We start from the raw sequence: 41,301 nt of genomic DNA on the forward strand, positions 1-41,301 counted from the left end.
AACGCCTCCAGTTTCGGACCTCGACGAGGAACAGACCCACCAGCAGTAGAAGTCACATGACAACTAACGACGAACTAGCGGCGCAGGACACTAGCCGCGGACCGAGGCCAGGTAGGCGGCGGTCAGGTCGGGCGTGGCCAGCCAGGCGGCGTGGTCGCTCGGCTCCGCGTAGGTGTTGGCCAGTCGGCGGGCGACCGGCTCGTGCTCGGCGGCGGCCACGAACACGCCCTGCACGTGGTCGGGCACGGTGAGCATCGCGGCGGTGAACCCGACCGCGTGCCGGGCGTGCCGGCGCCAGAACCGCTCGGCGGTGCGGCACATCCAGTCCGCCGTGAAGGGGGCGTCGCCGTGCTCGACGATCGCCCGCAGGTACGCCTGCGCCGCCAGCGCGGCGCTGTTGGCGCCCTGGCCGGCGATCGGGTCGTTCACCACCACCGCGTCGCCGAGGCCGAGCACGTGGACGGCGTCGACGCCCGCGCCCAGCTCCGCCACCGGCCGGCGGACCACCGGGGTCACCGCGCCGGACAGGCCGGCCCCGGCGTCGGTCGGCTCGGCGTCCGCCCACAGCTCCGCCTCCCACGGCAGGTGCTCCTTCAGCAGCGAGCGGATCCGGGCGAGTTGGACGTCAGGCGCCGGGCCGTCGCCGAACACGTCGAGCGGCCCGCCGGGCAGCGCCTCCCACAGCAGGATCGCGCAGGGGCCGGAGAGGGTCAGCGCCGGCTGCAGGTACAGCTCACCGAGGCCGGGCAGCGCGTGCATCCGGGCCCGCGGCTCGGTGGCCGGATCAGGCGAGCCCACCCCGTGGACGTACAGGCAGGACAGCGCCCGCTGCGGCCGGTCGAACGGCGAGCGGGCGGCGTCGCGCTCGAAGACCTCGGCCAGTTCGCCGCGCCCGGCCGCGACCACCGTCAGCTCGTGCCGCCGGGCCAGCTCGCGCAGGCCGTCCCGGTCCAGCGAGCGGTACTCGACCCGGCCGCCGCGCTCCGCCAGCAGTTCCAGCCAGCGCGCCAGCTTCAGCCGCTGGTCCACCGACTGGGCGGGCTCGTCGAGCGTCATGGTGAACTCCAGCGCCCGTACGCCGGGCGGCACGGCGAGCACCGCCCGGACGGCGTGGACCGCCGGCGCCTCGCCGGCCCACAGGTCCAGCCCGGCCGCCGCCTCGGTGCGCAGCGCCGGGCCGAACATCGCCTGCGTGGACAGCACCCGCCCGCCGCGCACCTGTTCGGGCGTGCGCTCGGCGACCAGCGTCACCTCGTAGCCGGCGGCCACCAGCCCCAGTGCGAGCTGCAGGCCGGCCTGGCCCGCTCCGACGACGGCGATCCGGCGCATGGCGGCCTCCCGGTGGGCGGTTGCGACTGAGGGGTGCGGCTGACGGGCCGTCGGCGGCGCGGCCGACGGCCCGTCACGCAGGCACAGTAGCCGAGCCGCCGGGGCGCGTCACCGAGGCCGGGACGGGCCCGGCCGCCTCAGCCGCGCAGGTGCGCGGTGAGCACCTCGACCACGGCCGCGGTCTGGTCCGCCACGTAGAAGTGCCCGCCCGGGAAGACCCGCAGGTCGAAGCCGCCGGTGGTGTGCCGGTCCCACTGGGCGGCCTGGTCGACCGTGGCGTTCGCGTCGGTCTCCCCCACCAGGGCGGTGATCGGCTGCGGCACGGTCGCGTCCGGCGCACAGCGGTAGGTCTCGATGGCGGTGTAGTCGGCCCGCAGCGCCGGAAGGATCAGCTCGCGCAGCGCCGGGACGGAGAGGATCCGCTCGTCCGTCCCGCCGAGGCGGACGATCGTGTCGAGCAGCCCGTCGTCCGACATCCGGTAGACGGCGGTCTCCCGGGGCAGCGAGGGCGCGCGGCCCGCCGAGACGAACAGGCGCTCGGGCCCCGGGAGGCCGTCGCGGGCGAAGCAGCGGGCGGTCTCGAAGGCGACGGCCGCGCCCATGCTGTGCCCGAAGAAGGTCATCGGACGGTCCGTCCACTCGCGCAGCTCCCGGTAGAGCTGTTCGGCGAGTTCCGCCACCGAGTCGATCGGCGGCTCGGCGAAGCGGTTCTGGCGGCCCGGGTACTGGACGGTGAGCACGTCGGCGTGGGGCGCGAGCGCGTTGGCGTACTCCATGTAGTAGCTCGCGGAGCCGCCTGCGTGCGGGAAGATCACGATCCGGGCCGGGGCGGAGTCGGACGGGCTGAAGCGGCGGAACCACGGGTTGTCGACGGCGGCGCTGCTGGGCATGCGGATGCTGACCTCTCTCCGTAACGGACTCTGCTGGTTCCAGTCTCGCAGGGGTCCGAGCGGTGCGGGTCCCGAACGGGGCGGTTCGATGATCTTGGAGTGCTGTCGGTGGGTGACGGCGATCTGTCAGCGGTATGCCGGTTCCGCCTGTGACGGTGGGGTACTGACGGTGCCCGCGGTCCCGAGCGTTCGGAGCCCCCGCGGGTTCCGTGCTCCCGCGGGCTCTGTCCTCCCGCGGGTTCCGTGCTCCCGAGCGTCAGGAGATCGTCGTCATGTCGTCCGTAAGCCCGAACCGGTCGTGGGACGCCCGTCGGCCGCCGTCCGGCGCCGGGAGGAGCGTCCTGGTCACCGGGGGCAACGCCGGTATCGGCTACTTCGTCGCCGAGCAGCTCGCCGGCACCGGTGCCGGGGTCCTGCTCGGCTGCCGGGACGCCGGCCGGGCCGAGGCCGCCATGGCCTCGATCCGCTCCCGCGTCCCCGGGGCGTCGGTGCGCCACCTCCCCTTGGACCTCGCCGACCTGCCGTCCCTGCGGACCGCCGTCGACGGACTCGCCCTCGACCGCCTCGACGCGGTCGTCCACAACGCCGGGGTCGCGCTGGACGATCCGCCGCGTCGGGAGACCCCGGCGGGGCACGAGCTGATGTTCGCGACCAACCACCTCGGGCACCTCGCGCTCACCCGGTGGCTCGCGCCCCTGTTGGCGGCCGCTCCGGCGGGCCGGATCGTGACGGTCGGCAGCTTCGCGGCACGCTCGGAGCGGCTGGACCCGGACGATCTCCAGTCGGCCGTGGACTACCGGCCCAAACGCGCCTACGGCCGCTCGAAGCTTGCGCAGATGACCTTCGGTTTCGAACTCGACCGGCGCCTCCGCGCCGTCGGCAGCACCGTACTCAGCGTGGTGGCGCACCCCGGCGGCGCCCTCGACTCCCTCACCCCGTCCCGCCCGCCGGTGCACGTGCGCACCACCGGCGAACGGTTGCGCGGCCTGCCGGCCGGGCTCCTGGTCCAGGGCAAGCACCGCGGGGCGTGGCCCATCGTCCGGGCCGTCCTCGACCCGGAGGTACGAGGCGGAGAGCTCTGGGGCCCGGGCATCCTCGGCCTGCGCGGGGCGCCCCGCCGTGAGCCGGTTCAGGCCCACATGACCGACCGTGCCGTCGCCGCCCGCCTGTGGGCGGCCGGCTGCGAACTGGCGGGCGTCGAGCCGCACCTCGGGCTTGTGTAGGGCGTGTCCGGTCGTGTCGGACAGGTCCTCACCGGCGCTTCGTACCGCCGGCACTCCCAGTCGGCCCCCTCCGCAACCGTCACCGAGCGCTCCCCGCCCGCCTGGTGGAACGCGGCGACAGAAGGACGCCGCGGCCGGCAGGGGCCTCAACCCGCCGTCCCGAAACGGACGGCCGCCGCCCGGGAGCGGGAGACGGCATCCAGGAGCAGCACGGACGCCGCCTCCGGGGTCGGCATCGGCCCACCGGAGCGCACGTGCCGGGTGAACGCGGCGAGCAGGCGGTCCAGGCCCCGGCGGTGGCGGGCGAAGGCGCGGGCGGAGGCGTGACGGCCCCGGGCGCGCTGGCCGTCGAGGGCGGTGGCGGCGCCGACGTCGAGCAGCACCAGGTGCAGCCGTCGGCCCTGTCCGGCGGCCTCCCGGGCGAGCCAGCGGCGCATCCAGACACGGCTGCCGCAGTCGTGCACCAGCAGCGGCCCACCGCGCCGGACGGAGGCGCGCAACAGCCGGAAGTGCTCCAGCCGGGCCCACGGCCGGTAGACCGCGTAGGGCAGGCGCGCGGGCATGACGGCCTCGCAGGCCTCGTGCACGGCGCGCGGGTCCACGGTCGGCACCGCCCCCGCGCCGGACCAGCGCCGCAGCAGCGTGCTCTTGCCCGCGCCCGGCAGGCCCGACACGACCACGACGGCATCGGACGGATAGTGCACGGTGAACGCCGCCCCGGCCACGCCCCGCAGGTCGACGACACCGCGCGGCCGTTCCTCGCACCCCGGCCCGCCCGGCGCCTCGGCCGTGCCCTTGCTGGTGCCCACCTGTCCCCCGTCCGTGTCCGACCGGGAACCCTAGCAACTCCCGGCCGCCGCCGCGTCCCGCCCGCGCCGGACCAGAGGTGAGATCCACTGCGTCACCCCACCTATGCTGACGACCCATCAGAAGGAGGCTGGGGCATGGCGGAGTCAGATCCGACGTACACCGGGCGGGTGTTGGCAGGGCTGGAGCGGGATCCGGGGCGGGTGGCGGTCCGCTGCGGGGAGCGGGCGCTGACGGCGCGGGAGTGCCTGGACGGGGTGTACCGGCTGGCGCGGGCGCTGGAGGGGGCCGGGCTCGGGCGCGGGGACGGGGTGACGGTGCTGGCCGGGAACCGGCCGGAGGCGGTGCTGGTGCGGTTGGCGGCGAACCTGCTGGGGTGCCGGGTGGCGATGCTGCATCCGGACGGCCCGGTCGGGGAGTCGGTGGCGCTGGCCGGATTCGCCGGGACGTCGGCGCTGGTCTTCGATCCGGCCCGGTGTTCGGCCGCCGCCGAGGGGATCGCCCGGGCGCTGCCCTCGGTCGGCCTGTTCGCGCTGGGCCCGTCGGCCCTCGGGACGGACCTGCCGACGGCGGCCGCGTCCTGCCCGCCCGGGCCGCTGGCGCCGCGGTACCGCCCGGAGGACGTGATGGCGGTGCGGTTCACCGGCGGGACGACCGGTCGGCCGAAGGGGGTGGTGCGCCGGTTCGCCCGGCCGCCGCGACCTCCGCTGCTGTCCGGCGCGACGTTCCTGCTCTGTACGGCGCTGTGCCACGGCGGCGGGACGACGGCGGATCTGGCGCTGGCGGCGGGCGGCACGGTGGTGCTGCAGGAGGGCTTCGCCGCCGAGGCCGTGCTGGCCGCGATCGAGCGGTTCCGGGTGTCCCGGGTGTACCTGCCGCCGCATCTGCTCTACCGGGTGCTGGACCACCCGCTGCTGTCCAGGACGGACACCGGCAGCCTGCGGCGCGTCACGTACACGGGCTGCCCCCCGTCGCCGCGCCGGTTGGCGGAGGCGACCCGGCGGCTGGGCCGGGTGCTGCACCAGACGTACAGCCTGACTGAGTGCGGGCCGGTCACCCGGCTGAGCCCGGACGAGCATCTGGACCCGCGGCTCCTGCTGACCGCCGGGCGCCCGTTCCCGGACACCGAGGTGCGGATCGTGGACGAGGACGGCGCCGTGCTGGCGCCGGGCCGGACCGGGGAGATCTGCGTCCGCACCCCGACCGCGATGGTCGGCTACTGGCGCGACCCGGAGCTGACCGCCCGGGTGCTGCGGGACGGCTGGCTGCACACCGGCGATCTGGGCAGCCTGGACGCGGCCGGCTATCTGACGGTGGCCGGGCGGCGCGATCCGATGGCGATCGTGAACGGGCACAACGTGTTTCCCCGGGACGTCGAGGAGCCGCTGCGCGCGCACCCGGAGGTACGGGAGGCGGTGATGTTCGCGACGGTCGACGCGGACCGGCTGGAGCGGGTGCACGCGGCCGTGGTCACCGTGCCGGGCTCGCGGGCGACGGCGGCGGAGCTGCACCGCTGGGCCCGGGAGCACGGGGGGCGGCGGCGGTGTGCCCCGGACACCGTCCTGGTCGTGCCAGGGATCCCGCTGACCGGGGCGGGGAAGCCGGACCTCGGCGCGCTGCGGGCGTTGGCGGAGCGCCCGGAGGGGAGGGCCGTCACTACCGCAGGGGCGCGCGAGGGAGCATGGCGCGCCGTGTAGATGCTTCGAGCGCCCGCGCGGGCGACCTCTCGCGCGGCGGGCGACGGGAAGAACCGCTTTTGGACACTCGACCGTGCGGGCCGAACTGCCGATACCTCCCCGGCGGCGTTCCTCCGCACCGTCCCCAGGAGGCACTTCCTTGACCTGGCTACGCGTCCTGACCGCCCTCGGAATCCTCGCCGTCGCGGCCAGTGCACTGCTCGTCTTCGCCCTCTGCACCGCCACGGCCCGAGGCGAGCGCGCCGGCGAGGACGCGCCCGACCTCCGCGCCGACGCCGAGGGCAGCGGGCTCTTCCAGCGGATGGGCGGCGACAACCAGCGGCAGTAGCGGCAGCCGACGCCCGCCCCTCCCCGGCACCCGCCCCTCGGTGCCCGGGCCTCGTACCCGCCCCTCAGTGCCCGGCGATGTCGTCCGGGCGGACCTCGATGTGGTCGGCCACGAGGTCGACCGCCACCCGGTGCTCCATCCCCAGCGCCTCCAGGAACTTGACCGGCAGCTGCACCCGCCCGGTACGGTCCAGCATCACGTACTCGCGCTCGTTGACCGACTCCTCGCCGTGCTCGTCCGTGACGGTGCGGCGCAGCACCTCGCTGCTGGTCCGGCCGTCCCGGATGGCGACCGTGCGGCGGACCTCACCCGCGACCATCGGGTCGTGGGTGACGATCACGACCGTGGCTCCGAGTTCCCGGTTGACGGTGCGGAAGGACTCGAAGATCACCCCCGCGGTCTCGGAGTCCAGCTCACCGGTGGGCTCGTCGGCGAGCAGCACCGGCGGGTTGTTGGCCATCGCCACCGCGATCGCGACCCGCTGCTGCTGGCCGCCGGAGAGCTCGTTGGGGCGGCGGTGGGCGAGCTCGCCGATCTCCAGCGCCTCCATCAACTCGGCCACCCGACCGGCCTGCTGCTTGGCCCGACCGGCCCCGCCCCGGCGGCCGCGCAGCTGCATGGGCAGGGCGATGTTCTCGGCGGCGGTGAGGAACGGCAGCAGGTTGCGGGCGGTCTGCTGCCAGATGAAGCCCACCACCTCCCGCCGGTAGCGCAGCCGCTCCCGTGCGGGCATCTCCAGCAGGTCGCAGCCGGCGACGGTGGCGCTGCCGGCGGTCGGCACGTCGAGCCCGGCCAGGATGGTCAGCAGGGTGGACTTGCCGCTGCCGGAGGCACCGACCAGGGCGACCAGGTCGCCCTGCTGGATGGTCAGCTCCAACCCCTGCAGCGCCTGGACCTCGACGCCCTCGGCGCTGAAGATCCGCACCAGCCGGTCGCAGACGATGGCCGCACCCTCGCCGTACGCCCTGGGCGCTGCGGCGGCCAGGGCCCGCTGCTGGAGCTCCTGCAGGCTGGGGGCCTCGGCGGTCGGCCGCTCCTGGGGAGTGCTCTTCACCGCTCGTCTCCTGTCTTCACAGTCCTGGAAATCTCAACGACCTTGACGGTCTTCACAGTTCCGGCGGTCCGCACCGGTGTCACGACCGGTACCGCTGTTCCCGGCGTCACCGCTGGTCCCCCGCCCGTAGTTCGGCGGAGATCTGGCGCCGGCCGGTCACGGCCGTCTCCAGCATCACCGCGAGGCAGACCACCAGGGCCAGGCCGGTCGTGGGCAGCAGCACCGGCAGCAGGGCCGGGGTCAGCGCGTCGCCGATGTCCGCACCGACCAGCGCCGACAGGTTGAAGGCGGGCCCGAGCAGCCAGACCGCCGCCACCGCGACCAACCCGCCGCCGACGGCCGCCGCCAGGGCCTGCGGCAGCGTCTCGGTGACGATCAGCGCCAGCCCCTGCCGGGGCCGCAGGCCCATGGTGCGCAGCCGGGCCAGCAGGGCCGCCCGCTCGGGGGCCGCCCGCACCAGCGTCAGCAGGACGGCGAGCAGGGCGAAGCCCGCGCCGGCGGCGCCCGCGTACCAGAACATCTGGACGGCCGAGTGCTGGAGCGGATCGGCGGCGAGCACGGCGGCCGCCTCGCGGCTGCTGCGCACCGTGTACCCGGGCGGCAGGCCGTGCGAGCCCTTGCCGGCGGCCACGGCCTCGTCCCTGATCAGCTTGGCGAGGCCCTCCGCGGCGGTCAGGCCCCGCTCCAGGACCAGTCCCCTGACCTGCTCGGGGTCGACGTCGCCGACGGACAGCCACTTGTTCGTCCGCTTGAGCTCCGGGAGACGCTCGGCGGCGGGCCCGGCCGGCACGACCATGAACGGCTTGCCGGGGTCCGGCAGGGCGGGGGTGCCGGCGACGATCCCGGCGACGGTGGTGCGCAGTTGGCCCCCGTTGGGCGTCCGCAGCCGGGGCGGCCCGGCGGCCAGTTGCTTGGACAGGCCGGTGCTGAACAGCGCCGGTACCGGGGTGTCCGGACCGCCGGGGGCGCCGGCGAGCAGCGCCGGGTCGAACTCGCCCATCCCGAAGGTCCGGGCGATCTCGGCGTACGCCTTCGGCTCGGCCACCACCAGGATGGCCGAGACGGACTCCTGCTCGGCACTGATGAGGCTGGCCCCGTTCTCGACCCAGACCCCGGTCGAGGCCCGCACGCCCGGCAGCTGGGCGGCCGCCGTGGTGAACGTCTCCGGCAGGGTCGCGTAGATCGGGACGGAGACGGAGACGTCTCCGCCGGTCGCGATCCGGGCGGCGCGCAGCCGGACGGTGTCCACGGTGTCGAGCACGGTGGCCCCGAAACCGGTCGTGGTGACGGCGATCACCAGGGCGAGCAGCGGCAGCGCGGAGGGTCGCCGGCGGCCCGAGGTGTCGCGGGAGGCACGGGCCAGCCCGAGGAACCCGATCAGGCCGCGGCCGCGCCCGGCGAGGGCGGCCAGCCAGCCGACCACCACCGGCTGGACCCGGGCCAGCAGCAGGCCGCCGGTGACGGCGAGCAGCAGCGGCGCGGCCACCACCAGCGGGTCCAGGCCGGCACCGGCGGGGGCGGCGCCGCGCCGGCGGACCTCGGCCACCGCCGCGGCGGTGACGGCCAGGAAGGCGAGCTCGCCGACGAGCCGGCGCCATCCGGCGACGGCCTTCGGCGGCGTCAGCAGCACGGCGGCGCGGGCCGGGAAGGCCAGCACGGCGAGCAGGGTCGCCACCAGGGCCGCGAGCACCGCGTCGCCCCACCGGGGGGTGGGCAGCAGCACCAGGGCGAGCGCGGCCCCGAGTGCGGCGGCGGGCAGCACGGTCGCCACGCCCTCGCCGAGCAGGCGCAGCAACACACCGCCGCGCGAGCCGCCGCGGGCCTGGAGCAGCCGGATCTCGGCGGTGCGCCGGTCGGCGGTGAGGGCCGCGGCCAGGCACAGCACCACCACGGCGACACCCGCCACCCCGGCCGGGCCGATCGCCGCCAGCGGCGCCGAGGCCTCGTACCGGGCGGTGGCCCGGGTGAAGGCCTCGGGCAGCAGGGAACTGACGCGCAGGTCGACGCGGTTGGTCTGGCGCGCGAGGCCGGTGGCGCCGCTCCCGCTCAGGTAGGAGCCGACCGTGCTGCGGGTCTGGGCCAGTTGGTCGGCCCGCAGGACACCCGGATCGATGGGCAGCCGCCAGAAGTTCTGGACGTTCTTGCCCCAGCGGACCAGCCCGGGCAGGCTGCCACCGTCGATGAGACCGGTGGTCTTCCACCCGAGCTCGGCGCCCCCGCCGTCCAGGCAGGCACGGGCCGGGCAGCCGGCGTCCTCCCAGCTCGGGTCGTCGGGGTTGTTGACGCGGTAGAGGCCGACCACGCGGGACCGGACCGGGCCGGTCACCTCGCTGCCGTTGTCGATGACGTCGCCGAGCTTGACGCCGATGGTCTCGGCGGCCTTCTGGCTGATGACGATCGGCAGGGGCGCGCCCTCGTCCGCGGGGCTCGGCCAGGCCCCGTCGACCAGGGTCACGCGGTCGGTGAAGCCGTGCACGTACATCAGGTCGAGCTGCGGCGCACGGTTGTCCGACAGCTTGGCGTAGCCCGTGTTCAGCATGCCCCGCGAGGTCTTGGTCCGGGTGCCGTAGAGCTGGCCGGACTGGCTGAGCGTCAGGTTCCGGCCGATCTCCGCGGTCAGCTTCTGCTGCACGGTGTCGAGATCCGTGGCGGTGTCGCTCAGGTTCGGCTGGGCCGTGGCCAGCAGGCTGGTCGAGGTGACGCCCAGGTGGCGGACGAAGTCCCGCAGTGCGCTGTCCGCGCTGCGGTCGGTGATGCGCGGGATGGCCGCCGCCATGAACACGGTGACGAAGGCGAGTGCCGCCGTGAGCAGGGCGGCCAGCGGCGTCGCGCGCAGCCGGGTGCGGACCCAGGGCGCGGGCCGCCGGGCGGCCGAGGGGGTGGGCACGGTGGTGCCGGCCTTGGTGGTCACATCTCCTCCACGTGGCGCAGCCGGGCGGCCACGTCTCGACGGCGGCGTCCGATCAGGAAGGCCGACAGCAGGGGGACGACGGCGATCGCGGCCGCGAGCAGGAGGGCCTGGCCGAGCGGCAGTTCGATCAGCGCCTCGGGTACCGGGCGGCGGGCTGCGGACGTCAGCACGACGAACGGAACGATCAGGTGGACGAGCAGGGCGCCGAGGCCGAGGCCGACGGCCCCGCCGAGGACGACCAGGACGCCCTGTTCGGCGGCGATGGTTCGGGTGATCTGCTTGCGGGGGGTGCCCAGGGCGAGCAGCAGGGCGGAGTCCCGGGACCGTTCGCGGGCGGAGGCGGCCACGGCGGCGCCGAAGCCGATCGCGGCGAGCACGGCGGTGACGACCGCGATGACCATGAGCGCGCTCTGCGGGGCGGCGCCGACCGGGTCGCCGAGGAGGCCTTCGGAGACCTCCTCGTAGAGCTGGATGTCCTGGGTGCCCGGGGCGGCGCGCAGGGCGGCGGCGGCCTCGGCGGGGGTCCGGTCGCCGGGGCCGGTGGCGGGCAGCCACCACTCGGCGCGGTTGGGCAGCTCCTGGCCCTGCGCTGCCAGGACGCGGGCCGTGCTGGCGAGGTCGACGACGAGGGTGCTGGGGCCGGACGCGGGCAGGGCGTTGACCACGGCGGTGATCTTGACCGGGAGGGAGGATCCGCCGAACGGCACCTGGACGGTGTCGCCGACCGAGGCGCTGACGGCCTTCAGGTAGTCGTGGGTGGCGACGCCGGGCACGGTGGCCGTCGCGCTCGTCCCGGCCGGGCTGACGATCGCGCGGAGCGTCTCGCCGAGGCCGTTCGCGAAGCGGTAGCGGATGGTGAACAGCCGGTCGGCGCCGGTCGGTTCGGATCCGAGGGCGGCTGCGGGCCCGGGCGCGACCTCACGGCTGTCCCGGACGCCGGGTGCCGTCGCCGTCCAGGCGAGTCCGGCCGGCACCGGGACGGCGGTCGCGGGCCCGTCGGCGCTGTCGGAGACGGACAGCCGGCGGATGGTCACCTCGCCGTCGGTCCGGTCACCGAAGGAGACGATCGCGCCGACCATGGTCAGTGGCGCGGCGACCGAACCGATCGGGGCGTCGACCAGCGTGGTCAGTGAAGCCGAGACCGTGGTGTCGCCGTTGAACGGCAGCGTGGAGAGCGAGGCCTTGTGGACGAGGCCGAAGCGGTCGCGCAGCAGCAACCGGACCTCCGGGCGGACCGGCGGGCGGGTCGTCCCGTTGGCCATCTGGACCTGCTGCTCCGGCTGGTGGACGGAGAGCTCGGCGTCGATCCGCAGCGGATGGCCGGGCAGTTCCAGTCCGCCCTTCGAGGTGGCCGCGGGCGGGGCGAGCGGCGCGAACGCCTCCTCGCGGGTGTGCCCGCCGAGCAGGTCGGCGCGGACCGGGACGCGCTCCGCGAAGGCGGCGGTGTCCAGGGCCATCAGCTGGCCGTTGCCCTCGGGCAGGGACTGGTCCGAGCGCACCACCGGGATCAGCCGGTCGCCACCGGGCAGGGCCCCGTAGCGGCCGCCCTGGCCCATCAGGGAGCTGTGCGCGGCGGAGATGCGCAGGCCGCCGAGCGTGCTGAAGGCGGCCTGGTCCCGCTGGGAGGCGGTCCAGGTGGCGTGCTGGCCGAGCGCCAGCACACCGGTGGCGACGGCCATCACGAGCAGCAGCACCGGGCCGGTGGCGCGGCCGGGCCGGCGAGCCAGCTGCCAGCCGACCATGGCCGGGCCGAGGCCGCGGCCGCGAGCGGCCATCCGGGCGCCGAGCCGGGCGACCAGCGGCAGCAGGCGCAGCACCACCAGGGTGCCCGCGCACAGCGCCAGGGTCGGGGTGGCGACCAGCAGCAGGTCCACGCCGAGCCGACCGGAGGAGTCGGTGGACAGCCCGCTGCCGTACTGGCCGAGCTGCTGGTAGGCGAGCACGGCCAGGGCCAGCACGGCGAGGTCGCCGCCGTTGCGCGCGAGGCCGGAGACCAGGGCCTGGCGGCGGCCGGAGCGGCTGCGCAGGGCGGCTCCGGCACCGCGCAGCAGGCTGGGCAGGGTGGCCAGCAGGATGCAGGCGAGCGCGCAGAGCGCCGCGATCGGCCAGAGCGTCCAGCTGACGGCGGTCGTCAGGCGCACCTCGTGGGCGCTCCCGAAGCCTGCCAGGGCGCGGACCAGGTACGGCGTCAGCAGCGGCGCGAGCAGCGCGGCCGGGAGTGCCAGCAGCAGCGACTCCAGGGCGGTGAAGGAGCCGAGCCGGGCGCCGGAGGCGCCGCGGGCGGCGAGCAACTCGTTCTCGGCCGTCTGCCGGGTCGCGATCAGATTGACCACCAGCAGCAGGGCCGCGATGGCGAGGACGGTCAGCTGCAGGGCGCCGATCAGCAGGGTGGACCGGGCGACCATCATGCTGGAGGACAACTCGCGCATGATGTCGGGCAGCTCGGTCCGCGCGCTGAGCCCGGCGCGCGACTGCAGGTCGTCGGCGAGGGGCTGGGCGCGGTTGCCCATGGCCTCGGCCGTGGACCGGTCGACGCCCGCGAAGTCGGCGTCGAGCAGCCAGCTGCGGCTGCTCTGCAGCAAGCCGGCGGTGGTGAAGGCGCTCTGGTCGACCAGCATCGGACCGTAGGTGGTGAAGCCGCCGACCTCGACCTCGTGGCCGCCGACCGGGTCGATGTGCCAGTACGCGTCGGTCGGGTCCGCCGCGCGGTAGACACCGGTGATGCGGACGGTCAGCGGCTTGCCGTCGAGGCGGTCGGTCAACTGGACGTCGGCGGGCAGCGCCTGGTCGGTGAGGCCGAGCCGGGCCAGCATGGTCTGCGGGACGGCGGCCTGTGGGGCAGTGGCCTGGACCGGGCCGGAGGCGGCGGCGGGCCAGGCTCCGGCGACCAGTCGGGCCCGGCCGCGGTCGATGTCCGCGAGGACCGTCAGGTCGGGCTGGGGCGCGGCGCCCCGACCCGGGGTCGAGCCCGGAGCCGGGGTCGCACCGGAGGGCGCGGGCTCGCCCGCACCGGAGGTGGCGGCCGGCAGGCCGTAGGAGCGGCTGCGCAGCAGGCTGTCGGTGCGTACGGGCAGGTCGCCGAAGAGGTGGCCGCGGTAGGCGGCGATCTCCGCCTCGTCCTTCGCCCGCTGGTCGAGCCCGTGCCCGGCGACCACCATGACCGTGGTCCGGGCATGGCCGGCCCCTTGGAGCGTCTGCCGCAGGCCGGCCTCGCCGACGCTGCGGTTGAACGCCACCAACGCGGTCAGCACCGCCGTGGTGATCAGTACTGCGAGCAGCACGGCAGCAGCCAGCGGCAGTCGCCCGCGCAGTCTGCGCACGACGAAGCCGAGCATCAAGTTCCTCCCCCGGTCACGTCCCAGGTAGCATCCCGGCCCACCCATCGACCCGATCTCGGCACACTTCTGCCGCAGATGGACACGCGTGGGGCACATCAATGCAATGATCACCGGCATTTGATCACCGGATAGCGGACGACTCTGTCAGATCCGATCCAGGAACGGAAGGGACTTGCGCGAATCAAGTAAGTAGTGAGCAAATTCCTTGCATTGGCAGCACCAACACTCGGGCCGCCCGCAAAAATGCCATGCACATTTCACAACTCAGGCCCCACGGCCCGACTTTGGGAGCGCGGATCCGCTCGTCGGAATCGCAACCCGGAACCGTGAACCCGTGGCGCCGCGAATCCGTTGACACCGGGTAGAGACCCATAGGGGGAAGTCGCAATGACGCAGCCTCAGGCCACCGCCACCGCCACCACCACCGCGCCCATGGTGGCCGCGACCGACCTCCGGCGCAGTTTCGGCACCGGCGAGCGGACCGTGCACGCGCTGCGCGGTGTCTCCTTCTCCATCGGCCGCGGCGAACTCACCGCGCTCAAGGGGCGCTCGGGCTCCGGCAAGACCACCCTGCTCAACCTGGTCGGCGGCCTGGACGCCCCGACCGGTGGCAGCATCGCCCTGGACGGCACCGACCTCGCCGGACTGAACGAGGACGGCCGGCTCGCCCTGCGCCGGGAGCGGATCGGCTTCGTCTTCCAGTCCTTCGGGCTGATCCCGATGCTCACCGCCGCCGAGAACGTCGGCGTGCCGATGCGGCTGCGCAAGGTCTCGGCCGCCGAGCGCGAGGAGCGCGCGCACACCCTGCTGGCCCTGGTGGGCCTCGCCGACCACGCCAACCAGCGGCCCGGCGAGCTCTCCGGCGGCCAGCAGCAGCGGGTCGCCATCGCCCGCGCGCTCGCCAACGACCCCGGCCTGATCATCGCCGACGAGCCGACCGGACAGCTGGACTCGGAGACCGGCCGCTCGATCATGCAGCTGCTGCGCGCCGTGGTCCGCAGCGAGGGCGTCACCGTGCTGGTCGCCACCCACGACCCGACGCTGATGGAGCTCGCCGACCGGGTGATCGAACTCCGCGACGGACGGATCGTCGAGGAGGAGGCCACCGGGCAGGCCGCCTAGCACATCCCGACGGACCGGGCCGTCCGGCGCCGGACCGGGCCGTCCTGCGGCGGACCGGCCACGTGGGGTGCTTGGTGGCGCTTCGGAACGGGCCGACGCATCCGCCGGCCCGTTCCTCAGAGCGCCTTGAGGGCCGCCTCGCAGGCGCGGCACCGCCGGGTGCGCTGGGACGGCGGGTACCACGGCTCGCCGGGCCCGGCCGGGCGGTAGGGCTCCCGTTCGAGGCCCGCGGTGTCGATGCCGCAGAAGGTGAGCGGCCCCGGATCCTCCGGCACGTCCGGATCGGGCGGGGCCGCGTGCACCCAGCGCACCCGCGCGCTCACGTCGACCTCGCCCGCGTCCAGCACCTCCGTGGACGGCTCCAGCTCGACCAGCACGATCACTCCGCTCATACCTCGACCCTGCGCCCCGCCGGCGGCTCGCGCATCCGGTGGGGCCCGGACCGGCGCCGGTCCGGGCGGCTCGGACGCCGGCGCCGGCGCGGGGCCAGTCGTGGCGGCTGTCGTGGCGGCAGCCGTGGGGCCACCCCGTGCTCGACGGCCGCCACGAACGCGTCCAGCGGCGCGGGGACGTCGCCGTCCCACTGGGTCAGCAGGACGACGTTCCCGTTGGAGCGGCGGTCCACGGTGAGCCCGCGCCGCCGGGAGAGCAGGCCGAACCCGCCGCCGCGGACGGTCGGCGTCACCCGGGAATCCCGGTTCGGAGAATTCGCGCCGCATGACCCGACCTCACTTTCTCGGCGATGAGAGAAGCTGACGGCGGCACGCTGGCACGGGTATTCACGCTTGTGAATCCGTTAACGAATTAGTGTGACAGTACGTCATTTTCTGCGAATACTCGCAGCTTCCGGGCTGGTCCAGGCCTCGACAGCCGGCTGTCAGTGGCGTCGGATATGGTCCCCGGCAACTGAGGCAATCCCGAACCGAGGAGGTTCGATGGCGATCTCCCGCCTTATCGACGCCGTCATCCGAGGCCTCCGCCGGAATGCCCGGAATACGCGGATGTGGTGGCCGGCGCCGCCGGCCACCACATCCGTTCACACACACCTCAGGCGTCCGAGGGCCGGTCGGCCAGACCTGCCGGACCTACCAGACCTGCCGGACCAGCCGTGCCGGCCGGGTCCGACCCGCCCCTCAGCCCCTTCAGACCGCCGGGAAGATCTCCGCGTCCGGCTTCAGCAGCTGGCCCGGCTTCGGCGCGGTGCCGTCCACCAGGTAACGGGTGACCAGCGTGTTCAGCGCCGTGCTGCGGCCGACGGCGCAGTGCTCGATCGAGTCGACGCTGACCAGCACGGCGTTGCCCAGCTGCTGCTGCATCCGCTGGGCGAACTTGTACTGGGTGGCCGGGTCGTAGAGGTTGCCGATCACCATGACGGTGTTCGAGGTCTTCTTGTTCCACGGACCGCTGAAGCGCTCGGCGTCGCGGGCCGGGGCCGGCCAGCTCGCGCAGGCGGGCGCGTCGAAGGCCTGGTAGCGGCCGAAGGTCGGCGACTCCTTCTCCCACGCCTTGGCCGCGTTCGCGAAGACCCGGTCGTTCGACGGGTACGGCTTGTCCTGGCAGTTGACACCCATGTAGGAGTCGTCACCGGTGTACTCGGAGTCGGCCGGAGCCTCGCGCAGCGCCCGCGGGGCGTTCACCGCGAGGATGTTGGCGTCCTCGTCCGAGACGGTCGCCTTCGGCGCGAGCAGGGTGGCCGCGGCCGGCTTCTGGATCAGCTGGTACGTCGCCTGCAGCGACTTGGCCAGCGGCGCCAGCTTGGCCTGCGAGTACAGCGCGCTGGCCACCTCGCTGGTGAAGGTGCTCAGCGTCACCTGGGAGCCGTTCGGCAGGGTGACCGGGCTGGTCCGCAGGTGGTCGCGGAGCTGGTCGAACTTGGCCCGGGTGTCACCCTCGCCGAAGGCGCAGCGCGGGGCGCCTGCCGTCTGGCAGCGCTTCAGGAACTCGTCCAGGGCCAGCTCGAAGCCGCCCGCCCGCTGACGGTCGTACTCCAGGCCGTTGTGCAGGCGCAGGTTCGGGTCGACGTTGCCGTCGACGATGACCGCGCGCACCTTGTTCGGGTACATGCCGGCGTAGGTCGCGCCGATCAGGGTGCCGTAGGAGAAGCCGGCGAAGGTGAGCTGGGAGTCACCGACGGCGCGGCGCATCCGGTCGAGGTCGCGGACGACGTTGATGGTCGACATGTGCTCGATCAGCGGGCCGGCGTTCTTGCTGCACGCGTCGGTGTAGTCCTGGTCCGCGTCCAGCGTCTCGTTGATCTCGGCCTTGGTGACCGGCACGCCGACCATGCGGCCGTTGACGGCGTCGGCGTCCTCCTGGGTCTTGAAGCACTTGAGCGGGTTGCTCCGGGCCACGCCACGGGGGTCAAAGCCGATCAGGTCGAACTTCGACTGCACCTCGGCGCCGAAGCGGGTGGTCGTCGCCCACAGGTAGCCACTACCGCCCGGGCCGCCCGGGTTGAGGAACAGCGAGCCGATCCGCTTCGACGGGTCGCTCGCCCGCCGGCGCATCATGGCGATGCCGACCTTCTCGCCCGACGGGTTGTCGTAGTCCAACGGCACCGGGTACACGGCACAGTCGTAGATTCCGGGGTCCGGCTTGGTCGGATCGGGGTTGCACGGGGTCCAGTTGACAGGGTCGACCTTCGCCTCGGCCGCAGCCGCACCCGGCACCTGGTCTATCGGCGCCGCCGATGCCGCGACGGCACTGCCGGTAACGAGGGCGAGGGCGCAGCTGACCGCTCCGGCCAGCTTGGTTATACGGGACAAGGAACCTCCTCCGTACCTGAAAGGGCGGCCCCAGCCTGTCAGTCTGAGATCTCCATGTGAAGACCTGGAAGCACCGTAAATGTTTCGATGTGATTCCGTTCTCGACCGGATTATTCTGTGAATGAACCAACTTGACGGTTGATTGACCTAACGATTGGTCATCACAGCCCCCCACCGGCCGCGTCGGCGCGACCCGCGGCGGGCTCCGCGATTCTAGGCTCCGCCCGCTCCGCGCAGCGCGGCCGCCACCAGGCCCTGGATCTCGTCCGTCCGGACTTCTCCGCCGCCCACCAGCCGGTCGAAGACCAGCCCGTCGATGCAGGCCAGCAGTGCGGTGGTCCGCCCGTCGGGGTCAGGCACGCCCCGGCCGGACAGGAAGGTCCGAACGGCGGCGCGCGCGGCGTTCTCGCGGGGGACGAGGATCTCGCGAAGTTCGGGGTCGCGCACGCTCTCCACCGCGCAGGCGTACCGTGCGAGCGAGCGCCGTCGCCCCTCACCGGTCAGCCGCCGTCGCGTCAACTCCCCTAGACTCTGGATCAGTTCATCGGCCGACCGGACCGTCGCCCGCTCCCCCATCATCTGCAGCTCGCCCTGGTCCAGCTCGACCAGGCGCCGTACCAGCGCGGTGAGCAGCGCCTGCCTGGTTCGCAGGTAGGCCGAGGTGGTCCCGACCGGCAGTCCAGCCGCCGCGTCGACGGCCCGGTGCGTGAGGCCGCGCACGCCCGCGTCCGCCAGTACGCCGATCGCCGCGTCCGCGAGCACGGTCCTCCGGTCCGCCCGCCCCTCGCCGCGCGCCTCGCCCTGCCTCTGGTCCCCGTCTCGCCTCATCCCCCCTTTTTACCCGCACCCCGGCCCCGGCCCGCACGCCCTGCCACCACCCCCGGCCTCGACGGCTGCGCGTGAGCCCGTAGTACGCTCCTTCTACAGATGTAGAAGACAGTGCGGTGACACGGGAAGGACCGGGCATGAGCAGCAACAGCGCGGTGGTGGTCGGGGGCGGGATCAGCGGGCTGGCGAGCGCCATCGGTCTCCGGCTGGCGGGCTGGCACGTGACCGTGGTCGAGCGGGCGGCCGTCCTCGACGACGCGGGCGCGGGCATCTCGCTGGCCGCCAACGGGATGCGCGCGCTCGCCACCCTCGGGGTCGGCGAGGCCGTCGAGGCGGCCGCGCGACGCCAGTACACCGGCGGAACCCGCACGCCGGACGGCCGCCGGCTCGCCCTGATGGACGGCGCCGCACTGGAGCGCGAGCTGGGCGCCCCGATCGTGGGCATCCCCCGCGCCGCACTGCACCGGATCCTGCGCGAGGCGCTGCCCGCCGAGTCGCTGGTGATCGGCGCGGAGGTGACCGATGTGGAGGTGACCGATGTGGACACCGCACAACCCTCCCGGGTCCGGGTGACGTACGGGGACACCACCCTGGACGCCGACCTGGTGGTAGCGGCCGACGGCATCCACAGCCGCATCCGGCGCCGCCTCTTTCCCACCCACCCCGGGCCGGCGTACAACGGCTCGACGGTGCTGCGGGCGATCACCGAACGCCCCGTCGACGGACTGACCGCCGACTTCGAACTGACCTGGGGACACGGCGCCGAGTTCGGCCACATCGCCTTCCCGGACGGGCGGGCCGAGTGGCACGCCGTCCTCAACGCCCCGGCCGGGGTCCGCTACCAGGACCCGCTGACCGAGGTGCGCCGCCGCTTCGCGCACTGGCACGAGCCGATCCCGGCACTGCTGGCCGCGACCCGGCCGGAGGCCGTACTGCACCACGACGTCAACGAGTTGGCCACCCCGCTGCCCTCGTACGTCGCGGGCCGGATCGCCCTGCTCGGCGACGCGGCGCACGCCATGGCCCCGCACCTCGGGCAGGGTGCCTGCCAAGCCCTGGAGGACGCGGTGACCCTCGCGGCTGCCGTGGCCGAGGCCCGGAGCGTCGAGGCGGCGCTCGCCCGCTACGACGCGCAGCGGCGCCCGCGCAGCCAGACGGTGGCCCGGGACGCGCGCCGGGCCGGCCGGATGGGGCAGCAACTGGCCAACCCGCTGGCGGTCGGCCTGCGCAACGCCGCGATCCGCCTCACCCCGCCCGGCGCGATGGTCCGGACCGCCCTGAAGCACGCCGACTGGACGCCGCCCCGGATCACCCCCCGCGCGGCCTAGACCAGCCCCGGCCACGCCCAGGCCCGGACCCACGCACCCACGCACCCACGCACCCACGCACCCACGCACCCACGCACCCCGTGCTCCGTACTCCCGTGCCACCCGGACACAAGTCGACCGGTCGACTTGACCGGGAAACTGATGAGGCGCCATATTACTTTCATGACGCAACACCCCGACGCCGGCGGCGGCGCCCCCACCCTCGATCAGGCGCGGCGTCAGATCGCCCGGTACGGCCTCACGGCCGACCCGCAGGCGGTCCTGGTCGCGGCCCGGCTGATGGCGGCGGGCGCCCGGATCGGCCAGGCCGGGGAGGTGCACTTCGCCCGCTTCGGCCTCTCCACCGGCCGCTACCGACTGCTGGCCGACCTGGAGGACCACGGCGGCGAGAAGTCGCCCTCCCAGCTCGCGGCCGGCCTCGGCGTGTCGCGGGCGACCGTGACCGGTCTGGTGGACGGCCTGGAGCGGGAAGGCCTGGTGGTCCGCCGCCCGTCCGCCGAGGACGGCCGCGCCAACGTGGTGGTCCTCACCGCACGCGGCGCGCAGCGGCTGCGCGATCTGGCGCCCGAGCACTTCGCCCGGATGCAGGCGCTGGTCGGTGGGCTCTCGGTCGAGGAGCGCACCACCTTCCTCGACCTCCTGGCCAGGGTGGTCGCGGGCGCCGACGCCCTGACCGCGGACTGACCGCGGGCCGAGCGCAGACCGACCGCGAACCGACCCGGGCGACAACGGCGGGCCGCCCCATCGGCGGCCCGCCACCTCACGACCCAATAGTTAGCCACCTAAGCACAAATGGTTAGGTGGCTCATCACCATGCCGAGAAGGAACCCGTGAGCAAGAAAACATCCGGCGCACCGCCGCCCTTCACCCTGTGGCGGGAGGTCCTGGCCGCCTACGCGATGCCCGCCGTGATGGCCGGCATCGGCGGAGCCGTCACCCGCCAGCCGCAGCTGATGATCGCCGCGGCCACCACGATCGGCGGCACCTCGGCCGTCGTCGCCACCCTGGTCGGCTCCGCACTGCGTCGCCGTCCCGCCCACTCCCTGGCCGGCCGGGCACCGCGCGCCCTGCTGGCCCCCGCCCTCGGCTTGGCCGCCGCGGCGGTCGCACTCGCCGTCGGCCTCACGGCCGCGCACTGGCTGCCACAGCTCCCCGGACTCGCCGCCAACCCGTGGCCCGGCCGCCTCCCGGTCGACCTGCCGGTCTCGTCCGCGATCGCGGCCACCGTGATCGCCTGGCGGTGGCGCGGCAGCCGCCCGGCCCGCTCCCCGCAGCACCGACTCTCCGTCCAACCGGAAAGGCAGACAACGTGATCGTCATCATGGGCGCCGCAGGCGCCACCGGCGGTGCCACCCTGCGCAGCCTCGCCGCCCTCGGCGCACCGAGCCGCGCGCTCAGCCGCGACCCCGCCCGCCTCGCCGCCGGGCTCGACGACCGGACCCTCGCGCTGACCGAGACGCTCCCGGCCGACGCCGCCGACCCCGGCTCGCTGCGCGCGGCCTTCCGCGGCGCGCACCAGCTCTTCCTCACCATGGCCAACGGCCCGCGCCAGGTCGAGCACGAGCTGGCCGCGATCGACGCGGCGGTCGAGGGCGGCGTGGAGCACATCGTCAAGGTCTCCGCACCCGCCGCCGAACCGGACTCCCCCGTGGCCGTCTCCCGCGGCCACCACCTGATCGAGGAGCGCCTGCGCACCTCCGGCCTCACCGCGACGGTGCTGCGGCCGTACGCGTTCATGCAGAAGCTGCTGCTCCTGGCGCCCGGTGTCGCCGCCGCCGGGGTGGTGCACGGCGCCCTGGGGCAGGCCCGGTGCAACTACGTCGACGCCCGGGACATCGGCGATGCCGCGGCCGAGGTGCTCACCCGCCCGGAGCTCGCCGGCGGGACGTATCCGCTCACCGGCGGCCGGGCGTACAGCCACCCGGAGCTCACCGGGCTGCTCGGCGAGCTGCTCGGCCGACCGGTCCGCTACCTCGATCTGCCACCGGCCGGACTGCACGCCCACCTGATCGAGCGGGCCGGGATGCCGCCGTGGCTGGCCGCCCACGTGGTGGAGATCCAGCAGCTCGCGGTGGTCCGCAGGGAGACTCCCGACGACACCCTGACCCGCCTCACCGGGCGCGCCCCGCGCACGCTGGAGGCGTTCCTCCGCGAGTACCTGCACCGCTTCCGCTGACCCCTCCGACATCGTGGTGGGCCTGGTGAACGGGCCGGTGCCAGCCTGGCGAACAGGCCGAAACCGGGCCGGACGCCGGGCCCACCACCCGAAAGGAGCAGCATTCGCTGTGGCATGGATCACGATGGGGAATTCGACCTGACGATCCGTCAATTCGACTGACATCCAGTCACATCACTACCAATCGCGCTCAGTTATTGACTGACGAAACGTCAGATTCGGCCATTTACGGCCGAGTTGGGTCGGGTGTCGGGCCGTACGGTGCCTCATGCCCGGGGCTACCATCGATCGGGTTGTCCGCTCCGGCCCCGGAGTGGGGTCACCCGGTCAGGCGAGTGCTCCCACCGCCCCCAAGGGCCGGGCATTGGTCGGAACGGGGCGAGGACGAGGAGCGTACGGGCTGCCATGACAGCTGAACCGAGCCAGCCGGAGCAGTCCGCCACACCGCCGCAAGCCCTGTTCCCGGGGCGCCCGGCCGCCGCACCGCGCACCCTGGTCGACGTCCTGGACGCCACCGTCCGCGCCCACCCGAACGAGCCGGCCCTGGACGACGGGCACACCGTCCTCAGCTACCGCGCCCTGGCCGCCGAGATCGAGCAGCTGCGCCGCCGACTGGCCTCCGCCGGGATCGGCCCGGGCGACCGGGTGGGCGTGCGGGTGCCGTCGGGCACCAACGACCTGTACGTCTCGATCCTCGCCGTACTCGCCGCCGGCGCCGCTTACGTCCCGGTCGACGCCGAGGACCCGGACGAGCGCGCCCAGCTGGTCTTCGGCGAGGCCGACGTCGCCGCGGTGCTCGGCGCCGAGCGCACCCTGACCGTTCACCGCGAGCGCGAGGCCGCCCAGCCCGATCACTCGACCATCCGCCCCGCCCCCGCCGACGACGCCTGGATCATCTTCACCTCCGGCTCCACCGGTCGCCCCAAGGGCGTGGCCGTCACCCACCGCAACGCCGCCGCCTTCGTCGACGCCGAGGCCGCGCTCTTCCTCCAGGACGAGCCGATCGGCCCCGGCGACCGGGTGATGGCCGGGCTGTCCGTCGCCTTCGACGCCTCCTGCGAGGAGATGTGGCTGGCCTGGCGGCACGGCGCCTGCCTGGTGCCCGTGCCCCGCTCCCAGGTCCGCAGCGGCGCCGACCTCGGCCCCTGGCTGGCGGAGCAGGAGATCACCGTGGTCTCCACCGTCCCGACACTGGCCGCGCTCTGGCCGGCCGAGGCGCTCAACGAGGTGCGGCTGCTGATCTTCGGCGGCGAGGCCTGCCCGCCCGAGCTGGTCCAGCGCCTGGTCACCGAGGGTCGCGAGGTCTGGAACACCTACGGGCCCACCGAGGCCACCGTGGTCGCCTGCGCCGCACTGCTGACCGGCGACGGCCCGGTCCGGATCGGCCTGCCGCTGGACGGCTGGGACCTGGCCGTGGTCGACGAGGCCGGCGCGCCGGTCGCGGCCGGCGGCACCGGCCAGCTGGTGATCGGCGGCGTCGGCCTGGCCCGCTACCTCGACCCGGCGAAGGACGCCGAGAAGTACGCGCCGCTGCCCTCGCTCGGCTGGGAGCGCGCGTACCGCAGCGGTGACCTGGTCCAGGCCGACCCGGCGGGCCTGCTGTTCCTCGGCCGCACCGACGAGCAGATCAAGCTCGGCGGCCGCCGGATCGAGCTCGGTGAGGTCGACGCGGCGCTGCAGGCCCTGCCCGGCGTGGCCGGTGCGGCCGCCGCCGTCCGCACCGCGCGCGGCGGCAACCAACTGCTGGTCGGCTACCTGGTCGTCCAGGACGGCTACGACCGCGAGCAGGCCGTCGAGCGGCTGCGCGCCGAGCTGCCGGCCGCCCTGGTGCCGTTGCTCGCGCCGGTCGACACCCTGCCCACCCGCACCTCCGGCAAGGTCGACCGCGACGCCCTGCCCTGGCCGCTGCCCGAGCTGGAGAGCGCCGGGCCGAGCGAGCAGCTGTACGGCACCGAGGCCTGGCTGGCCGAGCAGTGGGCCGAGATCCTCGGCGTGACGGTGAGCGGCCCGCGCGACGACTTCTTCGCCATCGGCGGCGGCAGCCTGGCCGCTGCCCGGCTCACCACCCTGCTGCGCACCCGCTACCCGAACGCCGCCGTGCTGGACGTCTACCAGCACTCGACGCTGCGCAAGCTCGCCCGGCACCTGGAGCGCTCCGCCGCGCAGGGCGGCGAGACCCGCATCATCACCCTGGTGCCGACCAGGGCCAAGCTGCTCCAGCTGCTCCTGCTGATCCCGCTGTTCACGGTGGTCGGCCTGCGCTGGACGGTCGCCCTGCTGGCCGCCGGCAACCTGCTCTCCCACCTCGGCGACTACCCGTGGGCGCCCACCGCCTCCTGGTGGGCGGTCGGCGCGGGCGCCCTGGCGCTGTACACCCCGGCAGGCCGGCTGGCCATCGCGGCCGGCGGTGCCCGGCTGCTGCTGCGCGGCCTGCGCCCGGGCAGCCACCCGCGCGGCGGCGCCACCCACCTGCGGCTCTGGGCCGCCGAGCGGCTCGCCGAGATCAGCGGCGCCACCTCGCTGTCCGGCGCCTGGCTGGTCCGCTACGCCCGCGCCCTGGGCGCCAAGGTCGCGCCCGAGGTGGACCTGCACTCGCTGCCGCCGGTCACCGGGATGCTGAAGCTGGGCCGCGGCTGTGCCGTCGAGGCCGAGGTGGACCTGTGCGGCTACTGGCTGGACGGCGACCGGCTGGAGGTCGGCCAGGTCAAGGTCGGCTCCGGCGCCGTGGTCGGCACCCGTTCGACCCTGCTGCCCGGCGCCCGGGTCGGCAAGCGCGCCCAGGTGGTGGCCGGCTCCAGCGTCACCGGCCAGGTGCCGACCGGCCAGCGCTGGGGCGGGGCGCCGGCCGTCAAGCTGGGCCGCGCCGAGCGGGCCTGGCCCAAGGAGCGCCCGCCGCACCGGACCTTCTGGGCCGCGCTGTACGGCGCCAGCGGCACGGCGCTCGGCCTGCTGCCGGTGCCGCCCGCGCTGGCCGCACTCGCGGTGCTCTCCCGCTTCGTCCACCAGGGCGACGGCCTCGGCGCGGCGCTCGGCGGCGCGCTGCTCGGCCTGCTGCCCGCCACCCTGGCCTACGGCGCGGTGTACGCGGCGCAGCTGGTGGCCGCCGTCCGGCTGCTCAGCCGAGGCCTCGTCCCCGGGGTGCACCCGCTGCACGGCCGGGTCGGCTGGCAGGCGTGGACCGTCACCCAGCTGATGGACCAGGCCCGGGAGGTGCTGTTCCCGCTGTACGCGGGGCTGGTCACGCCGCTGTGGCTGCGGGCGCTCGGGATGCGGGTCGGCCGGGGCGCGGAGGTGTCCACGGTGCTGGCGCTGCCCAGCCTGACCACCGTCGGCGACGGCGCGTTCCTGGCCGACGACACCCTGATCGCGCCGTACGAGCTGGGCGGCGGCTGGGTGCGGCTCGGTGAGGCGAAGGTCGGCGAGCGGGCGTTCCTCGGGAACTCGGGGATGACCGCGCCGGGCCGGGCGGTGCCCAAGCGGGGCCTGGTGGGCGTGCTGTCGGCGACGCCGGCGAAGGCCAAGAAGGGCGGCTCGTACCTGGGCATGCCGCCGATGCGGCTGCCGCGCGCGGCGGACGAGGCCGACCAGAGCCTGACCTACGAGCCGCCGGCCCGGCTGCTCTGGGCGCGCGGGCTGGTCGAGCTGGCCCGGCTGCTGCCGGTGCTGGCCTCGGGGGCGCTCGGCGTGCTGACCGTCGCGGCGCTGTCCCGGCTGGCCTCCTCCTGGTCGGCGGGCGTGGCCGCGCTGCTGTCGGGCCTGCTGCTGCTGGCGGCCGGTGCGGCGGCCTGCACGGTCGCGGTGGCCGCCAAGTGGCTGCTGGTGGGCCGGTTCCGGGCGGTGGAGCACCCGCTGTGGAGCGGCTTCGTGTGGCGCAACGAGCTCGCGGACACCTTCGTCGAGGTGCTGGCGGTGCCGTGGCTGGTCGGCGCGGTGCCGGGCACGCCGGTGCTGAACCTCTGGCTGCGCGCGCTCGGTGCGCACGTCGGGCGCGGCGTCTGGTGCGAGAGCTACTGGCTGCCGGAGGCGGACCTGGTCACCCTCGGGGACGGCGTCACCATCAACCGGGGCTGTGTGGTGCAGACGCACCTCTTCCACGACCGGATCATGCGGATGGATACTGTGGTCCTCCGCGAGGGCGCCACCCTGGGCCCGGGCGGCATCGTGCTGCCCGGCAGCACGGTGGGCGCGCGCAGCACGCTGGGCCCGGCCTCGCTGGTGATGCGCGCCGAGTCCGTCCCCGCCGACACGCGGTGGCTGGGCAACCCCATCGAGGCGTGGCAGCCCACGTCATGACCACCCGTCCCGGCCCGCAGGAAGCGCACGTCCCCGTGAAGCCCAAGCACGCCCCGGCGGCCGCCGCCACCCCGGATCCGTACTTCCCGACCAGCGGCGACCACCGCTACCGGGTCCACCGTTACGAACTCGCACTGGACTACCGGCCCGGGCCGAACCGGCTGGCGGCCTCGGCCCGGCTGAGCGCCGTGGCGGACGCGGCGCTGGCCGAGTTCGCACTGGACCTGGCCGAGTTCCGGCTCGGGCGGGTGCTGGTCGACGGCAAGGCCGCCCGCTACACCCACCGCGGCGGCAAGCTGCGGATCCGCCCGGCCAAGGCCCTGGCGGCGGGCGCGGCGTTCACCGTCGAGGTGCACTACACCGGCAACCCCCGCCCGGTGCGCAGCCCGTGGGGCGGCCTGGGCTGGGAGGAGCTGACCGAGGGCTCGCTGGTCGCCAGCCAGCCGATCGGCGCGCCGTCCTGGTTCCCGTGCAACGACCGGCCCGCCGACAAGGCGACGTACCAGATAGCGGTCACCACCCCGTCCCCGTTCACCGTGGTGGCGAGTGGCCGGCTGCTCACCCGCACCACCCGGGCCTCCAGCACCACCTGGGTGTACGAGCAGACTGCGCCGACCTCGCCGTACCTGGTGACGGTGTCGATCGGCCACTACCGGCCGGTGCCGCTGGCGACGCGTCCGGCCGTGCCGCAGACCGGCTACGTCCCGGAGCGGCTGGTCCCCGAGTTCACCCGGGACTTCGGCCGGCAGCCGGAGATGATGGCGTACTTCACCGAGGTCTTCGGGCCGTACCCGTTCGGCGAGTACGCGGTGGTCGTCGCCGACGAGGAGTTGGACGTCCCGGTGGAGGCGCAGGGCGTCGCCACCTTCGGGACGAACCACCTCGGCGGCGGTTGGGAGCGCGAGCGGCTGGTCGCCCACGAGCTGTCCCACCAGTGGTTCGGCAACAGCGTGACGATCGCCGACTGGCGGCACATCTGGCTGAACGAGGGCTTCGCCAAGTACGCCGAGTGGCTGTGGTCCGAGCACGCCGGCGGCCCCGCCGCGGCCACCCACGCCGCCGCCGCGCACGGTCTGCTGACCGGGCTCCCGCAGGACCTCAGGCTCGCCGACCCGGGCCGGAAGCTGATGTTCGACGACCGGCTGTACCAGCGCGGCGGCCTGGCCGTGCACGCGCTGCGGCGGGCCCTGGGCGAGGACGCCTTCTTCGCGATGCTGCGGGACTGGACGAGCGTCCACCGGCACGGTGTCGTCGGCACCGCCGAGCTGCTCGGGCACGCCTCCCGGTACGCCGCCGCCCCGCTCGGCCCGCTCTTCGAGGCCTGGCTGGAGCGGCCCGAACTGCCGCCGCTGCCGGGCTGACCGGGCTGCCCGGGCTGCCCGGGCACGAGGGTCCGGACCCTGGGTGATATAGCCGGGCGTTCGCGGAAATAACGGGTGGATCCGCCGAAGCGGCGTGACTAGGTTGAGTTCGTTTGCCGCCCGCGTTCGCCGACCGGCCCCGTCGACGGACCTCGCCGAAGGATTCAGAGGATCAGATGACCGATCAGCCCGACGAACTGCTGCCGACCACCCGCCGCGCCCTGCTGCACCGGATCGCCGTCGCCCAGGCCGAAGGCCGCACGCCCTCACTGGCCGCCGGCGTGGTCCGGGACGGTCAGCTGGTCTGGAGCGGCGCCCGCAGCATGGTCGACGGGCACGCACCGACCCCGGACGTCCAGTACCGGATCGGCTCGCTCACCAAGACCTTCGTCGCCGTGCTGGTGCTGCGGCTGCGTGACGAGGGCCTGCTCGACCTCGCCGACCAGCTGGCCCGCCACCTGCCCGGCACCCCGGCCGACGACGCGACCATCGCGCAGCTGCTCGCCCACACCGCCGGGCTCGCCGCCGAGACCCCCGGGCCCTGGTGGGAGCGGACCGACGGCTCCCTGCGGCCCGGCCTCGACGACCTGCTGGAGCCCGGCGCCGCCGTCAAGCATCCGGCCGGGCGCCTCCACCACTACTCCAACCCCGGCTACGCGCTGCTCGGCGCGCTGGTCGAACGGCTGCGCGGCGAGCCCTGGGGCGAGGTGCTGCGGCGCGAGGTCCTGGCGCCGCTCGGCATGGACCGCACCACCGTGCTGCCCGGGCACCCGCACGCCGGAGGCTTCGCCGTCCACCCGTGGGCCGACGTCATGCTGCCGGAGCCGCTCACCGACACCGGGCTGATGGGACCGGCCGGCCAACTCTGGTCCACCGTCGCCGACCTCGCCCGCTGGGCGGCCTTCCTCGCCGCCGGGGACGACAAGGTGCTCGCCGCCGACACGCTCGCCGAGATGCGCCGGCCCGCCACCGGCCCCGAGGACGCGAACTGGACCGCCGCCTACGGCCTCGGCCTGCAACTGCGCCGCCACGAGGGCCGGGTGCTGTACGGCCACACCGGCTCGCTGCCCGGCTTCACCGCCGGACTGTGGGTCAGCGAGCAGGACGGGCTGGCCGCGGTCGCCCTCTCCAACGCCACCAGCGGCGCCAACACCCCGCTGCTGGCAGCCGAGTTGATCGCCCTGACCGCCGAGCACGAACCCCGGCTGCCCGAGCCCTGGCGCCCGCTGCCCGAGGTCGACGAGGAGCTGCTGGCACTCACCGGCCCCTGGTACTGGGGCACTTCGGCGCAGGCCCTGCGGCTGCGCGCCGACCGCGCCCTGGAACTGACCCCACTCTCCGGCGGCGCCCGCAGCTCCCGCTTCCGCGCCGAGCCGGACGGCACCTGGACCGGGCTGGACAACTACTACGCGGGCGAGACCCTGCGGGTGGTCCGGGCCGCCGACGGCACGGTCAACCACCTGGACCTCGGTTCCTTCGTCCTCACCCGCGAACCGTACGGCCCGGCGGCCTCCGTCCCGGGCGGCGTCGACCCGGACGGCTGGCAGGCGTTCTAGGGCCTGTCTTCAAACCCCCGCCTGCGTGGCGACGCCGGGGGCTTGAAGACAGGCCCCAGGGCTAACCCTCCGGCCCGTTCGAGGGCGTGAGAAGCAGCCCGGGGGCGCGTGGGCTCCCGGGTTGTCCGCCCTCTTGTCCACCCTCCGTGGGCGAGCGCCCGGTGCCCGGCAGATGACCGGGAGGCAACGGGTGGTCCCATTCAGCAGTTGCACATCTGCGCTCCGCCGCGCCGCAACATAAACGCCAACCGGCTCGGAGAGACATACGGAGACCGGTTCGCGTGCATGCTCAACGCCCGCGGGCCGGGCCGGTGCCCTGGCGATCCTGGGCACCGCCGATCGTGCTGCCCTGGAGGGTCCGCCATGACCACCGTCCCCACGTACGCTCCGACCGCAGTCGCCCCCACCCACGATGCCCCGACCGTTCCCGCCCCCCGCCAGCAGCAGACCCCGGCCGCCGGGTACACCGTCTCGCTCGCCCGCGACGGCGACGACGTGCGCGCCGCCCAGCGGCTGCGCCACCAGGTGTTCGCCACCGAGCTCGGCGCCGTCCTGCGCAGCCCGGTCGCCGGTCTGGACGTCGACCCCTTCGACGAGTACTGCGACCACCTCCTGGTCCGCGAGGGCGAGCACGGCGCCGTCGTCGGCACCTACCGGCTGCTGCGTCCCGAAGCCGCCCGACGGGCCGGCCGGCTCTACTCCGACGGCGAGTTCGAGCTCTCCGCCCTCGCCCCCGTCCGCCCGGGCCTGGTCGAACTCGGCCGCTCCTGCATCCACCCCGACCACCGGGGCAACGGCGCCGTCATCAACCTGATGTGGGGCGGCATCGCCCGCTACCTCGCCGACACCGGCAACACCTGGGTCGGCGGCTGCTGCTCGATCGCCCTGGACGACGGCGGCGCCACCGCGGCCCGGGTCTGGGACACCGTCAGCGCCAAGTACCTGGCCCCCGAGCGGTACCGGGTCACCCCGCGCCGCCGCTGGGACGCCACCGGGGTACCGCGCGCCGAGCGGGGCGCGCTGCCCGCCCTGCTCCGCGGCTACCTGCGGCTCGGCGCCTGGGTCTGCGGCGAGCCCGCGTACGACCCGGACTTCGACTGCGTCGACCTGTACGTGCTGCTGTCGCTGGAGCGCACCGACCCGCGCTACCTGCGGCACTTCCTGTCCGGACTGCCCGCCCAACCCCTCGGCGCCACCTCATGAGCGTCTGGCTGCCGACGGCCCCCTGCCGGCCCGAGACCTGCCTGGCCGACCCGGCGCCCGCCGTCTCGCACCCCCGACGGGCGCTGCGGCTGGCGGCCTGCCTGGCGGCCGTGGTGGCGGGCGTGCTGCTCAGCCTGCCGCTCCGCCTCCTCCCGTACGGCACCCGGGAGCAGCTGATCCGGCTCTGGGCGCGCGTCCTGCTGCGCGCCCTCGGGGTCACAGTCCACCTCGGAACGCCCGGCGGCGGGGTCGGCGGCGGGACGCTCGTGGTGGCCAACCACGTGTCCTGGCTGGACATCCCGCTGATCGCGGCGGGCCGCCCGGGCCGCTCGCTGGCCAAGACCGAGGTCCGGCACTGGCCGGTGGTCGGGCCGCTGATCGCCTGGGGCGGCACCGTGTTCCTGGACCGCGACCGGCTGCGCGCGCTGCCGGGCACCGTGGCGGCGGTGGCCGAGGTGCTGCGCGCCGGCCACCCGGTGATCGTCTTCCCGGAGGGGTCGACCTGGTGCGGGCGGGAGAGCGGCCGGTTCCGGCCCGCGCTGTTCCAGGCCGCGGTGGAGGCGGGTGCCTTCGTCCAGCCGGTGACGATCCGTTACCGACTGTCGGACGGTCGCCCGACGAGTGTGCCCGCCTTCGTCGGCGACGACGGGCTGCTCACCTCGCTCGCCCGGGTGGTCGCGGTGCGCGGGCTGGTCGCCGAGGTGACGTTCCTGCCACCGATTCCGCCGCCCGCGCCGCAGGCCACCCGGGCGGGGGCGCGGCGGGAACTGGCCCGCACGGCGCAGGCGGCGGTCGAGGGCATCCGCTGACGCGCTGTCACCGGGCTCACCGGGCAAACAAGGCGCACCGGGTCAGGCCGGCCGGGCCTCGGCCAGCGGCTCGGGCTCCTGGCTCGACTCCGGGTCCTGGCTCACCTCCGGATGCGCGTTCGTCTCAGGGAGCTCGGTGCCGCCGAGCCCGACCGGGCGGGCCCGGCCCAGCAGGACGGCGACCACGACGGCGGTGACGGCGAGCGCGGCCGCACCGCAGCGCGTCGCGAGGTGGATGCCGTCGATGAAGGCGCCGTCGACCGCCTCCCGGACCGGGCCGGGCAGCACGGCGGCCGCACCGCCACCGCCGTGCCCCGCCCCGGCGGGCGCGTCCGCGATCGGGCCGACGGCGCCCGGTGACACGCCGAGCCGGTGCAGGGCGGCGGTCAGGGTGCCGGTCATCCGGTTCGTCAGCACGGCGCCGAGGACCGCGATCCCGAGAACACCGCCCAGTTCGCGCAGGGTGTTGATGGTCGCCGAGGCCATCCCGGTCTGCGCCGGGGCGACCCGCTGGAGCACCGCGATCGACATCGGGGTGAAGGTCATCCCCATCCCGAGGCCCATCGCGAACAGGGTCCACAGGTATTCGACGTAGTGGGCGTGCTCGCCGTAGAGGGACAGCCCGCCGAGGCCCGCCGCGCACAGGGCGAGGCCGAGCACCAACGGAAGCCGGGGGCCGTACCGCGAGGTCAGCCGGCCGGAGAGCGGGGCGGCGATGACGATCATCCCGGTCATCGGCAGCCCGGCGTAGCCGGCGTCGGACGGGGACCAGCCGAGCGGGCCCTGCATCAGCAGCGGCAGGAAGAACAGCGCGCCGAAGATCCCGAAGCTGACCATGAAGCCACTGAGCAGCGCGCCCCCGAGGGCGCCGTCGCGGAACAGCCTCAGCTCCAGCATCGGTTCGGCGAGGCGCAGTTCGAGCACCAGGAAGGCGGCCAGCAGCGCGATCGCCGCGACGCCGCAGAGCAGCACCCGGGTGTCCGTCCAGCCGCGGGACGGCCCCTCGATCAGCGCGTAGACCAGCAGGCCGAGACCCGCGGCGGAGAGGGTGAGGCCGCCGAGGTCGATCCGCCGGGCGCGCGGCGGGATGTCCGGGAGGACGCGGGCGGCGAGCACCAGGCCGGCCACGCCGATCGGCACGTTGATCCAGAACACGCTGGCCCAGCCGAGATGTTCGACCATCGGCCCGCCGACCACCGGGCCGATGGACAGCCCCAGCGCGGAGACCCCGGACCACAGGCCGATGGCCTTGGCGCGCTCGCGCTCGTCGGTGAAGACGTGGCGCAGCAGGGCGAGGCTGCCCGGGGTGAGCAGTGCGGCCCCGACGCCCTGGAGCATCCGAGCGCCGACCAGCAGGCCGATCGTGCCGGCGAGCGCGGCCAGCGCGGAGCCGACCGTGAACAGCGCGAGGCCGAGCCGGAACATCCGGGTGCGGCCGTGGCGGTCGCCGAGCGCACCACCGGTCAGCACGAGCGCGGCGTAGACGAGGCTGTAGCCCTCGGCGACCCATTGGAGGCCGCTGATCCCGGTGTCCAGGTCCTGCCCGATCCGGGGCAGGGCGTTGTTGACGATGACGTTGTCCAGCATGGACATGAACATGGTGACGCAGAGCGTCAGTAGCGCGAGCCGTTTGCGCCGGGCGCTCGACTCCTGCATGGGGAACCCTCCCGATCCGTGGCCCCTAACAGCGTTAGGGAGTGATGCGGCACGCACAGAGTGCCCCTAACGGTGTTAGATTGCAAGCGGGATCCGCGAGACCACGGGAGGCGTCCGCACAGCCATGCCGGAGAACGACGACACGACACCTCCGCTGACCAGGGAGGCACTGACCCAGGCCGCGCTGCGGGTCCTGGAACGGGACGGCCTCGCCGGGCTGTCGATGCGCAAGGTCGCCGCCGAGGTCGGCGTCAAGGCGGCCTCGCTGTACTGGCACGTCCGCAACAAACAGGAACTGCTGGACCTGCTCACCGACGCGGTGATGGCCTCGGCCGAACCCCCGCCGCGCGAGGGCGGCTGGCGCGAGCAGTTCCACGCCTACTGCTCGCGCTACCGCCGGCTGCTGCTCGACAACCGCGACGCCGCCAAGGTCGTCTCGGGCCGTCTCGCCCCCGGGCCCCACCTGCTCGCCGTGATGGAGGACCAACTCGACCGCCTCCGCGCGGCCGGCTTCTCCGACGCCGACGCCGCCATGGCCACCTACCTGCTGGGCGCCTTCGTCCAGGGATTCGTCCTCCAGGAGCAGTCACCGATCTCGGCCGCCGAAGTCCTCGGCACCAGCCGCCGGGACATCGCCGACGCCGCCGGCGACCGCTTCCGCTCCCTGCCGGCGGACACCTTCCCCAACCTCGTCGCCCTGGCCGGCGACCTCACCGAACCCGACATGGACGCCCGCTTCGAGTTCTGCGTGCAGCGCATCCTCGACGGGCTCGCGGCCCTGCTGCCGGTCGACCGGCGGTGACCCGACCCGTGGCACGTACGACGGCCGGCCGCCTTCCGCGTCGGGCGGGCCGAGTCCGGGGGCTCCGATAATCTGCGGCCCGGCCTCCGAGCACCGGCTAGGGTCGTCGTGACCGGCCCTGGTCCCACCGGGCGATCCGACCGCACGTCCACGGAGGAGTTCCGCGATGCCCGAGCTGTACCCCCACTACGAGCCGTACGCCCAAGGCCTGCTGGACGTCGGCGACGGGCAGCGGATCCACTGGAACGCCTCCGGCAACCCGGCGGGCAAACCCGCCGCTGTCGTGCACGGCGGGCCCGGGTCCGGCCACCGGCCGGGCGCCCGCCGGTACTTCGACCCCGAGCGGTACCAGGTGGTCCAGTTCGACCAGCGCGGCTGCGGGCAGAGCCTGCCGCACGCCGCCGACCCGACGACCGGGCTGGAGCACAACACCACCGACCGGCTGATCGCGGACATGGAGCGGCTGCGCGAACACCTCGGCATCGAGAAGTGGCTGCTGTACGGCGGCTCCTGGGGCTCCACACTGATCCTCGCCTACGCCCAGGCCCACCCCGAGCGGGTCTCCGGGATCGTGATCTGCGGGGTCACCACGACCCGCCCCGAGGAGACCGACTGGCTCTACCGGGGCGTCGCCCGCTTCCTGCCCGGCCCGTGGGAGGAGTTCCGGGACTTCCTGCCGGCCGCCGACCGGGACGGCGACCTGGTGGCCGCCTACAGCCGACTGCTCAACAGCCCGGACGAGACCGTCCGGCGGGCCGCCGCGAACGCCTGGGCCCGCTGGGAGGACGCCGTCATCGCGCACGAGGTGCTGGGCAAGCCGAACGCGTACAGCGACCGCCCCGCCGACGCGCTGATGGCGTTCACCCGGATCACCGCGCACTACTTCGCGCACCGCGCCTTCCTGGCGGACGACCAACTGCTGCGCGACGCCGGGCGACTGGCCGGCATCCCGGGCGAACTGATCCACGGCCGGCTGGACCTCGGCTCGCCGCTCGACACCGCATGGCGGCTGGCCCGGGCCTGGCCGGAGGCCCGACTGACCGTCATCGACGAGTCCGGGCACACCGGGAGCCCGACGATGACGGAGGCGGTCCTCGCGGCGATCGAGCGGTTCGCCTGAGCGACGCGTCCGCGAGGTGCGCCCGCGCGGTGTGTCTGAGCGGTTCGCCTGAGCGGTTCGCCTGAGGGACCGGCTCCGGGGGCGGACGGCCGATTCGCACGAACGGCCTACGCCTACGATACGAGGCATGATCGTCTATGCCCCAGCCGCCCTGTTCTTCCTGTTGTTCGGAATAGGGGTACTACGGGACCGCCGCCAGTTCAGCAACGCCGTCCTGCTCGGCATCTCCGTCTCCCTGCTGGCCCTCGCCCTGCTCGCCGAACTCCGCAAGGCGCCCACGCTGGTGGCGGAGCTCGTGGCGGTCGCGATCATCCTGCTGCCGGCCGTGGGCACGATGGCCCTGGTCTGGTTCCTGATCTCCAACGGCCTGACCATGATCCGAAAGGAGGGCAGGCGGCCCGCCAACCTGCTGTCGCTGCTCGCCGGACTGGGCATTCTCGCCGTCATCGCGCTGCTGTTCGTCGCCCTGGCCACCCGCTCGCGCCAACTCGGCATCCTCGCGGGCACCGCCGTCCTGGTGGTCGGTTACATCTCCTTCCTGTTCGTCTGCTTCGTCGGCTACGCGTTCCTGTACGGCCGCCACCGGCCCCGCCGGGACGTGGACTTCGTGGTCGTCCTCGGCTCCGGGTTGATCGGCGGCGAGCGCGTCCCGCCGCTGCTCGCCAGCCGGCTCGACCGGGGCCGGGAGGTGTACGACCGGCAGGCCGCCCGCGGCAACCCGCCGATGCTGATCACCTCGGGCGGCCAGGGCCCCGACGAGAAGCTGCCGGAGTCCCACGCGATGGCCGACTACCTGACCGGGCGCGGCTTCCCGGCCGAACACATCGAGCGCGAGGACGGCTCGCGCACCACCGAGGAGAACCTGCTCTTCAGCAAGGCCATCATGGAGCAGGCCAAGCCCGACTACCGCTGCGTCGTGGTCACCAACAACTTCCACGCCTTCCGGGCGGCGCTCACCGCCCGCCGGACCGGCGTCAACGGGCACGTGTTCGGCTCCCCGACCGCCGCCTACTACTGGCCGAGCGCGACGATCCGCGAGTTCGCCGCCGTGTTCCTCTCGCACAAGCTGATCAACTTCGGGATCTGCGGCCTCCTCGCGCTCTGCGGCCTGCTCGCGGCCCTCTGACCCCCGCCGGCCCCGGCACTTCGAGCACGCCCCGGTCGCCACTGCGGCCGGGGCCCGCTCGTTCACGGTCAGAGTTCCCCGGCAGGGCCGCACCAAGGCCCGCACCAAGGCCGCTGCTTGGGCCGCGGGTCAGGCCGCCGGGCGGGGCGCCAGGATCGCGCAGGTGGTGGTGGCGTGCGCGTAGAGCTTGCCGTTCTCCACCCCTACCACCCTGGCCTCGGCCGTCGCCATCGTCCGCCCGAGGTGCAGCACCAGGCCCTCGCAACGCAGCAGCCCCGAGTCGGCGAACAGCGGGCGCAGCATGTGGACGTTCAACTGCGTGGTGGTGTAACCGATCCCGGCGGGCAGCCGGCTCAGCACGGCACAGCCGAGCGCCGAGTCGGCCGGCACGGCGCTCCGCAGTACCGGGCCATGGCGGTCCGCGCCATGGCGGGACGGTGGACCGCGGGTGACCGCCACATGGCACCTGGGCGTGGCGCGCGCCACGCTGCTCGGCAGCCGCCCCCACTCCTCCCCCACCCAGGAGCTCCCATGCCCCTCCGCCCTGCCGTCGCCGCGCTGCTGACGGCGGCTGCCCTCACGATCGGCACCGCCACGCCCACCCCGGCGGTGGCCGACACCGCGAGCGGGACCTTCCAGCAGGTCGCCGGGTTCGGCGCCAACCCGGGCAACCTCGCGATGTACTCCTACACCCCCGCCGGACTGCCGGCCGGCGCGCCGCTGGTGGTCGCGCTGCACGGCTGCCTGCAGAGCGCCAACGACTACTACCGCAACTCCGGTTGGACCACCTTCGCCGACCGGTACAGCTTCGCGGTGGTCTTCCCCCAGACCAGCAGCGCCAACAACAGCCTCTCCTGCTTCAGCTGGTTCGACGCGGCCAAGGACGCCCGGGGCGCCGGCGAGGCGGAGTCGGTGGTCGAGATGGTCGCCAAGGCCAAGGCCCTGTACGGCTCGGACGGCCACCGGGTGTTCGTCACCGGGCTGTCGGCCGGCGGCGGGATGGCGGCCGACCTGCTGGCCGACTACCCGGACGTGTTCGCCGGCGGGGCGATCGACTCCGGCCTCCCGGCCCACTGCGCCACCACCCAGGGCGCCGCCTCCGGCTGCCAGAACGCCGATCAGGGGCTCACCCCGGCGCAGTGGGGCGACAAGGTCCGGGCCGCGTACCCGGGTTACGCCGGACCCTGGCCCCGGGTGGCGATCTGGCAGGGCAGCGCGGACACCGTGGTCGAGCCGGTGAGCGCGACGGAGCTGCGCGACCAGTGGACGAACGTCCAGGGCGTCGGCCAACGCCCGACCGGTACCCGGACCCTGCCGGGCGGCACCACCGAGGAGGACTACGCCGACGCAGGCGGGCAGCCCGTCGTGGCGCTGTTCACCGTCTCCGGGATGGGCCACGGGCTGGCGGTCAACCCCGGCACCGGGACCGACCAGTGCGGGGCCATCGGCAGCTACTTCCTCAACACGATCTGCTCCAGCTACTACACCGCGCTGTTCTGGGGCCTGGACAGCGGGACCGGGCCCACCACCCCCGGTCTGCCCGCCCCGGCCGGACTGACCGCGGCCCCGGTCGACCAGGGCTCGATCGCGCTCTCCTGGCAAGCCGTCAGCGGCGCCACCTCGTACCGGGTCTACCGGGACGGCGCCCTGGCCGGCAGCCCGACCGGCGCGACCTTCACCGACACCGGGCTCGCCTCCGGCACCGCGTACGGCTACACCGTGGCGGCGGTCGACACGGCGGGCACGGTGGGCGCCCGGTCGGCAGCGGTGACGGCGACCACCGGCGGCAGCACTCCGCAGTGCTTCACCGACAGCAACTACAACCAGGTCCGGGCCGGTCGGGCCACCCAGAGCGGCGGCCTGACCTACGCCTTCGGCTCGGGCCAGGGCATGGGGCTCTGGAACACCTTCGTGACCCACACCCTGAAGCAGACCGGACCGGGCTACTTCGTGCTCGCCGACGGCCAGTGCTGAGCCGACGGAGGCCCACCTACGGTTCATTCGTCCTCCTCTCCTGAGCGCAGCCCCGCGAACAGGTCGGTCTCGGGCCACTCGCCCGCACCCGGCACCAGGCTCCGGGCGAGGTGGTAGTCCTCGGTCGGCCAGACCTCGCGCTCGATGTCCCTCGGGTGGGCCATGAACGCGACGCCGGGCTCGACCTGGGTGGCGTGCGCCAGCATCGCCGCGTCCCGTACGGCGAACTGTTCGGCGCACGCCACCCGGGTGGTGGCGGCGAGGGCGGGCCGGGTGTCCGGCCAGTCCGCGAGCAGCTCGCCCATGCCCGAGGCGACGCCCCGCTCCGTCATCGCATCGTGCAGGGTCTGGAACCAGGCCCGGGAGAGCGCCAGGTGGTAGTAGAGCTTCGCCACCGGCCAGGGCTCCCCCGCCTCGGGGTGGCGGTCCGGGTCGGCCGCGGCCTCGACGGCCTCGACCGTGACCTGGTGGGTCATCACATGGTCCGGGTGCGGGTACCCGCCGGTCTCGTCGTAGGTGACCACCACCTGCGGGCGGAACTGCCGGATCAGGGCGACCAGCGGCGCCGCGGCGACCGCCACCGGCTGGGCGGCGAAGCAGCCCTCCGGCAGCGGCTCCTCCGGACCCGGCATGCCGGAGTCGACGAAGCCGAGGAACTGCTGGCGCACGCCCAGGATGTCCCGGGCCGCTGCCATCTCCTCGCGCCGGATCCGGGTGAGGTCCGCCCGCACCTCGGGCCGGTCCAGCGCCGGGTTGAGTACCGAGCCGCGCTCGCCGCCGGTGCAGGTGGCGACCAGGACGTCCACCCCTTCGGCCGCGTACCGGGCCAGCGTGGCCGCGCCCTTGCTGGATTCGTCGTCGGGGTGGGCGTGGACGCTGAGCAGGCGGAGTCCGCCGGGGTGCTGGGTGACCATGGTTCCTCCGTGGATGGTGGTCGGTTGATGACCGATCGGTGATGGCTGCTGGTCAGACGGGCTTACGGGAGCCCGGGTAGAGCAGGGCCGGTGCGATGGCGAGCGCGGACAGGGCGAGCACCCACCAGAACGTCTCCCCGAAGGCCGCGCCGGCCGAGCCGCCTGCACCGATCGTGGTGTCCAGCAGGGCGAGCACCGGCCCCAGCGCGAGCACCGCGCCCATCTTGAGCAGGCCCGACGGCAGCGGCTCCGCCAAGCCCGCCCCGGCCGCCGCCCCAGCCGCCCGAGCCGTCGTCACCCTGCGCTTTCCGGTGACCGATGTGGTCATGCGCCCTCCGCCTGGTCGTCCCTTCGGCGGCCGCTCCGACCGCCCGGAAGAAACTTAGGACGAACCCATAGATTAGGTCAAGCCTATTTTCTGTGACCGACCCAGCGAACTGCGCTACGCTGCCCCCATGACGGAAACCGGGGCTACTCCGAACCTGCGCGAGCTCAACAAGCGCCGCACCCGCGAGGCGATCTCGCACGCCGCGACCGGGCTCTTCATCGAGCAGGGCTTCGACCGCACCACCATCGCCGAGGTCGCGGCCGCCGCCGGGGTCGCCAAGATGACCGTCACCAACCACTTCCCGCGCAAGGAGGACCTCCTCCTCGACCTGCACGAGGAGATCGTCGGCAGACTCGCCCGGGCGGTCACCGGGCGCGCGGCCGGCGAATCCGCCCTCACCGCGCTCCGCCGCGACTGCCTGGCCGGCCTCGACCGGCACGACCCGCGGCTCGGGTTCTCCGGCCAGGCCTTCGCCCGCACCATCGCCGACAGCCCCGCCCTGGTCGCCCGGCTGCGCGAACTGCACGAGCAGAGCGAGACCGCCCTCGCCGAGGCCCTCGCCGAGGCCGGCGCAGAGGCCCGCGCAGAGGCCCGCGCAGAGGCCCGCGCATCGGTCGCCACCTCGACCGGCTCCGAGGCCGACCTGCCCGCCGACCTGGCCACCGACCTGCCGCTCGACCTACCGTCCCGCCCGCCGCTCGACCCGCCGGTCGACTTCGAGAGCCGGGTGGCCGCCGGGCTGCTCGCCGCCGTCGACCGTGCGGTGTTCACCGAGGTGTTCCGCCGCCTCCTGGCCGGCGAGGAGACCACCGCCATCACGGCGGTGGTCCGACCCTCGGCCGTCCGGGCCTTCGACCGACTGGAGGGCGCCCTGGGCACCTACGCCGTCCGGACAAGCCCCTGACCTGCGGCGGGAAACACCCCGCCCATGGGCAGCACTTGACGAAAGGTTGACCTGCTCACGGCAGAAGGTTGACGGCCGCCGCCCCTATCGTCGGCCCATGCCCTCACAGCCCATCAGGTCCACCGCCCTGCCGGTCCTGCCCTACCGCAAACCCACCCGTGGCCGGGACTTCTGGGTCCTGGACAACGTCCTCCCCGACCCGGACGCCGTCCGCGAGCGCTGCCTGGCCCGCGGCGACTGGACCGAGGGCTACCCGTACCGTCCCGAGGCCTGGCCCGGCCTGCGCACCATGCCCGGCCTGAAGCCCGACGAGCTGACCCGCGTCGAGGCCCTGGTCCGCAAGGCGACCGGCGCCTCCCGGCTCTGGGTCCAGAGCACCCCGGGCGGTGGCACGCTGAACCACAACTGCGTCCAGGTCGTCGGCGCCGGTGAGTCGGAGTCCCGCCCGCACACCGACTCCCGCGCCCTCTGCCGCTACGCCGCCGTGCTCTACCTCAGCCCGGGCGCGCCGAAGGACGCCGGCACCAGCTTCTACCGCCAGCAGTTCCCCGGCGGACGCCTCGGCGGCAACCTGGTCAACGCGCCGCACAACAACCTGGTCGAGGCGCTCGGCACCCGGCACGTGCCCGCCGACCACTTCACCGAGGACGTCCGTGTCCCCAACCGCTACAACCAGCTGCTGCTCTACCACGCCAACCTCATCCACAGCGCGACGACCTACTACGGCGCCGAGCTGCCGGAGCGGCGGATGACGGCCGTCTTCTTCTGGATGGCCTGACAGGCCGCCGCCGCGGACGGGCCGGGACGGCCTCTTGGCGCCGCCCCGCCCGCGCCGTCGACAGTGGAAGGGACGGACCGCGCCCCTGCGGTCGCACCGGAGATCACCTGCGCCGCCCTGGGCATCAGCCCGGCCGACTGCCTCCTCATCGACGACCACGCGCCCAACGTCGAAGGCGAGCAGGCGCGAGTCGTCGGCGCTGGCGGTGGTGCGGGACGTGCGCGAGTCCCGGGATCCGGTCTCGGTGGAGGAGCTGGAGCGGTTCGAGACGGACGTGCTGGCCGGTTTCGTGTTGGCGCGGGCCTCGGCGGGGCTGACGGACGGCACCATCCGCGCGGGGACGTCGGGCACCTGGGCCGGTTCGGCAAGCTCCACGTCCGCCTGGGCAAGGGCGCCCGCGGCTCGGGGCCGCGCGAGCGGATGGTGCCGCTGATCAACGGCGCGGACCGGACGCTGCAGTGGTTCATCGAGGACGTCCGGGGCCAGTTCGACGACGACCACACCCGCCCGGCGCCCCGCTGCATCACGGGAAATTCCGGTGCATCGATGAACTGCCAGCCCCTAGCATGCGTGGGTGAACCTTTCACATCTCGGCGCGCCGATCAGGCCGATGATCCGCGTCCACGGCGGGTTCGCCAACCGGATGTACCGGCTCGACACCGACCAAGGGTCGTTCGCGGT

The 41,301-nt window shown here is 74.3% G+C and carries 33 protein-coding genes; 19 read left to right on the forward strand and 14 right to left on the reverse strand.

All coding sequences use genetic code 11. The features are described from left to right. Positions 1-90: 90 nt before the first annotated feature. Positions 91-1,329 (reverse strand): styrene monooxygenase/indole monooxygenase family protein, encoded by a 1,239-nt coding sequence (locus ACIOJE_RS37800; protein WP_280683597.1) that lies wholly within the window; start codon positions 1,327-1,329, stop codon positions 91-93. A gap of 137 nt (positions 1,330-1,466) precedes the next feature. Then, positions 1,467-2,219 carry a thioesterase II family protein gene (locus tag ACIOJE_RS37805; protein WP_280683596.1) on the reverse strand — a complete coding sequence of 251 codons (753 nt, stop codon included), beginning with the start codon at positions 2,217-2,219 and terminating at the stop codon, positions 1,467-1,469. A 272-nt stretch (positions 2,220-2,491) separates the two neighbouring features. On the opposite strand from ACIOJE_RS37805, the gene ACIOJE_RS37810 reads away from it, so the two are divergent. Further along, positions 2,492-3,442 (forward strand): SDR family NAD(P)-dependent oxidoreductase, encoded by a 951-nt coding sequence (locus ACIOJE_RS37810; RefSeq protein ID WP_400782829.1) that lies wholly within the window; start codon positions 2,492-2,494, stop codon positions 3,440-3,442. 146 nt (positions 3,443-3,588) lie between these two features. Here ACIOJE_RS37810 and ACIOJE_RS37815 read toward each other — a convergent pair whose 3' ends face one another. Next, positions 3,589-4,251, reverse strand: coding sequence for an AAA family ATPase (locus tag ACIOJE_RS37815; protein ID WP_400782832.1), 663 nt, complete (start codon positions 4,249-4,251; stop codon positions 3,589-3,591). Positions 4,252-4,386: 135 nt separating this feature from the next. Here ACIOJE_RS37815 and ACIOJE_RS37820 point away from each other — a divergent pair, with 135 nt between their 5' ends. Both ACIOJE_RS37820 and ACIOJE_RS37825 read left to right on the forward strand, forming a co-directional pair. Next, on the forward strand, positions 4,387-5,946 hold the full coding sequence (locus tag ACIOJE_RS37820; protein ID WP_400782834.1) for an AMP-binding protein: 1,560 nt from the start codon (positions 4,387-4,389) through the stop codon (positions 5,944-5,946). A 139-nt stretch (positions 5,947-6,085) separates the two neighbouring features. Further along, on the forward strand, positions 6,086-6,274 hold the full coding sequence (locus tag ACIOJE_RS37825; protein WP_280683588.1) for a hypothetical protein: 189 nt from the start codon (positions 6,086-6,088) through the stop codon (positions 6,272-6,274). Positions 6,275-6,338: 64 nt separating this feature from the next. Here the strand turns inward: ACIOJE_RS37825 and ACIOJE_RS37830 are convergent, their stop codons facing one another. The 3 genes from ACIOJE_RS37830 to ACIOJE_RS37840 form a co-directional block, all read right to left on the reverse strand. Next, a complete protein-coding gene (locus ACIOJE_RS37830; RefSeq protein WP_280683586.1) occupies positions 6,339-7,328 on the reverse strand; it encodes an ABC transporter ATP-binding protein in 990 nt (329 codons plus the stop codon). Between the two features lie 106 nt (positions 7,329-7,434). Beyond that, the gene (locus ACIOJE_RS37835) at positions 7,435-10,239 is read right to left on the reverse strand and encodes a hypothetical protein (protein WP_400782837.1); all 2,805 of its coding nucleotides are present in this window, start codon (positions 10,237-10,239) and stop codon (positions 7,435-7,437) included. Beyond that, positions 10,236-13,574 (reverse strand): FtsX-like permease family protein, encoded by a 3,339-nt coding sequence (locus ACIOJE_RS37840; protein ID WP_400782839.1) that lies wholly within the window; start codon positions 13,572-13,574, stop codon positions 10,236-10,238. Before ACIOJE_RS37840 ends, ACIOJE_RS37835 begins: the two co-directional genes overlap by 4 nt. Before the next feature lie 390 nt (positions 13,575-13,964). Here ACIOJE_RS37840 and ACIOJE_RS37845 point away from each other — a divergent pair, with 390 nt between their 5' ends. Then, positions 13,965-14,699, forward strand: coding sequence for an ABC transporter ATP-binding protein (locus ACIOJE_RS37845; protein ID WP_400782842.1), 735 nt, complete (start codon positions 13,965-13,967; stop codon positions 14,697-14,699). A gap of 116 nt (positions 14,700-14,815) precedes the next feature. Here the strand turns inward: ACIOJE_RS37845 and ACIOJE_RS37850 are convergent, their stop codons facing one another. The 4 genes from ACIOJE_RS37850 to ACIOJE_RS37865 all read right to left on the reverse strand — a co-directional run bounded on the left by ACIOJE_RS37850 (position 14,816) and on the right by ACIOJE_RS37865 (position 18,292). Beyond that, positions 14,816-15,091 (reverse strand): hypothetical protein, encoded by a 276-nt coding sequence (locus ACIOJE_RS37850; RefSeq protein ID WP_280683578.1) that lies wholly within the window; start codon positions 15,089-15,091, stop codon positions 14,816-14,818. After that, positions 15,088-15,384, reverse strand: coding sequence for a hypothetical protein (locus ACIOJE_RS37855; protein ID WP_400782845.1), 297 nt, complete (start codon positions 15,382-15,384; stop codon positions 15,088-15,090). The genes ACIOJE_RS37850 and ACIOJE_RS37855 overlap by 4 nt, the downstream gene beginning before the upstream one ends. A gap of 457 nt (positions 15,385-15,841) precedes the next feature. After that, the gene (locus tag ACIOJE_RS37860) at positions 15,842-17,464 is read right to left on the reverse strand and encodes an alpha/beta hydrolase (RefSeq protein WP_280683574.1); all 1,623 of its coding nucleotides are present in this window, start codon (positions 17,462-17,464) and stop codon (positions 15,842-15,844) included. A 213-nt stretch (positions 17,465-17,677) separates the two neighbouring features. Continuing rightward, positions 17,678-18,292 carry a TetR/AcrR family transcriptional regulator gene (locus ACIOJE_RS37865; protein WP_400782847.1) on the reverse strand — a complete coding sequence of 205 codons (615 nt, stop codon included), beginning with the start codon at positions 18,290-18,292 and terminating at the stop codon, positions 17,678-17,680. Between the two features lie 137 nt (positions 18,293-18,429). On the opposite strand from ACIOJE_RS37865, the gene ACIOJE_RS37870 reads away from it, so the two are divergent. From ACIOJE_RS37870 to ACIOJE_RS37910, 9 genes are all read left to right on the forward strand, one after another. After that, entirely contained in the window at positions 18,430-19,620 is a 1,191-nt protein-coding gene (locus tag ACIOJE_RS37870) for an FAD-dependent monooxygenase (protein WP_280683570.1), read from the forward strand. A gap of 162 nt (positions 19,621-19,782) precedes the next feature. Then, positions 19,783-20,304 (forward strand): MarR family transcriptional regulator, encoded by a 522-nt coding sequence (locus ACIOJE_RS37875; RefSeq protein ID WP_280683569.1) that lies wholly within the window; start codon positions 19,783-19,785, stop codon positions 20,302-20,304. 146 nt (positions 20,305-20,450) lie between these two features. Next, positions 20,451-20,933, forward strand: coding sequence for a hypothetical protein (locus ACIOJE_RS37880; RefSeq protein WP_280683567.1), 483 nt, complete (start codon positions 20,451-20,453; stop codon positions 20,931-20,933). Continuing rightward, on the forward strand, positions 20,930-21,796 hold the full coding sequence (locus ACIOJE_RS37885; protein WP_280683565.1) for an NmrA family NAD(P)-binding protein: 867 nt from the start codon (positions 20,930-20,932) through the stop codon (positions 21,794-21,796). Before ACIOJE_RS37880 ends, ACIOJE_RS37885 begins: the two co-directional genes overlap by 4 nt. 405 nt (positions 21,797-22,201) lie before the next feature. Further along, positions 22,202-26,089, forward strand: coding sequence for a Pls/PosA family non-ribosomal peptide synthetase (locus tag ACIOJE_RS37890; protein WP_400782850.1), 3,888 nt, complete (start codon positions 22,202-22,204; stop codon positions 26,087-26,089). After that, on the forward strand, positions 26,071-27,450 hold the full coding sequence (locus tag ACIOJE_RS37895; protein WP_400782852.1) for a M1 family metallopeptidase: 1,380 nt from the start codon (positions 26,071-26,073) through the stop codon (positions 27,448-27,450). The genes ACIOJE_RS37890 and ACIOJE_RS37895 overlap by 19 nt, the downstream gene beginning before the upstream one ends. 176 nt (positions 27,451-27,626) lie before the next feature. Next, positions 27,627-29,006 (forward strand): serine hydrolase domain-containing protein, encoded by a 1,380-nt coding sequence (locus ACIOJE_RS37900; RefSeq protein WP_400782855.1) that lies wholly within the window; start codon positions 27,627-27,629, stop codon positions 29,004-29,006. Between the two features lie 363 nt (positions 29,007-29,369). After that, a complete protein-coding gene (locus ACIOJE_RS37905; RefSeq protein ID WP_400782857.1) occupies positions 29,370-30,209 on the forward strand; it encodes a GNAT family N-acetyltransferase in 840 nt (279 codons plus the stop codon). After that, a complete protein-coding gene (locus ACIOJE_RS37910) occupies positions 30,206-31,018 on the forward strand; it encodes a lysophospholipid acyltransferase family protein (RefSeq protein WP_280683556.1) in 813 nt (270 codons plus the stop codon). The genes ACIOJE_RS37905 and ACIOJE_RS37910 overlap by 4 nt, the downstream gene beginning before the upstream one ends. Positions 31,019-31,060: 42 nt before the next feature. Here ACIOJE_RS37910 and ACIOJE_RS37915 read toward each other — a convergent pair whose 3' ends face one another. Further along, on the reverse strand, positions 31,061-32,674 hold the full coding sequence (locus tag ACIOJE_RS37915; protein ID WP_400782860.1) for an MFS transporter: 1,614 nt from the start codon (positions 32,672-32,674) through the stop codon (positions 31,061-31,063). A gap of 124 nt (positions 32,675-32,798) precedes the next feature. Here ACIOJE_RS37915 and ACIOJE_RS37920 point away from each other — a divergent pair, with 124 nt between their 5' ends. The 3 genes from ACIOJE_RS37920 to ACIOJE_RS37930 all read left to right on the forward strand — a co-directional run bounded on the left by ACIOJE_RS37920 (position 32,799) and on the right by ACIOJE_RS37930 (position 35,722). Beyond that, entirely contained in the window at positions 32,799-33,476 is a 678-nt protein-coding gene (locus ACIOJE_RS37920; RefSeq protein ID WP_280683552.1) for a TetR/AcrR family transcriptional regulator, read from the forward strand. Positions 33,477-33,642: 166 nt separating this feature from the next. Beyond that, positions 33,643-34,596 (forward strand): prolyl aminopeptidase, encoded by a 954-nt coding sequence (gene pip, locus ACIOJE_RS37925; RefSeq protein ID WP_280683550.1) that lies wholly within the window; start codon positions 33,643-33,645, stop codon positions 34,594-34,596. Positions 34,597-34,723: 127 nt separating this feature from the next. Further along, complete coding sequence (locus ACIOJE_RS37930) at positions 34,724-35,722, forward strand: YdcF family protein (RefSeq protein WP_400782865.1); 999 nt, start codon at positions 34,724-34,726, stop codon at positions 35,720-35,722. Positions 35,723-35,851: 129 nt separating this feature from the next. On the opposite strand, the gene ACIOJE_RS37935 is transcribed toward ACIOJE_RS37930, so the two are convergent. Beyond that, positions 35,852-36,112, reverse strand: a complete 261-nt coding sequence (locus ACIOJE_RS37935; protein WP_400782867.1) for a PaaI family thioesterase — start codon at positions 36,110-36,112, stop codon at positions 35,852-35,854. A gap of 141 nt (positions 36,113-36,253) precedes the next feature. Here ACIOJE_RS37935 and ACIOJE_RS37940 point away from each other — a divergent pair, with 141 nt between their 5' ends. Continuing rightward, positions 36,254-37,696: a PHB depolymerase family esterase gene (locus tag ACIOJE_RS37940; RefSeq protein ID WP_400782869.1), complete on the forward strand. Its 1,443-nt coding sequence runs from the start codon at positions 36,254-36,256 to the stop codon at positions 37,694-37,696. A 23-nt stretch (positions 37,697-37,719) separates the two neighbouring features. On the opposite strand, the gene mca is transcribed toward ACIOJE_RS37940, so the two are convergent. Together mca and ACIOJE_RS37950 are read right to left on the reverse strand one after the other, a co-directional pair. After that, on the reverse strand, positions 37,720-38,610 hold the full coding sequence (gene mca / locus ACIOJE_RS37945; protein ID WP_280683542.1) for a mycothiol conjugate amidase Mca: 891 nt from the start codon (positions 38,608-38,610) through the stop codon (positions 37,720-37,722). A gap of 52 nt (positions 38,611-38,662) precedes the next feature. Continuing rightward, entirely contained in the window at positions 38,663-38,938 is a 276-nt protein-coding gene (locus ACIOJE_RS37950) for a hypothetical protein (RefSeq protein ID WP_280683540.1), read from the reverse strand. A gap of 127 nt (positions 38,939-39,065) precedes the next feature. On the opposite strand from ACIOJE_RS37950, the gene ACIOJE_RS37955 reads away from it, so the two are divergent. Both ACIOJE_RS37955 and ACIOJE_RS37960 read left to right on the forward strand, forming a co-directional pair. Next, positions 39,066-39,842 carry a TetR/AcrR family transcriptional regulator gene (locus ACIOJE_RS37955; protein WP_400782872.1) on the forward strand — a complete coding sequence of 259 codons (777 nt, stop codon included), beginning with the start codon at positions 39,066-39,068 and terminating at the stop codon, positions 39,840-39,842. A 97-nt stretch (positions 39,843-39,939) separates the two neighbouring features. Beyond that, entirely contained in the window at positions 39,940-40,620 is a 681-nt protein-coding gene (locus tag ACIOJE_RS37960) for a DUF6445 family protein (protein ID WP_400782874.1), read from the forward strand. The last annotated feature ends 681 nt before the right edge of the window (positions 40,621-41,301 follow it).

This window comes from Kitasatospora sp. NPDC087861, assembly GCF_044742585.1.
In the GTDB taxonomy this organism is placed as follows: Bacteria; Actinomycetota; Actinomycetes; order Streptomycetales; family Streptomycetaceae; genus Kitasatospora.

Bases quoted from the DNA above. Each gene is read 5' to 3' on its own strand.
- ACIOJE_RS37905 (WP_400782857.1), top strand. From the start codon at position 29,370: ATGACCACCGTCCCCACGTACGCTCCGACCGCAGTCGCCCCCACCCAC.
- ACIOJE_RS37910 (WP_280683556.1), top strand. From the start codon at position 30,206: ATGAGCGTCTGGCTGCCGACGGCCCCCTGCCGGCCCGAGACCTGCCTG.
- ACIOJE_RS37865 (WP_400782847.1), bottom strand. From the start codon at position 18,292: ATGAGGCGAGACGGGGACCAGAGGCAGGGCGAGGCGCGCGGCGAGGGG.
- ACIOJE_RS37950 (WP_280683540.1), bottom strand. From the start codon at position 38,938: ATGACCACATCGGTCACCGGAAAGCGCAGGGTGACGACGGCTCGGGCG.
- ACIOJE_RS37800 (WP_280683597.1), bottom strand. From the start codon at position 1,329: ATGCGCCGGATCGCCGTCGTCGGAGCGGGCCAGGCCGGCCTGCAGCTC.
- ACIOJE_RS37915 (WP_400782860.1), bottom strand. From the start codon at position 32,674: ATGCAGGAGTCGAGCGCCCGGCGCAAACGGCTCGCGCTACTGACGCTC.
- ACIOJE_RS37850 (WP_280683578.1), bottom strand. From the start codon at position 15,091: ATGAGCGGAGTGATCGTGCTGGTCGAGCTGGAGCCGTCCACGGAGGTG.
- ACIOJE_RS37820 (WP_400782834.1), top strand. From the start codon at position 4,387: ATGGCGGAGTCAGATCCGACGTACACCGGGCGGGTGTTGGCAGGGCTG.
- ACIOJE_RS37805 (WP_280683596.1), bottom strand. From the start codon at position 2,219: ATGCCCAGCAGCGCCGCCGTCGACAACCCGTGGTTCCGCCGCTTCAGC.
- ACIOJE_RS37840 (WP_400782839.1), bottom strand. From the start codon at position 13,574: ATGCTCGGCTTCGTCGTGCGCAGACTGCGCGGGCGACTGCCGCTGGCT.
- mca (WP_280683542.1), bottom strand. From the start codon at position 38,610: ATGGTCACCCAGCACCCCGGCGGACTCCGCCTGCTCAGCGTCCACGCC.
- ACIOJE_RS37920 (WP_280683552.1), top strand. From the start codon at position 32,799: ATGCCGGAGAACGACGACACGACACCTCCGCTGACCAGGGAGGCACTG.
- ACIOJE_RS37900 (WP_400782855.1), top strand. From the start codon at position 27,627: ATGACCGATCAGCCCGACGAACTGCTGCCGACCACCCGCCGCGCCCTG.
- ACIOJE_RS37940 (WP_400782869.1), top strand. From the start codon at position 36,254: ATGCCCCTCCGCCCTGCCGTCGCCGCGCTGCTGACGGCGGCTGCCCTC.
- ACIOJE_RS37875 (WP_280683569.1), top strand. From the start codon at position 19,783: ATGACGCAACACCCCGACGCCGGCGGCGGCGCCCCCACCCTCGATCAG.
- ACIOJE_RS37870 (WP_280683570.1), top strand. From the start codon at position 18,430: ATGAGCAGCAACAGCGCGGTGGTGGTCGGGGGCGGGATCAGCGGGCTG.
- ACIOJE_RS37960 (WP_400782874.1), top strand. From the start codon at position 39,940: ATGCCCTCACAGCCCATCAGGTCCACCGCCCTGCCGGTCCTGCCCTAC.
- ACIOJE_RS37955 (WP_400782872.1), top strand. From the start codon at position 39,066: ATGACGGAAACCGGGGCTACTCCGAACCTGCGCGAGCTCAACAAGCGC.
- ACIOJE_RS37845 (WP_400782842.1), top strand. From the start codon at position 13,965: ATGACGCAGCCTCAGGCCACCGCCACCGCCACCACCACCGCGCCCATG.
- ACIOJE_RS37930 (WP_400782865.1), top strand. From the start codon at position 34,724: ATGATCGTCTATGCCCCAGCCGCCCTGTTCTTCCTGTTGTTCGGAATA.
- pip (WP_280683550.1), top strand. From the start codon at position 33,643: ATGCCCGAGCTGTACCCCCACTACGAGCCGTACGCCCAAGGCCTGCTG.
- ACIOJE_RS37810 (WP_400782829.1), top strand. From the start codon at position 2,492: ATGTCGTCCGTAAGCCCGAACCGGTCGTGGGACGCCCGTCGGCCGCCG.
- ACIOJE_RS37890 (WP_400782850.1), top strand. From the start codon at position 22,202: ATGACAGCTGAACCGAGCCAGCCGGAGCAGTCCGCCACACCGCCGCAA.